Source organism: Aestuariivirga sp. (genome assembly GCF_046294715.1).
GTDB lineage: Bacteria > Pseudomonadota > Alphaproteobacteria > Rhizobiales > Aestuariivirgaceae > Aestuariivirga.
On the sequence record NZ_JBKBKI010000002.1, the window covers coordinates 110,948 to 166,696 of the forward strand.

The following is a 55,749-nucleotide window of genomic DNA, read 5'->3' on the forward strand; positions in this document are numbered from 1 at the left end:
AACCTGACGGCTATCGATCTTGCGAGCCGTTTCGCTGATGTAGGCGTAGCGGCCATCATTTTCACTGATATTGATCGGGACGGTATCCTGAAAGGATTGAACATTGACTCGACACTCGAGTTGGCCCGGGCCGTTCCCATCCCGGTGATTGCCAGTGGCGGGCTTGCATCGATGGACGATATCCGCCGGCTCGTGGAACCCGATTGCCGCGTGCTGGAAGGGGCCATATCAGGCCGGGCCCTTTATGACGGTCGCATCGACGTGCCGGAAGCGCTCCGCCTCTTCCGCGAGGCCAAGTGATGCTGAAGGCGCGCCTCATCCCCTGCCTCGATGTCAAGGACGGCCGAGTGGTCAAGGGCGTGAATTTCGTCGACCTGCGCGATGCGGGAGACCCGGTCGAGATTGCCAAGGCCTATGACGCGGCCGGGGCCGACGAGCTCTGCTTCCTTGACATCACGGCGACCCATGAGAACCGCGGCATCATCCTCGACGTGGTTCAGCGCACCGCGGAAGCCTGTTTCATGCCGCTCACCGTGGGCGGCGGCGTGCGGAGCCTCGAGGACATTCGCACGCTGCTGCTGGCAGGCGCCGACAAGGTATCGGTCAATTCCGCGGCAGTGGCCGACCGCGACTTCGTGCGGCGGGCGGCGGAAAAGTTCGGAGCCCAGTGCGTCGTCGTCGCCATCGACGCGAAGCGGGTTTCACCCGGCAGTTGGGAGATCTTCACCCATGGCGGTCGCAGGCCTACGGGGATCGATGCCGTGGCCTATGCCCGCGAGGTGGTGGCGCTCGGCGCTGGTGAGCTGCTCCTGACCTCCATGGACCGCGACGGCACAGGCGCGGGTTTCGACGTTGAACTCACCCGCTCGGTCGCCGATGCCGTCAGCGTCCCGGTAATTGCCTCCGGGGGCGTCGGCACTCTCGATCATCTTGTGCAAGGCATACGCGAAGGTCATGCCGCCGCGGTTCTTGCCGCCTCGATCTTCCATTTCGGCACCTTTTCGATTGCCGAGGCCAAACGTCACCTTTCGGCCAATGGCATCCCCATGCGCCTGTGCTAGGGAAGGATGGTCATGACCGATCACAGGCTCGACATACTCGCAGCGCTTGCCGGGGAAATTGCCCAGCGCAGGGCGGCATCGCCCGAAACGTCCTATACGGCGAAGCTCCTGTCTCAAGGTGTCGAGAAATGCGCCAAGAAGCTCGGCGAGGAGGCGGTCGAGACCGCTCTCGCGGCGGTCTCGCGCGATAAGGCGCATCTTGCCGCCGAATCCGCCGACCTCCTCTATCACCTGCTCGTGCTGCTGGAGGCGGCAGATGTGCAGCTATCGGACGTGATGGCCGAGATTGCCCGCCGCCAGGGCGTGAGCGGCATCGCTGAAAAGGCCTCGAGAGGCGGGGACTGAGCGATGGAAGAGCTCGTCAAGGAAGTCTCCCCCTTTCGCCGTTTCTCGCGCGAGGAATGGGCTGCACTGCGCGCCGATACGCCGATGACGCTGATCCAGAAGGATCTCGACGAGCTCCGTGGCCTCAACGACCGTATTGATCTTGCCGAGGTCGAGACCATCTATCTTCCCCTGTCACGGCTCCTGAACCTCTATGTGGCGGCTACTCAGGGCTTGTTTCGCGCCACCAATAACTTTCTCCATCTCACCGAGCGCAAGGTGCCGTATGTGATCGGCATGGCCGGAAGCGTCGCCGTCGGCAAGAGCACCACCGCCCGAATCCTGCAGCGCCTGCTCGCCCGCTGGCCGAAGCACCCCAAGGTCGACCTCGTGACGACGGACGGCTTTCTCCTGCCCAACGCCATCCTCGAGCGCGAAGGGCTGATGACGCGGAAGGGCTTTCCCGAGAGCTACGATCTCCCGGCCATCCTTCGCTTCCTCTCCGACATCAAGGCGGGAAAGCGCAACGTCACAGCGCCGCTCTACTCGCACCTTACCTATGACGTCCTGGCGGACGAGCGGGTGGTGGTGGACCAACCCGACATTCTCATCGTCGAGGGCGTCAACGTCCTCCAGACGGGCCGGCCGCCTCGGGACGGCCGCGGCATTCCGAACACATCCGATTTTTTCGATTTCTCGATCTACATCGATGCCGATACCGGCGACCTCAAGACCTGGTACATCGAGCGCTTCCTGACGCTGCGCGACGGTGCCTTTCGCAATCCGAAATCCTATTTTCACCGTTATTCCACGCTCACCGACAAGGAAGCGCACGAGACGGCCTCGCGGATCTGGGATACCATAAACCTTGTGAATCTTCGCGAAAACATCCTGCCGACCAGGCCCCGTGCCGATCTCGTCCTGCGCAAGGGCGCGGATCACTTCATTCGAAGCGTTTTCCTGCGGAAGCTATAACAGCCCCATGGCTTGTGCGTGTTCCCGAAGGTTGATTTCGGGCCGCGCCCCGATGTGGGATATCACCTCCGCTGCCGCCAGTGAGCCGAGCCTCGCGGCTTCCACCAGTGGCTTGCCACGGGTATAGCCGACCAGGAAACCCGAGGCGAAGAGATCGCCCGCACCGGTGACGTCGGCCACCCTGTTCACCGGAAAGGCAGGGCTTTCGCGCAGTTCCTCGCCGTTCACCACGACACAGCCCTTCTCCGATCGCGTCACCACCGCGATCGGGCAGTCTTGAGAAATCGCCCGCACCGCCGCACCGAAATCCCGTGTCTCGTAGAGGGCCGTGATCTCCGCCTCGTTGGCGAAGACGATGTCGATGTCGTTGCGGATCAGCTCGAGGAAGCTGTCCCTATGGCGTTCGACGCAGAACGAATCGGAGAGGGTGATCGACGTCTTGCGCCCAGCGGCGCGCGCAATCTGCGCCGCAAGCTTGAAGGCCTCCTTGGCCTCGGGCCTGTCCCACAGATAACCTTCCATGTAGGTGACCTCGGCGGCTTCGACCGTTTTCCTGTCCACGTCCCTGGTCGTGAAGTTCACGCATGCGCCCAGATAGGTATTCATCGTGCGCTCGCTGTCGGGCGTCACCAGGATGAAGGAGCGCGCCGTGGCGGGCCCGTCCTCGGCAGACGGAGTGTCGAAAGCGACGCCTTGCGCCCGCATGTCGTGCCGGAAGATGGCGCCGAGCTGGTCGGCTTTCACCTTGCCGAAATAGGCGGCCCGGCCACCGAGCGAAGCGACGCCTGCGGCCGTGTTGCCGGCCGATCCTCCGGAAATCTCGATCGCCTGCCCCATTGCGGAATAAAGCGCTTCGGCGCGTGCCTCGTCGATGAGGTTCATCGAGCCCTTCACCAGGCCTTGTCCGGTCACGAAATCCTCATCCACCCTCGCGATGACATCGACGATTGCATTTCCAAGACAAAGGACGTCGAAGCGGGAATTCGTCATGAAGGTCTCCAGCGAACTGATCCGCTTGCCCTAGCGAAGGCGGCTTGCGCTGGCAAGTCGGGGTGATTACTTGAAGGCCATGCTGACGGCTGCCATCAAGGCTCTGGGCGATCTCTTCTCGCCCGAATTTCGCGCGGTGTTGTTCAAGGCGGTGGGGCTGACCATTGCCCTGTTCATTGGCGTGCTCGTCCTCGTCGAGGTGCTTCTCGTAGCACTCACGCAGTTCTCCTGGCCCTGGGCGGACTGGGTCCTTGGCATTGGAACGGGAATCGCCCTGATCATCGGCTTCTTCTTCCTCATGTCACCCGTGACGGCGGCATTTGCCGGCCTGTTCCTCGACCAGGTGGCCGAGAAGGTGGAGGCCCGTCACTATCCCTTGGACCCGCGCGGCACTTCCCTCCCCGCGGGCCGTGCCATCGTCATGGCGGTGCAGTTCTTCCTCGTGGTGTTGGTCGTGAACCTCGCCGTCCTGCCGGTGGTTCTTTTCGGGGTCGGCGCCGTAGCGCTCATTGCGGCCAATGCCTATCTGCTGAGCCGTGAGTATTTCGAGATGGTAGCGATGCGACACATGCCAGCGGAAGAAGCGAAGATCCTCAGGCGGGAGAACGGCCCATCGATATTCCTTGCGGGTCTCCTTCCGGCGGCCCTGTCGCTTGTGCCTGTCGTCAACCTCGCGGTGCCACTCTTCGCCACCTCCTTTTTTACCCATCTCTTCAAGTCGGCGCGGGCGTCTTCGGCCTGAACCGGCATATGTCCGCGATCAGGCAGCGCCAGCACTCGGGCCGGCGCGCCTTGCAGACATAGCGCCCGTGCAGGATCAGCCAGTGATGGGCATGCCGGGCATAGGACGCGGGCACGATCCTGAGGAGCCGGGCTTCGACCTCCGAGGGGTTCTTGCCCGGCGCCAGCCCGGTACGGTTGCCGAGGCGGAACAAGTGCGTGTCGACGGCAATTGTGGGATGGCCGAAAGCGGTGTTCAGCACCACATTCGCGGTTTTCCGCCCGACCCCCGGCAGCGCTTCGAGCGCGTCCCGGTCATCGGGGACCTGGCCACCATGTCTTTCAATCAGCCGCTGCGAGAGGGAGATCACGTTTTTGGCCTTGCCCCGGAAAAGGCCAATGGTCTTGATCATCTCCCGCAGCGTATCCTCGCCCAGAGCCACCATCTTCTGAGGGGAGTCGGCGATGGCGAAAAGGGGGCCGGTGGCGCGGTTCACGCCCTCGTCTGTGGCCTGCGCCGAAAGCACCACGGCCACGAGCAACGTATAGGGGTTCACGAAGTGGAGTTCTCCCCGCGGTTCGGGGTTGGCTGCCTCGAAGCGGCGGAAGATCTCCTCCACCTCCCCGGGCTTCAGACGGGTGGCTCTTGTCATGACTCTCCTGTTTCCTTATGTGCGCAGAGGTAGAGCAGATCGATGGACATGAGCAACGGCAAAGCCTGGCAGGCGACACTGACCCCGCACCGGAGCCTTACCCGCCAGGGATTCCTCATCGTCATGGGTCTCGTGGCAGCCGTCAATCTCGCCGTGGGCGCACTTTTCATGGCAATCGGCGCCTGGCCAGTCGCCGGTTTCGCCGGTCTGGACGTGCTGCTGATCTGGTGGGCATTCCGCGTCAATTTCGCCGATGCACGGCAAGTCGAGCGGATCAGCATCACTGATCACGAACTGGTATTGGACCGGTTGCGAGAGAACCGTCCACCCGAGCGCCAGCGGTTCGTCCGGCGGTGGGTGCGGATCGAACTCGAGGAGGACCGGGATCGGGAACTCATCGGAAGGTTGCTGCTGGTCTCCGGTTCGACCCGCGTGGCGGTGGGTGACTTCCTGGCCCCCGAGGAGCGCAGGACCCTTGCCTCCGCCCTGCGTGCGCAATTGGCAATACCCCGCATCTGATCGGTTTTCGGGTGGGCAGGCCCTGCGAAGGGCAGTAGCTTTGCCGCATGAGAGAGACATTCACCATGAACCTGAAGGAGGCGGCGCACGATTATGAGATCGTCCGCCGAAACCTCGATTACCTGAGGGAACACTGGCGCGAGCAGCCGTCCCTCGAAGCGTTGGCCGAGATGAACGGGGTGAGTTCCGCTCATCTGCAGCGGCTGTTCATGCGCTGGGCCGGGCTCAGCCCCAAGGCCTTCGTGCAGGCGCTGACGATCGACCATGCCCGCAAGCTCCTGAGGAATTCGGCAAGCGTGTTGGACACCGCATATGAGGTGGGCCTGTCGGGTCCGGGCAGGCTGCATGACCTATTCGTGACCCACGAGGGGATGACCCCCGGCGCCTACAAGGCCCGCGGCAAGGGCATCACGATCCGCTATGGCTTTCACGACTGTCCTTTCGGCAAGGCTATCTTGATGATGACGGATCAGGGCATTTGCGGCCTTGCCTTCGCCGATGAGGGCCAGGAACAGGCAAGCTTCGCGGACATGCGCAACCGCTGGCCGGAAGCCGCCTTCGTCGAAGACCAGGCCGGCACCGGCCCCCATGTGGCACGAATCTTCAATCCGTCACGCTGGAAGGCCGAGCAGCCTCTCCGTATCGTCTTCATCGGTTCCGAGTTCGAGACACGGGTCTGGCAGACTCTTCTGAAAATCCCCATGGGCGGGGCGACGACATACTCCGACATTGCCGGCCACATCGGAAATCCACGCGCCTCCCGCGCTGTCGGCGCAGCGGTGGGGCGAAACCCGATTTCCTTCGTGGTGCCCTGCCATCGCGTGCTCGGAAAGTCTGGCGGGCTCTGCGGCTATCATTGGGGGCTCACCCGCAAGCAGGCGATACTGGGCTGGGAAGCTGGCCTGGTTTCCGGCGGAGCCGAGGCGGCCTGAGCTCTAGCTGGCGGATTTCCGCAGCCGCACGATGATGTCCACGCGGTCGATTTCGGTGCCGGGTGGCAATGGCGGCAGCCCCTTCACCTCGATCTCGCTGGTCCCGATGTCAACGAGCGACTCGGAGTCCTCGAGATAGTAATGGAAGTGATTCGACGTATTGGTGTCGAAAAACGTCCGGTCCCCCTCGAAGGCCACTTCGCGCAGCAGCCCGGCTGCCTTGAATTGATTGAGCGTGTTGTAGACGGTAGCCAGGGAAACGTCGATCTTCGCCGCAAGAGCTTCCTGGTGCAGCGATTCGGCACTTACATGCCTGTCCCCTGCGCCGAACAGGATGGCAGCCAGCGACAGCCTCTGCCGGGTAGGACGCAACCCGGCCAGCCGGAGCCGCTCTGCCAATTCCTTGTCCTGCTTGTTCATCTTGCCGGTCCTTATATGCGAAAACCCTTTAGCAAGGCAATCTTGGCACCAGTGCGGCGGCGAATTCGTGCCCAAACCGGACTTGGACCGGATATTTCCCTGTGATAGGAACGGCGGAACCGGGTTCACCGGGTGGAGTTTGGGGCCCAGAGGCAGAATGCGCGAATCGAAGTCGAGCTATGATTACGAAGACCTCCTGGCCTGCGGGCGCGGAGAGCTCTTCGGGCCCGGAAACGCCCAGTTGCCGCTGCCCCCGATGCTGATGTTCGACCGGATCACCGAGATCAAGAAGGACGGAGGCGCTGCTGGCCTTGGCAAGGTCGTCGCCGAGTTCGACATCAAGCCGGATCTCTGGTTCTTCCTCTGCCATTTCAAGGGTGATCCAGTCATGCCGGGCTGCCTCGGGCTTGACGCGCTCTGGCAGATGACCGGCTTCTTCCTCGGCTGGCTCGGAGAGCCGGGCAGGGGCCGCGCCCTGGGGGTGGGAGAGGTCAAGCTCACCGGCATGGTCACCCCGCTCGTCAGGAGGGTCACCTATGAGGTGGAGATCACCCGCCTGGTCCTTCGCAAGCTCAAGATGGCGGTTTCAAACGGGATCATGAAGGCCGACGGAGAAACGGTCTATCAGGTCACCGATATGAAGGTGGGGCTGTTCCAGCCCGCGACCTGAGAAAGGAAGCAACATGCGGCGTGTCGTCGTCACGGGTCTCGGCATCGTGTCGAGCATCGGAAACAATGTGCAGGAAGTGCTGAATTCGCTCTATGAGGCGAAATCCGGAATCGTGAAGGCGCAGGACTACGAGAGGCTCGGTTTCCGCTGCCAGGTGCACGGGGCGCCGAGTTTCGATCTCGAAACCGTGGACCGCCGCGTGCGCCGGTTTATGGGTGATGGCGCGGCCTGGAACTACGCCGCCATGCAGCAGGCAATCGTCGATTCTGGTCTCGAGGAAAGCGACATCAAGCACGATCGTACGGGCATCATCATGGGCTCTGGCGGACCCTCGACCCGTACCATCGTACAGGCGGCGGATACGACGCGCGAGAAGGGCCCCAAACGCGTCGGCCCGTTTGCTGTCCCGGCCGCGATGTCGAGCACGAACTCGGCAACCCTCGCGACGCCGTTCGGCATCCGGGGCGTCAATTATTCGATCTCGTCCGCCTGTGCCACCTCAGCCCACTGCATTGGCAATGCCGCGGAGTTGATCCAGTGGGGCAAGCAGGACGTGATGTTCGCGGGTGGCGGCGAAGAATTGGACTGGACTCTCTCAGTCCTGTTCGACGCCATGGGCGCCATGTCTAGCAAGTACAATGACACGCCTGCCAAAGCCTCGCGTGCCTATGACAAGAATCGCGATGGCTTCGTCATCGCCGGCGGTGCGGGCACGGTGGTGCTCGAGGAGCTCGAACACGCGAAGGCCCGCGGTGCCAAGATCTACGCCGAACTCGTCGGCTACGGTGCCACTTCTGACGGTTACGACATGGTCCAGCCCTCGGGCGAAGGCGCCATCCGCTGCATGAAGCAGGCCATGGGTTCCGTCGACCGCATCGACTATATCAATCCACATGCCACCTCGACCCCGATCGGCGACAAGAAGGAAATCGAGGCCATTCGGGCCCTCTTCGGAGACAACATTCCGCCGATCTCCGGAACCAAGTCGCTGACGGGACACTCCCTCGGAGCCGTCGGCGTGCAGGAGGCGATCTACGCAATCCTGATGATGAGGAACAACTTCATCTGCGAGAGCGCCAATATCGAGGAGCTCGATCCGGAATTCGCCGACGTCCCGATCGTGCGCAAGCGCATCGACGACGCGAAGATTGACACCGTGATGTCGAACAGTTTTGGCTTCGGCGGCACCAACGCCACACTTGTATTCCAGCGCTACAACGGCTGATCACATGAGCAATTCACTGATGGCAGGCCGCCGCGGACTGATCATGGGTGTGGCGAATGACCACTCGATTGCATGGGGCATTGCCCAGCAACTTCACGCCCATGGAGCCGAGCTCGCTTTCACCTATCAGGGCGAGGCGTTTGGCCGCCGCGTGAAGCCCCTCGCGCAATCGGTCCGTTCCGACATTCTGCTGCCCTGCGACGTCGAAGACATCGCAACGGTCGACGAGGTCTTCGAGGCGCTCAAAGCCAAGTGGGGCAGCATCGATTTCGTGGTGCACGCCATCGCCTTTTCGGACAAGAACGAGCTCAAGGGCAATTACGCCAACACGAGCCGGGAGAATTTCATCCGCACCATGGTGATCTCCTGCTTTTCCTTCACTGAGATTGCTAGACGTGCAGCAGCGCTGATGCCGAAGGGCGGCGCGCTCCTGACGCTGACCTACGGCGGCTCGACCCGCGTCATGCCCAACTACAATGTCATGGGTGTGGCGAAGGCGGCACTCGAATCTTCGGTACGTTACCTTGCGGCTGATTACGGGCCGCAGGGGATCCGCGTAAATGCCATCTCTGCGGGCCCCATGCGCACACTCGCAGGAGCGGGCATCGGAGACGCGCGTGCCATGTTCAGCTTTCAAAACGACCACGCTCCGCTCCGCCGCACGGTCACGCTGGAAGAGGTGGGCGGTGCCGGGCTCTATCTCCTTTCCCCACTTTCCGGTGGCGTGACCGGCGAAATTCACTACGTCGACTCAGGCTATAACATCATTTCCATGCCTCGCCCCGAGGATCTTCGGAGCGGTTTGAGCGAAGTCAAGGTCAGCTGACCTCTCCCGGTTGAAAATGCCGCTCCACTGGAGGAGCATTTTCATGCACAGGAACTGGAAGGAACTCACGACCGGGCTCAACGGGGCACTGCGCGAACTGCGCGGAGGTGCGCCAGAGGTGATGAAAGGGTTTTCAGCCATCGCGCAGGCGGCGCTGGAGCCCGGTGCGCTGAACACCAAGACCAAGGAGCTCATCGCACTCGCTATCGGAGTGGCGACGAGATGTGACGATTGCATCGCTTTTCACGCCAAGGCGGCAGCCGATCAGGGCGCAACCCGGGAGGAGATTCTCGAGGCACTGGGCATGGCAATTTACATGGGTGCAGGTCCATCGGTGATGTACGCCGCGCACGCCGTCGAGGCTTTCGCGCAATTTTCACCTGCGACCGTGGAACCGGCATAGCTATGATTCGCGGAACCGTGCCGACTCGGACTGGACGGATTCGCACACTTGCAGTACCCTTCACAAGTAGCGGCACAGTGCAGCTGCGCCAAGGCTTGTGGTGGAAAATCAGAGACCGCTTGCGGCGAGAATAAGGGCACGGCAGTTCATCTCATGAAAACCGCCTTAATCATCCCTGCCGCCAGAATAGTCTCTGACTTCGAGATAAACACACTCTCCAAGTTTCGTGAGCTTACGCCCGGTGTCACCTTCTTTCTGGTGCAGATTGGTCGATCGGCGCCGGAAAATGCAGGTGAGTTTGAGCGTACCATCTCGTTACCGCTGGAAGAGAGCCAGGTGGATGCTGCATCGTGCATCGGCATGCAACTCGCCCTCAACGAGGGCTTCACCAGTGTTGGAACGTTGCGCAGCCTGACCTCAGTCGATCTCGCTGTATCGGCGAAGGTCTTGCGAGAATTGGAGGAAGGGTCATCTGACGTCGTTGTCGTCAGGCAGGCAGGCCGCTCGGACGGCACGCTGTTTGTTTCGCAAAGAGCAGCGTTTGCGTGTTCCTTTTGGCAGGCCCTGTCAAAGGATCTCATCGATGACAGGTTGGACATCGTTCATCAACTGTGTCAGCTCACCAACCGCACACTGCATGTCGTCACTGAGAAGATCGTTGGAACAATGCGGCCATACGTGCCGAGATATGGCACGAACGTTGCCTTGGCGAAGCATGCCTCGGCTCTGTCCCGGCTGATCGGGATCCGCATCGGCGGATGGTGGGCACCGAAATCGAGTCCTGTTTCGAAAGTCGCCGTCATCACTCCCTACTACAAGGAGCCCGCTTCGGAACTGGAGAGATGCCTTGTGAGTGTTCGCAACCAGACCTACCCCTGCGATCACTTCATGATCTCCGATGGCTTCCCCAGCGAAGCGGTCGACCAATCTCGTGCCATTCACATCAAGCTGGGCGTTGGTCATTCCGACAATGGAAACACTCCGCGATATGTCGGAGGACTGGTAGCACTTGCAGGTGGATATGATGCGATCGCCTACCTCGATGCGGACAACTGGTTCGAGAGCAACCATATTCAGACGCTGATCGAGACCCAGCATCGCACACATGCGAACGCTGTTTGTTCGTTGCGGAACATCTATCTGCCGGATGGCTACAAGCTTCCAGACTGCGACCGGGAAGATCTCCTTCGGCTTCACGTCGACACATCCTGCTATCTCTTGACGCACGATTGCGAGTACATAGCGCATCTATGGGGGCAAATGCCCCAGTCCTGGGGCCCGGTGTGCGACAGGATCGTGTTCTCTGCTCTGCAGGGAATGAACCTGGCGTGGACTGATCAGAGAACGCTGAATTTCAAATCCAACTATGCTGCGCATTACCGCAAAGCGAGTCGGCCCGTTCCCGAAAAGACACATGATATCCCCGAAGGCTTGTGGCGGAAACTGCTCAGAGCAAATCGCGAGACCGCGGCGATCGCTACCAGCCGGATGGGGCGCATCATCGAAATTGTCAACCCGTATAGAGGACAGCAGGCGGCGGCAAGACTGAGGAACGCCAATGCGCTTTGATCTGGCGTTCTATCGGTCGATGTAGTTGTGCTTCTCCAGGGATGTGATTGACGGATTTCGACCGTTAAGGGGATTGTCGGGGTTCCAAGCCAGTTTTGTTTCGTAAAAGCGGGTGGCCAGAGCATCATACATGACGAGACGCCCTGCCAAGCTGTCACCGATTCCGAGAACTTCCTTGACCACCTCCATGGCCTGCATGGATCCCAGGATGCCAGGCAGTGCACCGAGGATGCCAGCCTCTTCGCAGGCGGGAAACAAGCCCCGTGGTGGGAGTTCACCCATCAGACAACGATATGTCGGCCAGGGCGTCCCGTCAGGGGAGGTCTCGTGCGGCTTGAAGGTGGAAATCTGGCCATCGAACTGCCCCACGGCGGCTGAAACCAACGTTTTCCCAGCAAGGAAGCACGCATCGCTCACGAGATAGCGGGTCGGGAAATTGTCGCAGCCATCGGCAATGACATCGTAGGCTGAAACGATAGCAAGAGCGTTGTCCGCAGTGATGCGGTGATCGTGCTCGACCACATGGACATGCGGGTTAAGTCCTTGAATCGCCTCTCGGGCGCTGGCGGTTTTTGCGACACCCACCCGCGGCGTCGTGTGGATGATCTGGCGCTGCAGGTTGGAAATACTCACCGTGTCGTGGTCGACGATGCCGATGGTGCCGATTCCGGCGGCTGCGAGATAATAAAGCAGAGGAGCACCAAGCCCGCCCGCGCCGACGACCAGCACCTTTGCTTCCTTCAGTCTGTTTTGGCCGGGTCCGCCAACCTCGTGCAGCACCAGATGGCGAGCATAGCGGTCGATCTCGTCGGAAGAGAGCGCCATCAGCGCGATCCGGATGAGCCGAAGCCGCTAGCGCCGCGGGGCGTATTTTCGAGAACCTCGACTTCCTTCCAGCCGATTCTGGTCACCGGAGCCACCACCAACTGGGCAATGCGGTCACCACGGGCGATCACGAAGCTCTGCTGTCCATGGTTGATGAGAGGAACCTTCACCTCGCCCCGGTAGTCACAGTCGATAGTGCCGGGCGCATTGAGAACGGTGATCCCGTGCTTGACCGCAAGACCGGAGCGCGGCCGCACCTGTGCCTCGAAACCTTCAGGCACGGCAATTGCAATGCCCGTCGCCATGAGGCGGCGCTCACCCGGTTTTAGGGTCGCGTCCTCCGCGGCACGCAAATCCATGCCCGCGGCTCCGGCGGTCTCATAGACCGGCAGCGGCAGGTCTTCGCCATGCGGCAGGCGCTTGATTTCGACCTCCGTCATCCGCTCGGCCCCTGCTGCTTAATCAGCATCCCCGCAAGACGCTCCATGAGCCGGCCAGCCACCTCGTCCTTGCTCATTTCCGGCCAGTTCTCCGTGCCTGACTCCGAAACGAGGTGCACAGTATTGCGATCGCCGCCGAGCACGCCCGAATCCCGCCGGACATCATTCGCCACGATGAGGTCGCAACCCTTCTTCCTGAGTTTCTGGGTCGCATGCTCCACAACATTCTCAGTTTCGGCTGCAAACCCCACCACGATTTCCGGCCGATTGCCGGAGCGTGAGATCGTGGCGAGTATGTCCGGGTTTTCGGCAAGTGTCAGGGTGGGCGGGCCGGCCGCACTTTTCTTGAGCTTCTGGCCGGCCTGGGCCGCCACCCGCCAATCCGCCACCGCGGCTGTGAAGATGGCGATGTCGGCAGGCAATTCGTCTGTGGTCGCCGCCAGCATGTCTTCAGCGGTTTCGACGGGAATCATCTGTACGCCCGGAGGAATGGCGAGCGAGACGGGACCTGAGACGAGAACGGTTTCCGCCCCGAGTTCGGCCGCAGCCCGGGCGATGGCATAACCCTGCTTGCCGGAGGAATGATTGGAAATGAACCGCACCGGATCGATCGGCTCGCGCGTGGGTCCTGCCGTTATCACGACCTTTCGCCCGGCGAGTGGCTGCGTCCTGGGCTTCAGCATGTCGACGATCGCATCGACGATTTCACCGGGCTCAGCCATCCGGCCCGCCCCGAACTCGCCGCAGGCCATCTCGCCGTCATTGGGTCCAACCAACCCGACGCCGTCGCGCTTCAGCGCTTCCACATTACGCTGGGTGGCCCTGTGGCGCCACATCCGGACATTCATGGCGGGAGCGATCAGCACGGGCTTGTCGGTGGCGAGAAGTGCCGTGGATGCCAGATCATCGGCAAGGCCATGAGCCATCTTGGCCATGAGATCGGCAGTTACAGGCGCCACGACGAGCAGATCCGCCGCACGCGAGAGTTGGATGTGACCCATTTCGACCTCGTCCGTGAGGCTGAACAGATCCGTGTAAACCTTTCCGCCGGACAGGCTGGAAAGAGAGAGCGGAGTGACGAATTCCTCTGCGGCTTTCGTCAGAATGATGCGGACAGAAGCGCCGCGGGTTTTCAGCAGGCGCACGAGATCATGCGTCTTGTAGGCGGCGATTCCGCCCCCGATGATGAGAAGGACCGTCTTTCCGGCGAGCAATGTCATGGTGCCATTATGCCAGTATTGCGCCGCGTCTGCCAGCCGCCCTCAGACGGCAAGCTGAATGGCAATCACCGCGAGCGAGATCGCACCGATGGCCATCCAGATCCGCGCCCAGCGGCTGTGCCGGCTCTGTGCCCTCGCGAGTTGGTCGGTGGTTTCGCTGTCGAGTCGCAGCCCCCCGTTATTGGCCATCTCGGAAAGCATCCGAGTTGCCCGTCTGGCATCGTCCAACACCGCCGGAAGCCCGGTCAATAGCCTTCCGAAAGAAGCTGAGGCCTCTTCCAGCCGCCCTGCCGGCCCCAGCTTGCGCTCGATCCAGCTTCGGACCACCGGTTCGGCCGTCACCCACATGTTGAGATTGGGATTGAGCGTGCGCGCCACACCCTCGACCACGACCATGGTCTTCTGCAGGAGTAGCAGTTGCGGCTGCGTCTGCATATTGAACTGCGCAGTCACCTCGAAGAGCTGGGTGAGGAGGCGGGCCATCGAGATTTCGTTCGCGGGCCTGTCCATGATCGGCTCGCCGATGGACCGGATCGCCTGCGCGAACACGGCAGGGTCATGCTCATGCGGCACGTAACCCGCCGCGAAATGAACCTCGCTCACACGAGCATAGTCGCGGGTGATGAAGCCATAGAGGATCTCCGCAAGAAACATGCTTTCTTTCGGCCCCAGTCGACCAACGATGCCGAAATCCACGGCCACGAGATTTCCCGACTGGTCGACGAACAGATTGCCCTGGTGCATGTCGGCGTGAAAGAAACCGTCGCGTATGGCCTGCCGAAGAAAGCTCTGGATCACCGTATCGCCGAGCCGGACGAGATCGAAGCCTTGCTCCCTGAGGCTCTCGATATCCGAGATTGGCGTGCCGTCGATCCACTCCGTCGTCAGCACGTCGCGGCCGGTGCGCTCCCAGTCGACCTTGGGCACGCGGAAGCAGGGATCGTCCTTCGTGTTCTCCGCCATTTCCGACAGGGCTGCGGCTTCCATGCGGAGATCGAGTTCCTGCTTCATCGACTGTTCGAGCATCCGCACCGCGGCCACCGGCCGCAGCCTCCGGCCCTCCGCACTGAACCGCTCGACCAGCCGGGCTGCGAAATAGTAGCTCGCGGTGTCGGCGGCGAAGCGCTTGCCGACACCGGGCCTGAGGACCTTCACCGCCAGCACCCGTCCGTCGGGCGCCACCGCCCTGTGCACCTGCGCGATGGAGGCTGCGGCCACTGGTGGACCAAACTCTGAAAACAGCCGGTCGACGCGGGCACCCAATGTCTCGTGCACTGTTTCCATGGCAACGTCTGTCGGGAACGGCGGCAATCTGTCCTGCAGTGCCTTGAGTTCGAAAGCGCGCTTCGGGCCCACCAGGTCGGGCCGCGTCGCGAGGAACTGTCCGAGCTTGATGTAGCTCGGTCCGAGGGAAGAGAGCGCCGCGACAACGGCATTCTCGCCGTTCTTTTCAGGCCTGTGGGTGCCGAACTTCGCGGCGGCGAGGCCAAGCCGGGCAGAAAAGGGCAGCTGCTTCAGCTGCTCCGGCGTCATCAGGGCATCGTAGGCGGCAAGCGTCCGGCCGGCGCGAAGAAGGGCGAAACTGTGCCGGATGCTCGAAAACATCAGATGCGCCAGCCCGAATGGATCGCCACCACCCCGCCCGTCATGTTGCGAAATGTTGCCCTGGCGAAGCCCGCATCCTCGATCATCGCCTTGAAATCATCCTGCTTGGGAAACATGCGTATCGACTCGACGAGATAGCGATAGGGTTGGCCATCCCCCGTCACCACCTTGCCCACCGCGGGGATCACGGCAAAGGAATAGGCGTCATAGATCTTGTCGAGCAGCGGGACGTCGACCTGGCTGAATTCCAGGCAAAGAAAGCGGCCACCCGGTTTCAGCACGCGATAGGCTTCCCGAAGCGCCTTGTCGATGTGCGTCACGTTGCGTATGCCGAACGCGATCGTGTAGCCGTCGAAACTCTTGTCAGGAAACGGCAGGGCCTCGGCATTGCCCACGCTGAAGGCGCAGCGCCCCAGCAATCCCTCGGCTTCGGCGCGCTTCCTTCCTTCGCCGACCATCTCGGGAGAGATGTCCGCCACGGTCACCCGAACGTTCGGGCCTCCAGCCCGCAGGATGCGGAAGGCGACATCGCCCGTCCCGCCCGCCACGTCGAGATGGCTGAAGGGAGCTTGCCCCCTCGGGGGGTTTAGCATCGCCACAAGATCGTCCTTCCACAGCCGGTGGAGGCCGCCCGACATCAGGTCGTTCATCTGGTCGTAACGCTCGGCGACCCTGGAGAACACGTCGTTGACGAGGCCCTGCTTTTCCCTTTCGCCCACCCGGCGAAAACCGAAGGCCACATCCTGCTCGCTCGTCTTGTCAGTCATGGGCAAATCTTAGCCGGAAAGCCTTACCGTTTCAGCATCGTCTTGAGTTCGCCCAGTCGCATGGCGCCGGTCAGGTGCGCTACGGCGAAATAGCTGGCAGCGCCCCCAGTCACCAGCAGCAGCAACCCCCAAGCGGCGGCGAGAAAACCGGCGTTCTCGACATAATTCTCCCGGAGCAGCCACATTCCGCCAAGCAGCAGACCTCCCATCACCGCCGCTGACAGCAGGATCCGCGGCAGCCGCTGGCGCGATCTCTCGTCAAGCGTGAAAAGTCCCCGCCTGGACAGGGTGAACGCCAGGAGCCCGGTATTGACCCATGCCGAGATCGAGGTGGCGAGTGCAATACCGACATGGCCGAGCCACTGCGAAAGAATGAGGCTTCCTGCGATGTTCACCGCCACGGAGACAATGGCGTAGCGCATGGGAGTCTTGGTATCCTCGCGTGCATAAAATCCCGGCTGGAACACCTTGGAGAGGGAAAAAGCCGGAAGCCCGAAGGCGAAGGCAAGGAGGGCCGGCGCCACCGCGAGAGTGTCCGCCCGGGTGAAGGCGCCATGCTCGAACATGGTATGGATGATCGGGGCGGGAATCGCCATGAGCGCAATCGCTGAGGGCAGCGTCAGGAACATGGAAAGCTCGAGCGCCCGGTTCTGGCTGTTGAGGGCTCCGGCCTCGTTGCCCGCCCTGAGCTTGCGCGAGAGGTCCGGAAGCAGCACCACGCCGATTGCCACCCCGATGACGCCCAGCGGAAGCTGATAGAGGCGGTCGGCATAATAGAGATAGGCCACGGCGCCGTCGATGGTGGTCGCCAGCATGGTGGCGACCACCAGGTTGATCTGCATCACCCCACCGGAGACGATCCCGGGAACGGAAAGCGCGATGACCCGCGTCACGTCTGGCGTGACCTTCGGCCACCGCGGCACGAGCGGCATGCCGGCCCGCCGGCACGCCACCGCAAGGAGAGCGTACTGCGCCACGCCAGCGGCGAAGATGCCCCAGGCAAAGATATAGCCCGTGGCAGGCGTATTCCCGGTGCCGAGCACCCAGGCCACTCCGTTCGATGCAATCATCACCACGTTAAGCAGGATCGGCGCTGCCGCTGCGGCAGTGAACCTGTTGAGGCTGTTCAGCACGCCCGACTGCAGGGCAGTGAGCGACATGAACAGAAGATAAGGAAAGCAGATGCGCGTCAGATCGACGGCGAGATCGAACTTCTCCCCCTCTCCCGAAAAACCTGGTGCGATGACATGGATCACCAGCGGCATGGCAATCATGGCAAGGGCCGAGAACAGCAGGAGCCATGCCAGCAGCACCGAAAAGACTTCTATGGCGAAGGTCCGCGCCTTGGCTTCTCCTTCACCTTCGACCCGCTTGGCGAAGAGCGGCACGAAGGCATTGTTGAAGGCGCCTTCGGCAAAGAGCGCGCGGAAGAGGTTTGGGAATCGCTGTGCTACGAAAAAGGCTTCAGCCACGGTGCCGGTGCCCAGCGTGAAGGCAATCAGCTGGTCGCGGATGAAGCCGAGAACTCGGCTGATCAATGTGAAGCCACCCACCGTTGCCGCAGATTTGAAGAGCGACATGGTTTTCAGGCCTTCGCTGCTGGGGGCTGAGGCGGCTTCAAGACATGCCCGAGGGCGTGCTCGATCTGTTTGTGCCGCGTGGCGTTCTCGATCTTGGCGCCGGTGAGATCCGTCACGTAGAAGACGTCGATCGCTTTCTCGCCGAAGGTGGTGACGTGTGCCGAGGCGATGTTGAGGTTGAGCTTGTAGAGCGCCTCGGTGAGATCATAGAGGAGGCCGATCCTGTCGAGCCCGTTGATCTCGATCACCGTGAAACGGTTGGAGGAGTGGTTGTCGATGATGACGCGCGGCTCGACCGTAAAGGCTCTTATGCGTTGCTGGGGCTTGTAGGCGCGCGCCACCGCCTCCTTCAGCCACAGTTCTCCACGCAGCGCTTTGCGAACGAGCTCGGCGATGCGCTCGCCGCGGCGCATCTCGTCTTCTTCGGAGGAGAACTCGCGCTGGATCAGGATGGTGTCGAGCGCCATCCCGTCGGTTGTCGTGAAGATCTGTGCGCCGGCGATGTTGGCACCGGCGGCCGCGCAGGCGCCCGTGATGAGTGCCAGCAACCGCGGGTGGTCGGGCGCATAGATTGTGAGTTCCGTGATGGCGGTGAAGGCATCGGTCTCGATACCGGTGACGACGCTTTTCGGGGGCGCTTCGGAGATCAGCTGGGCGTGCTTCACCTGTTTTGCTGTCGTCGTGCCAAGCCAGTAGGCGTCATAGTGGCGTGCAGCGTACAGTATCTTCTCGTTCTCGCTCCACTTCCTCATGTGTGCGAAGAACGCTGCCTGCGACTCGGCGATCCGATCCTTGCGGGAGACGGCGGTGTGGCCACCTGTCAGCACAGGCTCCGCTTCGGCATAGAGCGTGCGGAGGAGCTGCCCCTTCCAGCCGTTCCATACGCCCGGACCTACGGCACGGATGTCGGCGACTGTGAGGATCACCAGAAGTTTCAGCCTTTCGAGGCTCTGCACCACGGAACAGAAGTCGAGAATGGTCTTGAAGTCGTTGAGGTCACGCATCTGCGCCGTTTCGCTCATCAGCAGATGGTGCCGGATGAGCCAGGCCACGGTCTCGGTTTCGGAGGCAGTGAGCCCCAGCCTGGGGCAGAGTTCAAGAGCGATCCGTTCCCCTGCGACCGAGTGATCCTCCTTCCGTCCCTTGGCGATGTCGTGCAGGAACACGGCGACATAAAGGAGCCGCCTGCTGGTGATGGTCGGGAAAATGGCGGTCGACAGCGGATGGTCTTCGGAGAGATGGCCGCTTTCGATGGCCGAGAGGTGCCCAACCGCGCGAATAAGATGCTCGTCGACCGTATAATGATGGTACATGTTGAACTGCATCATGGCGACGATGCGTCCAAAGGGGGGGATGAAGCGGCCGAGCACGCCTGCCTCGTTCATCATGCGCAGCACGATCGCAGGATCCTGGCTCGTGGTCAGCAACTCAAGGAAAATGGCATTGGCCTCAGGGTCATCGAGTATGCCGCGGATGAGACCGAGCGACTTTCGCAGCTGCTTGATGGCGTCGGGATGAATCTCAGCTCCATGCCGCCCCGCTGCGGCGAAGAGGCGGATCATGTTCACCGGATCCTCTTCAAAAACATCCGGCGCGCACGGAACAACACGGCCGCTTTCGATCCGGAAGGAGGGAGCATCCCGCAGCGTGCCTGAGGTTCTCGTGATCAGCCGACCGAGAACCCTGCCCAGCACCGGCACCTCCTTGACCTGGCGAGCCTCGAGGCTCGCACAGAGGATGCGCGTGAGGTCTCCCACGTCCTTTGCCACGAGGAAATAGTGCTTCATGAAGCGCTCGACATGCTTCAGGCCGCCATGTGCCTTGTACCCCAGACGCTCGGCGATGTCGGACTGACGGTCAAAGCTCAGGCGGTCATTGCCGCGCTTCGATAGAAAATGCAGGTGGCAGCGAACAGCCCACAGGAAGCGCTCGCACTTCTTGAAGGTCGAAAGCTCCTCGCGGGAAAAGGCACCTTTTTTCGCGAGTTCATCAGTGGAGTTGGTGGCGTAGAGATACTTGGCGATCCAGAACAGCGTGTTGAGATCTCGCAGTCCTCCCTTGCCATCCTTCACGTCGGGCTCGACGAGATAGCGGCTTTCGCCCACCTTGAGGTGACGGTGATCTCGCTCGGCGAGCTTGTCGGCGATGAACTCTTTGGCACCCGAGGAGACGATTTCGAGTCGGAAGTCCGCGACCAGCCTCTCGAACAACTTCTCATCTCCGCATATGAAGCGTGCCTCGAGAATGGCGGTGAGTATCGTGTTGTCCGATTTCGCCAGCCTGATGCATTCGTCGATGCTGCGCGTCGCGTGGCCGACCTTCTGGCGGGTGTCCCACAGGCAATAGAGGATGAACTCCACCATGCCCTGCACCCGAGCTGACTGGCGGGCGGGTAACAGGAAGAGGAGGTCGATATCGGAGCCCGGCGCCAGCGTGCCCCGCCCATATCCCCCGACCGCGACCACGGCGATCCGCTCTTCCGCCAGGGCGGCGGGAAAGAGTTCCGAGGTGGCCAGCTCGAACAGGCTGCGGATGATTTCATCCTCCGCTCGGCTGAGAAATTCCGCGCAGCGCGTTCCGTCGCCGTCGGCGATAAGCTGCCGCTCGGCACGCGCATGGGCCTGCTCCAGGCACGCCTTCAGGACCGCGACGACCGCGGGTCGCAGGGTCGATTGCTCCAATCCGCTCCGGGTCCGCGCTGCCGCGAGTTGTTCCCGCAACCCCTCACGGTCGATGGACGATGGCGCGGAGAGTGGCTGCTTCATGCGGTCCCGGCTGCCAGAATAGCCTTCAGTTCATAGACAAGCGCCAACGCCTCCCGTGGCGAGAGCTCATCCGCGTGAACCTCTGCTAATCTCTTTTCCACTGCGTTTTCACGTGGCGGAGGAGGCGGGCAAGCTGCGGCGAAAAGCGGCAGCTCCTCAACAAGACCCGAAACCGGCACCTTGCCGCCCTCGCGCTCGAGCCGCTCCAGAACCTTCCGAGCGCGGCTGATGACGGTAGCGGGAAGGCCGGCGAGCCGGGCCACGTGGATTCCGTAGGAACGGTCGGCGACGCCCGCCACCACCTCGTGCAGGAAGATGATCTCATCCTGCCACTCCCGAACCTTCATCGTCGCATTGGCGAGGTGTGGGAGCTTCGCTCCAAGCTGGGTCAGTTCATGATAATGGGTGGCGAACAGCGTGCGGCACCTGTTTACGCCATGAAGATGCTCGAGCGTCGCCCAGGCGATGGATAGACCATCATAGGTCGCCGTGCCGCGGCCGATTTCGTCGAGGATGACGAAGGAGCGTTCGGTCGCCTGATTCAGGATCGCGGCTGTCTCGACCATCTCCACCATGAAGGTGGAGCGCCCGCGCGCGAGGTCATCGGCAGCCCCGACACGGCTGAACAGACGGTCGACGGCACCGAAATGGGCCTCCGCCGCCGGAACGAAGGAACCCATCTGTGCCATGATCACGATGAGTGCGTTCTGGCGCAGATAGGTGGACTTGCCTGCCATGTTGGGGCCAGTGAGAAGGCAGAGCCGCTTCTCCTCGCCCGAGATCTCGCAGTCATTCGCCACGAAAGAACCCGCGGCCCCCTCCTGGAGCGCTGCCTCGACGACCGGGTGCCGTCCTGCCTTGATGGTGAAACGGGTGGACCCGTCGACGCGCGGCCTGACATAACGGCGCCGCTCGGCCACTTCGGCGAGAGCTGCCGACGCATCGAGCTGTGCGGCCGCGTCCGCGACCCGCGAGAGAAGATCGCGGCGGTTCGTTACTCGGGCAGCAAGGCCAGCAAAGATTTCCTGTTCGAGTGCCAGGGCCCGTTCTCCGGCGGCAGCGATGCGCTGGTCGAGGGAGGAAAGTTCGGCCGTGACGAAGCGAACGGCGCTCGCCACCGTTTGCCGGTGAATGAACGGTTCATCACCTCCGGCCCTTTGCAACGCCGGCGCAGCCGAGACGGGAACCTCGATGAAGTAACCCAGGACGTTGTTGTGCTTTACCTTGAGCGACTTTGCGCCCGTCCGCTCGCAATAGCGGGCCTGCAATCCGGCGATCACGTGGCGCGTCTCGTCCCGTAGTGCGCGGTTTTCGTCAAGTTCGGTCGAATAGCCGGCCCTGATGAAACCGCCGTCGCGCGCGAAGGGCGGCAGCTCTTCGGCAAGCGCGCGGTCGAGGTCCTGCGCGAGGTCCAGATCGCTCCAGCCCAGCGTATCGGCCATGTCGCCCAGACCCTGCGGCAGACCGCCAATTCCGGCGCTTGCGTCGAGCCGCCGGGCAAGGCCCGCCGCCGTGACCAGCGCATCGCGGATCGATGCGAGGTCGCGCGGGCCGCCGCGTCCCACCGCAATGCGCCCCAGCGCGCGCTCGAGGTCGGGCATGGCTGCGAGCCCGCGCCGAACATCCTCGCGAAGTCCCGGATCGTTCACGAAATGCGAGACCTCGTCGAGGCGGCTGGCGATGGCATAGGGGTCGCAGAGCGGATTGGAAAGGCGCGAGGCTATGCAGCGCGACCCCGCGGCTGTGACTGCAAAGTCGATGACGGAAAGAAGGCTGCCGCGCCTTTCTCCGGCCAAGGTCCTCGTGAGCTCCAGATTGGCGCGCGAGGCGGGATCGATCAGCAGAAGGGTTGAGGGGAGTTCGCGCCGCGGCGGACGCAGATGGGGGACACGTCCGGCCTGGGTCACGACAACATAGTCGAGGAGGCCGCCCAGCGCCGAAATCTCGGCACGCGTGAAGCTGCCGAAACCCTCGATGGCTGCCACGTCAAACTGCTGCTTGAGGCGGCGTTCGGCGACTACCGAATCGAAGCGGGCCTGCGAAAGCGGCGTGACCGGAGCCCCCGCCTTCTCGAGCAGCCCGGAGATCGCCGGGTCGGCCAGGAGTGCCTCGGGTGTGATGATCTCTCTTGGCTCGAGGCGGGTGAGATCCGCGGTGAGCCTGCCTTCGGCGGAGCACATCACGGCGAATTCGCCGGAACTGATGTCTGCCCAGGCAAGCGCGATCTCGCCGCCGGCCTTGTGGCGCGAGATGCTTGCCAGGAAATTGTGGCTGCGGGAATCGAGGAGATTGTCCTCGGTCAGCGTTCCGGGTGTGACCAGGCGGACGATGTCGCGCTTGACTACGGCCTTGGAGCCGCGCTTGCGCGCCTCGGCGGGGTCCTCCAGCTGCTCGCAGACGGCAACGCGGTGGCCCAGCCGGATCAGCTTCTGGAGATAGGCGTCGGCGGCGTGCACCGGAACCCCGCACATGGGTATGTCCTGTCCCAGATGCTTGCCGCGCTTGGTCAGGGCAATGCCGAGGGCATTGGCGGCGATCTCGGCGTCCTCGAAGAACAACTCGTAGAAGTCGCCCATTCGGAAGAACAGCAAGCTCCCCGGATTTCCCTGTTTCAGCACCAGGAACTGGGTCATGACGGGGGTGGCACGCTGGAGTGCCTCTTCCCCCGCCTCCTCATCCCTTTGTTCCGTCTCCTTCATGCGCTCTCCATAGCAGGAATCGACCAAAGGGGCACAAGCTGCCTTTTCGCAAGGCTTGAGTGTCGTCCTCGGCCTCTCTAGTCTCCCCCTGGAGCAGGAAGTTGACTTTTCAGGGCTTTGCACATGGATCAGAAACCGCGCCGTCCGACCTTCACCGACGAGGAGGCGCTGCAATTCCATCAGCGCGGCAAGCCCGGCAAGCTCGAGATCACCCCCACCAAGCCCATGGCGACCCAGCGCGACCTCTCGCTCGCCTACAGCCCTGGTGTCGCCGTTCCCGTCCGCCGGATCGCCGAAAAGCCGGAAACCGCCTATGACTACACCGCGAAGGGGAATCTGGTAGCGGTGATCTCGAACGGCACGGCGATCCTCGGGCTGGGAGATCTCGGCGCCTTGGCGTCGAAGCCCGTCATGGAAGGAAAGGCGGTGCTGTTCAAGCGCTTCGCGGACGTCGACTCGATCGATCTCGAGGTCGATACGAAGGACGTCGACCAGTTCATTTCTGCCGTGCGCTACCTCGGCCCCTCCTTCGGGGGCATCAATCTCGAGGACATCAAGGCACCGGACTGCTTCATCATCGAGCAGCGCTTGCGCGAAATGATGGATATTCCGGTCTTTCACGATGATCAGCACGGCACCGCCATCATCGCCACCGCCGGTCTCATCAATGCGCTGCATCTGACCAAGCGTGACCTCAAGACGGCAAAGATCGTTTGCAACGGTGCCGGAGCGGCCGCCATCGCCTGCGTCGAGCTGATCAAGTCGCTCGGTGTTCCGCATTCGAACGTGATCCTCGCCGACTCCAAGGGTGTGGTGTACCAGGGCCGCACGGAGGGCATGAACCAGTGGAAATCGGCCCACGCCGTGGAAACCAAGGCGCGCTCCCTCGCTGATGCGCTGGAAGGTGCCGATGTCTTCTTCGGTCTCTCGGTCGCCGGGGCTCTGACGCCGGACATGGTGAAGAGCATGGCGCCCAACCCCATTATCTTCGCCATGGCCAACCCGGACCCCGAGATTCTTCCGGAGGAGGTCCTGAAAGTGCGGAAGGACGCGATCATGGCGACGGGGCGTTCCGATTATCCGAACCAGATCAATAATGTGCTGGGCTTCCCATACATCTTCCGGGGTGCCCTAGACGTGCGCGCCCGCACCATCAACGATGAAATGAAGATCGCTGCTGCCGAGGCTCTGGCGGGACTGGCGCGCGAAGATGTGCCGGACGAGGTGGCGGCGGCCTATCACGGCTCGCGACCCTTCTTCGGGCGGGACTACCTGATCCCGGTCCCTTTCGACCCGCGCCTGATCTCGACCGTTCCGGTGGCGGTTGCCAAGGCGGCCATGGAGAGCGGTGTCGCCCGCCGCCACATCGCCGATCTTGACGAATATGCCAACGCTCTTTCGGCACGCCTCGATCCTATTGCAGGAACGCTGCAGAGCGTATTCGAAAAGGTGCGTGTGGCACCCAAGCGCGTCGTCTTCGCGGAAGGCGAGGAGGATCGGATGATCCGCGCCGCCAACAGCTTTGCCAGCGCCGGCCTGGGGCGTGCCATTCTCATCGGCCGCGAAACGGAAGTGGATAAGACTCTGGCAAGCAGCGGCCTCGAACTGCACGAGAATGTGGAAGTCCTCAATGCCCGCATTTCGGATCGCAACGTTGATTATGCAAACTTTCTCTATGATCGCCTGCAGCGGAACGGCTTCCTGTTCCGCGATTGCCAGCGCATGGTGAATCTCGACCGCAACGTGTTTGCGGCCTGCATGGTGGCGATGGGTGATGCCGATGCGCTGGTGACGGGTCTCACCCGCAACTTCTCGCTGGCTCTCGACAATGTGCGCCAGGCGATCGACCACCGCCCGGGCCACCGGCCGATCGGCGTTTCCATGGCGCTGGTCCGCGGCCGGACCGTCTTCATCGCCGACACCTCGATTCACGAGCTGCCTTCTGCGGAGGAACTGGCCGATATCGCCCTCGAAGCCGCCGGCGTGGCCCGCCGCTTCGGCTATGAGCCGCGGGTGGCTTTCCTGTCCTACTCCACCTTTGGCTATCCGCGTGGCGAGCGCGCGGAATATGTGAGGAACGCGGTGGCGGTTCTCGACCGGCGACACGTGGACTTCGAGTATGACGGGGAAATGGCGGCCGACGTCGCGCTCTCTCGCGAGGCGATGGCGCTTTATCCGTTCTGCCGGCTCACGGGGCCTGCCAACGTCCTGGTCATGCCGGCGGCGCATTCCGCCTCGATCTCCACCAAGATGTTGCAACAGCTCGGCGGCGTCACCGTGGTCGGGCCGTTGCTCACCGGGCTCGACCGCCCGGTGCAGATTGCGTCGATGTCGGCGACAGCCTCCGAGATTCTCAACCTCGCGGCCATCGCCGCCTATGACATCAACCGCTAGGCTGCCCGAAACGGGCGAAATAACGGGCGTTGATCGCTGACACCGGGAGGACGATGAGTACGTCGATGGTGTTGAACTGCTCGTCGACGACCGCCCCTTCGCCGATGTAGCAGCCGAGCCGGAGATAGCCCTTGATGAGCGGCGGCAGGTCCTTCAGGGCATGGCGCTGGTCGAGTTCATCGACGGCTGCAAGCCGGTTCATCTCGGTATAGCGCTGCGGTAGCGCCCGGACCCTCCATTCCTCTGGAGCAGCCGCATGGCGCGCCAGGAAGGTGAGGGCGAGGGCATGCTCTTCCGGATCGGTTCCCTCGAGGCTCGCGCAACCCAGCATGACGTGCATGTCGTGGGCACGCACATAATCCCAAATGCCTTGCCACAGGAGCTCGACGACAGGCTTCGTGCGAAACGGTTTCAGCACGCAGGAGCGGCCGAGTTCGAGAAAGCGGAGCTGCGGATGCGCCCGGATCAGGGGCCGAATGTCGAACTCGCTCTCGCTGTAGAAACCGCCATGTGCCTCGGCTACGTCCTGGCGTAGGAGGCGGTAGGTACCGACGAGTTCGCCATCGTCCAGCACAATGGCCTCGGGGCCCTGAGCAGCCGATGGCTGGATGACCACCAGGTGATCGCAGATCGCATCGAAACGGTCACTGTCGATGTGCCGCTCGGCCGAATCGCCCTGTGCCGTGGCGCCGAGTTCCTCATAGAAGACCCTGTAGCGCAGGCGCTGGCAGGCCTCGATCTCCGAGGCTCCGCTGGCCTGACGCAGGATCAGGTTCCCCCGTTCAGCGCGAATGTCGGTCCTGTGTGGCAGCGTTGTTCACTCCTTTTCCGGTCTTTGCCACAGACCGCACCAGGATGAAAGTTCCCACCCCGGCTCAGGCGGCTGACTGTCGTGCGGCCACCAACCGGGCGATCGCCTCGTCGAGGTCGCGGGCGTCGAAGGGCTTCGAGAGGTGTCCGTCCATTCCTGCCGCCAGGCATTCCGCAATGTCCTCTCGCTGGGCATTTGCCGTGAGGGCCAGGATCGGAACGCGGGGTGCCTCAGTCCCGACCTCGGCGTCCCGGATGCGCCGCGTGGTTTCCAGCCCATCCAGCATCGGCATTTCGACGTCCATGATGATGAGGTCCGGCTTCATGCCGCCTGCGAGGAGGTCCAGCACTTGCTGGCCGTTGATCACATGGGTGACGACGTAGCCGGTACGCTCGAGCATGGTTTGCGCCAGGAGCGCGTTGACCGGATTGTCTTCCGCCAAGATGACCGAAATGGAAGAAGGCTGGCGCTGATGCTTGAGCAGCGCCCGCAAGTCTTGCACGGCCGAGGAGATCAAGCCATCGTCGCGCCGTGTCATCAGCCGCAGCAGTGACTGCCGCCTGAAGGGCTTCAGCAGATAGCCGGAGTAGGGAGGCGCTAGAAGCGCGCTGAACTGGCGGCGCTCTTCCGTCCGCATCAGCACGTATATCCGCTGCGGGGCTTGTTCTCCCAGCCTGCTCCTCACGGATTGCGCGGTTTCGCAATCGCAAAGGATGCCGCCGGTGAGGCATGCGCCAAGCTCAATCGAGGCTTCCCCCGGCGCCGGGTCGAGCCAGGACACCCGGGCGCCGTGCTCTTCGAGTGTCCGGCTGAGATGCTCTGTCGTGAGTCCGCGCGCCGCTGCTATCAGGTAGTCGCGGCCTTCGAGCGGCCTCTGAATCGCAGGGGGATCGTCAGCAGCCAAGGGAAGCGTCACCTCGAATACGGAGCCCTTTCCCACTGCCGACCGAACCACGATTTCCCCGCCCATCGCCTTCACGAGTTTGCGCGAGATCGCCAGTCCGAGGCCGGTGCCACCGAAGAGCCTCCGCGTGTCGTCGTTCGCCTGCGTGAACTCCTCGAAGATCCTGTCCTGTTCCTCCTGGCGGATTCCGATTCCCGTATCCCTTACCGCGAGCCTGAGACGGCCGTCGCCGGTCTTCTCGGCTTCGATGGCCACCCCCCCTTCAGCCGTGAACTTGATGGCGTTTCCGGATAGATTGAACAGAACCTGGCGGAGGCGCTTCTCGTCGCCGAGAATCTGCTCAGGCAGGTCTCGGGAAACGAAGCAGGAGATTTCAAGACCCTTCGCATGGGCACGCGGCGCCAGGAGCTCGGTGACGGATTCGATCAGCGCTGGAAGATCGAAGGGCTCGGAGGCCACGGCAAGATCGCCGCGCTCCGCCTTCGAGCTGTCGAGCAGTTCGTCGACGATCGACAGCAGGGCCCGCGCCGACGCCTCCGCCGTCTTGGCGTAGTTGCGCTGCTCGGGGGACAGCGGGGTCTCGAGCAGAAGACCGACCATCCCGATGATGCCATTCATCGGCGTGCGGATCTCGTGGCTGGTGATGGCGAGGAAGCGCGAGGTGGCGATGCGCGAGGCTTCTGCCTTCATGCGCGCTTCCTGCAGCGCCGTGACTGCGGTCGCGACGACGGCAAGACGGTTCCTGTTGCTGCGCCGGATGGCGAGCCCCAGGAGGAAGATCAGGAGTGCGAAGAGGCCGATGACCATGGGCTTGAGGCCGGCCGAAACTTCCTCAGGAGAAGAAAAGAGGAGCCAGGCCGCGCCGCCGAGGAGAACCCCGATCGCAGCGCTGAAGACCAGCGGCGGGTAACCAGCGCGACCCAGATCAGCAAGCGCCCGGATCACGCCCTGGTCCTGCGCCAGTTCGTGGGCGGGCAGGGACGTCTCGCGTGGGTCGGCGGCGCGCTCGATCGATGGCATGGGGAATCCCATGCCACAGCGGAATTTCCAAAGCCTTACAGGCACCGGACAGGGTAAACGCTTCATGAAGCGCGGAACCATCCATCAGGCGGCCGTCTGGAAGGCCGCCAGTTTCTGGCGGTAGCTCAGGGCCTCCGCTACGTGGATGCGCGAAACCTCCTCCCTCCGGTCAAGGTCGGCAAGGGTGCGCGCCACGCGCAGTACACGGTGATAGCCGCGGGCAGAGAGATTCATCGCATCGGCAGCCTCGCTCAGAAGCTTGAGGCCGGCGGGGTCCGGCGTCGCGATGTCCTCGAGCAAGGCGCCATCCGCTTGGGCATTGGTGCGAAGCTCCGGTTTTCCGATGTTCACGAAGCGCTGCACCTGGATCTGCCTGGCGGCGAACACCCGCGCGGCAACGTCGCTGCTGGTCTCCTTAGGGGGCGGCAAGGTCAGTTCGGAGGCCTTCACGGCGCGCAGTTCGATCTGGATGTCCATGCGGTCAATAAGGGGGCCGGAAAGCCTCGCCTGGTAGTCGGCAGCACAGCGCGGCCCATTGCGGCACACGTGGCCGGGCTCGCCGGCCATTCCGCATTTGCAGGGATTCATGGCGGCGATCAGCTGGAAGCGCGCCGGATAGGTAACATGGTAATTGGCTCGGGCTACGACCGTCTCTCCCGTCTCCATCGGCTGTCTCAGGGATTCGAGTACGCGCGGCTGAAACTCGGGAAACTCATCGAGAAACAGCACGCCGTGGTGAGCAAGGGCCATTTCCCCAGGCTTGGCCCGCAAGCCACCCCCGACGAGGGCAGGCATGCTGGCGGAGTGATGCGGCGCCCGGAACGGCCTCCTGCGCGAGACCTGGCCACCCGAAAGCTCGCCGGCGAGCGAGGCGATCATGCTCACATCCAGCATCTCGCGCGAGTCCATCGGCGGCAGGATCGACGGCATGCGCTGTGCCAGCATCGACTTGCCCGCACCCGGTGGGCCCACCATCAGCATGTGGTGGCCGCCTGCAGCCGCTACCTCGATCGCACGCTTGGCCATTTCCTGGCCCTTGATGTCCTTCAGGTCCGGGAGCTGCTCAGCCTGGCGCGAGATCGCCGGCTTGGGCCGCGTGAGCACCTGCGTGCCCTTCACGTGATTGATGAGCTGGATGAGATTTTCGGGTGCCAGTATGTCGGCGTCCTCTCCCGCCCACGCCGCCTCCGGTCCTGAGACTTTGGGACAGATGAGGCCCATGTCCCTTGCATTGGCGGCGATCGCCGCCGGCAGCACGCCCGAAACACCGAGGATTGCCCCGTCGAGCGCCAATTCGCCCATTGCCACATAACGAGTGAGGAAGTCCTGCGGAATGATGCCGAGGCCGGAGAGCACCGCAAGTGTGATCGGCAGGTCATAATGGCTGCCCTCCTTGGGGAGATCTGCCGGGGAGAGGTTAACGATCAGGCGTTTGCCCGGCAGCGCCAGTCCGATTGCGTGAAGGGCTGCCCGCACCCGTTCACGGCTTTCTGCCACCGCCTTGTCACCGAGGCCGACGACGTTGAACTGCACGAGGCCGGAGAGAAACTGGGCCTGTACGTCCACCGGAACTGCATCAATGCCCTGAAACGCCACTGTGGCAGAACGAGATGTCATGGCCCACCCGAAGTTGCAGGCATGACTTAGCAGCTGTCCTCCCCAGGGTCAAGAACGAAGCAGGAACGTTAATCTAGGATGCATCCCCGGGTCCGGCAAATTCGCCGCTTCGCGCCTCCGCATTCCGTGCATTGATCCGTACGCGCTTTACACGGCGGGGGTCCGAGTCGAGAATCTCGAATTCGAGCCCGCTGTCGTGGCGGATGATCTCTCCCCGCGTCGGCACCCGTCCTGCGATCTTGAAGATCAGTCCGGCGAGAGTGTCGGCCTCCTCCTCTTCATCCTCCGGAAGCAGGTCTACCCCGAGAAGCTCTTCGAGCGCCGACAGGTCCACGCGCCCGTCGGCGGCGTAGATTTTCTCTTCAACCGGCTTGATTTCAAGGTTCTCCTCGGTGTCGTGCTCGTCCGAAATGTCGCCGACGATCACTTCGACGAGATCCTCGATCGAGACGAGACCTTCCGTCCCGCCATATTCGTCGATGACGATCGCCAGGTGGGTATGGCTCGCCTGCATGCGCACGAGGAGATCGGTCGCGGGCATGGAGGGCGGTACGAAGAGGACGTCGCGGCTGAGGCCGGCCTCTTTGACAGGCGTTGAGAGTTCCGAGGCCGCGATACTCAGCCCGGCGGGAGACTTGCGCTCCGGATTGGCGCTCTTGCGCTTCTTGGCCCCGCGCTGAGCCATCCAGCGCAGCAAATCCTTGACGTGAATCATCCCGGTGACGCCGTCGAGCGTTTCGCGGTAGACCGGCATGCGCGAGTGATTGGCATCGATGAACTTCTCGAGCAGCTCCCGCATCGTGTCCGCCTCGTCAATGGCGACGATGTCGACGCGCGGCACCATGACGTCATCCACGCGCAGGCTCGAGAACTCGATGATGTTGAGCATCATCGACTTGGCTTCCTGCCCCACCGTCTCTCCGGGGTTCAGCGCCTCATGGCTCTCGATGGCTCCCGCCAGGCTCTCGCGCAGCCCCACATCGCGGCTGCGGCTGAAGCGGCTCCGGAGCCGCTGCCAGAGGCTTTCCCGGCCGCTTTCGGGCGCTGCCGCGCTGCCGGTCTCGTCAGTCTCGTTCATAGGGGTCGGGAATGCCCAGTCCCTTCAAAATGCCGGTTTCGAGGCGCTCCATGTCCAGGGCCTCCTGTTCGTCTTCATGGTCGTAGCCGAGCAGATGCAAAACGCCATGGACAATAAGATGCGATGTATGCGCGTGCAACGTCTTGCCTTGCTCCCGCGCTTCCCGGGCGATCACCCCATGCGCCAGCACGATATCGCCCAATGGGCGGCGCTCGCCTGCCGGCACCGGCATGTCCGGCGCAGAAGGAAAGGACAGCACGTTCGTGGCACCTGCCTTGCCCCGCCACTCCGCATTGAGTTCTGCAACTGCGGAATCGCTCGTGAACAAAAGCGCGACCTCCCCCTCCCCCAGCGCCTTTCCGGCACCTGCAAGAGCCGCTGCGGCGGCCCTGAGCGCGAGATCTTCAAGGCCCAACAGCTCCCGCCAGGACTCGTCCTCGACCTCAATCGTCACGGTCATTTCTTCTGCTTGGGCGCCTTCTTGTCATAGGCCGCTACGATGCGGCCAACCAGCGCGTGGCGCACGATGTCGGCATTGCTGAAGCCGACGGACCCCACGCCCTGGACGCCCTTCAGCACCGACACCGCATCGGAAAGGCCCGAGGTCACGCCGGGAGGAAGGTCGACCTGGGTGGGATCGCCCGTCACCACCATGCGGCTTCCCTCGCCGAGACGGGTAAGAAACATCTTCATCTGCTGAGGCGTGGTGTTCTGCGCCTCGTCGAGAATGATGAACGCCGAGGACAGCGTGCGCCCGCGCATGAAGGCGAGCGGCGCGATCTCGATCTGGTTCTCCGCGATACCCTTGGCGACGAGGCTCGCCGGCATCATGTCGTAGAGAGCGTCGTAGAGCGGACGGAGATAGGGATCGACTTTCTCCTTCATGTCCCCGGGCAGGAAACCCAGCCGCTCGCCGGCCTCGACGGCCGGCCGCGACAGCACGATCCTGTCCACCTCGCCGTTCATCAGCGCCTCGGCGGCGCAGGCCACCGCCAGATAGGTCTTGCCTGTGCCGGCGGGACCGATGCCGAAGACAAGCTCGTTGCGCCGGATCGCCTCGATATAGGCGCCCTGGGTCGGTGTGCGGGCCATGACCAGCTTGCGGCGCGTGCGGATAGCCCCGCCGGGAATGTTCGTCTCCTGCGCCTCGCGCATACGGATCGCGCCCTCGACTTCACCCTTGGTGATGTCGAGCCCGCGGCGCGCCCGGTTGTAGAGCGCCATCAGGACGTCGCGCGCCGCGTTCCGCCCGCTTTCGCCGCCGCGTACCGCCAGGCGGTTGCCGCGTGGCGTGATGTCGACGTCGAGGCGATGCTCAAGGATGGCGAGGTTCTCGTCATGCTCGCCGCAGAGCAGGGACAAGAGGCGATTGTCGTCGAAGGAAAGGGTGAGGATTTCCGATTCTTCATGCCGGGAGCCGGTCTTGGGGCTGCCGAGCTGGGCCGCAGTGACGGGCGGATTCAAGGGAATCGATTCTCCGTGTTTACGCTGCACGGGCATAATGGCCCGAAAGACTGTTGGTTCCAACCCCCGTTATGTGGGTATCCACGATCTGTCCGATAAGGGTTTTTTCAGCCTGGATGTGGACCGGCTGGAGATAGGGCGATCGGCCGACGATCTGTCCCGGGAGGCGGCCCGGCTTCTCGAGGAGGACGGGAAGGGTCTTGCCCACCAGAGCTGCGTTGAAAGCCGTCTGCTGCTCATGGATCAGGGCCTGGAGAATTTGGAGACGGGCCGATTTCTCCGGCTCAGGGACCTGGTTCTCGTGGCCCGCGGCCGGCGTGCCGGGACGCGGCGAATATTTGAACGAGAATGCGCTGGCATAGCCGAGCTCGCGGACCAGTGCGAGCGTCGCCTCGAAGTCCGTCGCGGTCTCACCGGGAAAGCCGACGATGAAATCGCCGGACAGGGCAATGTCGGGCCTCGCCGCCCTGATCCTTCCCACCACTCGGGCATAGTCCTCGGCCGTATGGCCCCGGTTCATGGCTTTCAGGACAGCGTCGCTGCCGGACTGCACGGGCAGATGCAGATACGGCATCAGCTTCGGATTCTCCGCATGGGCGGCGATCAGATCTTCCGTCATGTCGCGGGGGTGGCTGGTGGTGTAGCGAAGCCGTTCGATACCCTCGATCCGTGACAGTTCGGCGACGAGCCCGGCGAGGCCCGTGTCGCGGCCCCGCCGGTCCGTTCCGTGATAGGCATTGACGTTCTGGCCGAGCAGGGTGAATTCCTTCACCCCTTGCATGGCCATCTTCCGGGCTTCGGCGAGCACCTGCTCCACCGGCCGCGAAAACTCTGCGCCACGCGTATAGGGCACGACGCAGAAAGTGCAGAATTTGTCGCAACCCTCCTGGATCGTCAGGAATGCGGCGACGCCCTTGCCGGGCGATGTGTTCGCGCGGCGAAGCTCTCCGAACTTGTCTTCAGCCGGAAACTCTGTCTCGACCACGGCCTTTTCGCCGGCCGCCTTCCGCGCCAGGAGCTGCGGCAGGCGGTGGTAGGTCTGGGGGCCGAAGACGAGGTCTACGGCGGGCGCGCGCCTCACGATCTCCTCGCCCTCGGCCTGTGCCACGCAGCCGGCCACGGCGATCAGCATCTCGCTTCCCTGCTCGGCCCGGGCCCGCTTCATCTTCCGGATCTTTCCGAGCTCGGAATAGACCTTCTCCGCAGCCTTCTCACGGATATGGCAGGTGTTGAGGATGACCAGATCGGCCTCCTCGGGGCTCGCCGCTTCGGCATAGCCCAACGGGCTCAGAACGTCGCGCATGCGGGCGCTGTCATAGACGTTCATCTGGCATCCATAGGTCTTGACGAAGACCTTCTTTGTCGGGCGTTCCATGGCGAGGCCTCTAGCGGATTTTGCCCGGATCGTGAAGCGCCAGGGAGAGACCCCGGCGCACCTCCTCCTCGGCATGGCGGGCCAGCGCCTTGCGGTTCAGCTCGCCGCTGAGCGAGAGCGGCGCATGGCAGATCACCGCCACTTCAATGGGTCCAGCCGCCAGCGCACCGATCAAATGGGGCGCCAGCTCCATGTCGCCATACCAGGCGTAGGAGGGCATGATCCTCCTGTTCATGGGCAGGTTCCTGTGGCCGCGATAGGCGAGCGTCACCGGCTGCACCAGCACGCCCTCTGTCTCGGCCGCACCGAAGAAGGAGCTCTTGAACGGCAGCACGCGGCGTCCGTCATTTGAGGTGCCTTCCGGGAACAGCACGAGGATGTCACCGGACTTGAGGCGCTCCTGCATCTCCTCCCGCGAGTTGCCGGTGGCGTGGCGGCGGTCCCGGTCGACGAAGACCGTCCGCTGCAACCGGGCCAGGGTGCCGAAGAAGGGCCAGCCGTTCACCTCGCGCTTTGCCACGAAGGACACGGGTGCCAGCGCGCTCAGCACCAGGATATCCAGCCAGCTCACATGGTTGCTGACGATGAGGAGCGGCCCTTTCTCCGGAGGTCTCCCGACGATCTCGAGCCTCACGCCGAGGAGGCGGCAGACGAGCCGGTGATAGTGCATCGGGAATAACCTGGCCATGCGCGGCCAGACCCAGAGAAAGAATTGCTGAAGGGGCATCAGCGGCACGGTGACCGCTGCGAAGAGCGCCAGCACCAACCAGGGCCTCACTCCGCTCAAGGGGAGAGCTCCCGGCGCATGATGATCGCGTCTTCCCTTCCGTCCTTCCGCAGGTAATAATTCTTGCGGCGGCCTGCCTCCTCGAAACCGGCGGCCCTGTAAAGCGCCTGCGCCCGCGCGTTCCCGGCGGCGACCTCCAGAAAGATGCGCCGCACGCCTTCGCCCGCCAGCGCCTTCAGCCGATGTGCCAGGAGCTGCTGCGCGACGCCTCGCCGCTGTACCGCGGGCCTCGTTCCGATGGTGATGATCTCGGCCTCGTCGGCAGCCCTGCGGGTGAGGAGGAATGCGACCGGCTCGCCATGCTCGAGGGCGATCTCGGCGGCCGCACCCGGCATGCCGAGCATGTCCTCGAAGGAACCTGCGCTCCAGCCCTCCTCGAAGGCCTCCGCGTGGAGGCTCGCGAGGAGAAAGGCCCCAGGGAGGGAAACCGATTGGAAGGTGAGTGCTCCTGCGCGCCCGAGGCCGCCCGATTGCGGCTTTGCGTCGGGAGCCCGGAGATAGAGGGGCGAAGGCATGGCCCCCGGTATCATCTCGGCCGCAAGCGCCGCAAACCGGGCCGCCACCGGAAGGTCTCCCGCGGCGGAATGCTTCAGATCGCTGCGTCCGCTTGCTTCCAGCACCGTGCGCGCGGCCGTCCCGATGAGGAGGGTCCCCGGCTCCGCGTCATCTGCGGCATGATCGATGCTGCGGATGGCTGGTCCCGACAGCCGCCGCCGTGCCACATCGAACCTCGCGGCGTAAACTTCCCCGTTGCGGGCATCCGCCACGACGAGAAGCGGGGCTTCCGTGCTCTCGTTTGCTGCTACGGCCGAAAGACTGTCGATGCCGATCACCGGCAAGTGGCGTGCAAGCCCCAGTCCCCTCGCAAAGGAAAGACCGATCCTCACGCCGGTGAAGGTCCCCGGCCCGGTGGTCACGGCGATGCGGTCGATGTGGCGCAGGTCGAAGCCGGACCTTGCGAGCACCTCTGCCACCATCGGCGCCAGCGCCTCGGCATGACCGCGCGCCATCGCGGCGAAAGCCGCGGCGAGAGGCTGCCGTCGTTCCGTGTCGACCACGGCGGCCGAGCAGGCGGCCATGGCCGTATCGAGGGCGAGGATCTTCATGAGGCGGCGTGATAGGCCGCCCGGAAGGGCGGCGTCAAACGGCCCTGACTTCGTTCACTTCCGGCACGAAATGGCGGAGCAGGTTCTCGATGCCGTGCTTCAGGGTTGCGGTCGAGCTTGGACAGCCCGCACAGGAGCCCTTCATGTTCAGGTAGACGACACCCTCCCGGAAGCCGTGGAAGGTGATGTCGCCGCCATCCTGCGCCACGGCCGGCCGCACACGCGTATCCAGCAGTTGCTTGATGGCGGTGACGATCTCGGCGTCCCCCTCCTCGAAGAACTCATCGCCGTCCTCCTCCGCCTTTGATTTGGCGCCGAGCAGCACCGGGGCGCCGGAGAGATAATGGTCCATGATGAGGCCCAGTATCGCGGGCTTGAGGTGCTGCCATTCCCCACCCGACTTGGTGACGGTGATGAAATCCTGACCGAGAAAGACCCCGGAAACCCCCCTCACCGAGAACAGCTTCTGCGCCAGCGGTGACTCGGCCGCCGTCTCGGCATCCCGGTAATCCCGCGTACCCCCCGGGAGCACAGGCTTTCCGGGAAGGAACTTCAGGGTGGCGGGGTTTGGCGTCGCTTCCGTCTGGATGAACATGTCCGATTCCTCTACTCGGGAATTACATATAGCCCCAGCTTAGAATCATTTCAAACTCCTTGAGGGTTGCTGCCCGTCAGGAAACGATGAAGCCCACGATCTCCCGCACCTGCCGCACGATCGGCGCGGCGATGGCGCGGGCCCGTTCCGAGCCGTCCTTCAGCACCGCTTCGACATAGGCCCGGTCGGCCTGCAGGCGCTTCGTCTCCTCGCCCACCGGTCCCAGCTTTGCAACCGCAAGTTCAGCCAGCGCATTCTTGAACACCGAGAACTGGCCGCCGCCATATTGTGCCAGCACCTTCTCGATGCTTTCTCCCGAAAGTGCGGCATAGATCCCGGTGAGATTGTCCGCCTCCGGACGGCCCTTGAGGCCGTCGGCTTCGGAAGGGAGGGGCTCGGGGTCGGTCTTGGCTTTCCGGATTTTCCTGGCGATGGTGTCGGCATCGTCCGTGAGGTTGAGCCGCGACAGGTCGGAGGGGTCCGACTTCGACATCTTCTTTGTCCCGTCCCGGAGGCTCATCACCCGCGTCGCCGGCCCGGTGATGTAGGGTTCCGGCGTCACGAAGAAGACGCCGTCCGCAAAGCCGGCGGCCTTGATCGCATCGGCATAGTCGATGTTGAACCTGTTGGCGATGTCCCGCGCCAGTTCGAGGTGCTGTTTCTGGTCCTCTCCCACGGGCACATGAGTCGCCTGGTACCCGATGATGTCGGCCGCCATCAGCACCGGGTAGGTGTAAAGACCGACTGAGGCCGCCTCCTTGTCCTTGCCAGCCTTTTCCTTGAACTGGGTCATTCGGTTCAGCCAGCCGATGCGGGCGACGCAGCCGAGTATCCAGGCCAGTTCGGCATGTTCCGCCACCTGCGACTGGTTGAAGATGATGCTCTTCCGGGGATCGAGGCCGCAGGCGAGATAAGCCGCAGTCACGTCCACGATGGCCTTGCGGAGCTCCGCGGGGTCCTGCCAGACGGTGATCGCATGCATGTCCACCACGCAGTAGATGCATTCATGCGTGTCCTGCATGTGGATCCAGTTCAGCATGGCGCCCAGATAGTTCCCGAGATGCAGATTTCCCGTTGGCTGCATGCCGGAGAAGACGCGCGGAACGAACTTGGACATGAGAAACCCCTGCCTTGAAACCGCGCCGCTTATGCCCGCAAATAACCCCGGTGAAAAGAGCTTCGCTCCGGGCTTGCCAGCCCACCTGTAAACCGGTGTAAGACGGGCCTATGCCGGAACTTCCAGAAGTCGAAACCGTCATGCGGGGCCTGAAGCCCGCGCTCGAGGGGCGCCGCATCGAGGGGGTGCTCCTGAAGCGCCCCGGCCTGCGCTTCCCCTTTCCGGAGCGCTTCGCGGAAAGATTGACCGGAAGGACGATCACCTCGCTCTCACGCCGTGCGAAATACATCCTCGTCAGCCTGGACTCGGGCGACATCCTCCTTATCCATCTTGGCATGACCGGGCGTTTCACCGTGCTGTCGCCCGCGGGCGCACGCAATCTCGGCGAATTCTACTTCGAGGCAGGTGCGGGCGAGGGCGGTGAGGGCAGCCACGACCACGTCGTGCTCGGCCTGGACGACGGAACCCGCGTCATCTACACCGATCCCCGCCGCTTCGGCGTCATGGATATCTTTCCGGAAGACGAAACGACCTCGCACAAGCTGCTTGCGGGAATTGGCGTCGAACCGCTGGGCAACGCCTTCAGCGCCGAGTATCTGGCCGACCGCTTCCGTGGCAAGGCGGCACCCCTGAAGGCGGCGCTGCTCGACCAGCACGTGGTGGCTGGACTGGGAAACATCTATGTCTGCGAGGCGCTCTACCGCGCCGGCTTGTCGCCTCGCCGCAAGGCGCGGACGCTGGTGCGCCGGAAGGGACATGATCCCCGCCTCAATGCGCTGGTGCATCACATCCGCGAGGTGTTGAGCGACGCGATCGCTGCGGGCGGCTCGACGCTCCAGGACTTTGCCCATACCGATGGCGAGGCCGGCGCCTTCCAGCAGCGCTTCCTCGTCTATGACCGGGAGGGCGAGTCCTGCCAGCGCTGCGGGAGGAAGATCGCAAGACTTGTCCAGTCCGGACGTTCCACCTTTTACTGCCGCAAATGCCAGAGTTGAGGACGGTTCAATGGCCTACCAGAACATCATCGTCGAGGCGCGCGGGCCGGTGGGGCTCGTGACGCTCAACCGCCCGCAGGCGCTCAATGCGTTGAATGAGGCGCTGATTGCGGAACTGAACCAGGCGCTCGTCGCCTTCGAGGCCGATGGCGCAATCGGCTGCACTGTCATCGCCGGCAGCGAGAAGGCCTTCGCCGCCGGGGCGGATGTGAAGGAGATGGCGGAGAAAACCTATGTAGACGCCTATCTGGGCAAGTTCCTTGACGGCTGGACGCGGATTTCGGAGGTCAGGAAGCCGGTGATCGCCGCCGTGTCCGGCTTCTGCCTCGGTGGCGGGCTCGAACTCGCCATGATGTGCGACATCATCATCGCCTCGGAAACGGCACGTTTTGCGCTGCCAGAGATCACCCTCGGCATCATGCCGGGTGCGGGCGGAACACAGCGCCTTCCGCGCTTCATCGGCAAGGCAAAGGCGATGGACCTGATCCTGACCGGCCGCATGATGGAGGCCGCCGAGGCCGAACGCTCGGGGCTCGTGGCTCGTGTCGTGGCGCCGGAAAGGTTGCTGGAGGAAGCGCTCGCAGCGGCGGGCAAGATTGCCTCCTATTCACAGCCGATCGTGATGATGGCAAAGGAGGCGGTGAACCGCGCGCAGGAGACCTCGCTGTCGGAAGGCGCCCGCTTCGAGCGCCGCCTGTTCCTCTCGATGTTTGCCACCGAGGACCAGAAGGAGGGCATGAAGGCCTTCGTCGAGAAGCGCAGGCCGGAATTCCGCAACCGTTGAGATTCGTCGGCGACGGGAAACGGGCTACCGGGCTCCGTCGGAATGGGGCATAAAGCGCGGCTCACTAGCAGGACTTCGTCATGACGGCAGGCGGCAACAAGCTACTCTTCGAACTCTATCGCACCATGCGGCGCATCCGCAGCTTCGAGGAGCGGGTGAATGAACTGTTCGTGCGCGGCCAGTCGGCAGGCTCCATGCTGCACATGTCGATCGGCGAGGAGGCGGTCGCCGGCGTCTGTCGTGCCATGGAGCAGGGCGACAGCTTTACCACCCATCACCGCGGCCATGGCATCTTCATCGCCCGCGGTGCGGATCCCAAGCGGATGATGAGCGAAATCGCCGGCAAGGCCGACGGCTACTGTTCTGGCAAGGGCGGCTCCATGCACATCGCCGACATGGCGCTGGGGGCACTTGGCGCCAATGCCATCGTCGGCGGCGGCATTCCCCATGTCGTCGGCGCCGGCATGTCCTACCGAAACAGGAAGCTTCCGCATGTCTCCGTCGCCTTCTTCGGCGATGGCGCCTCGCAGCAGGGCATCCTCTACGAAGCCATGAACATGGCCGCGCTGTGGAAGCTGCCGGTGGTCTTCTGCTGCATCAACAACCAGTACGGCATGGGTACGCGTATCGACCGCGCGGCGGCCAATCCAAATCTCCACGAGCGTGCCATCGCGTGCGGTCTCAGCGGCATGGCGGTGGACGGGAGCGACGTTGAAGAGGTGCATGAGGCGTCCGAGCGAATCGTCACGGCCGCCCGCAACGGCAGGCCCGGCTTTCTGACGCTGAACTGCTACCGCTTCTTCGGCCATGCCCGTCTCGACAAGAGCCCCTACCGCGATGAGGCGGAAGAGGCGGAGGGCCGCAGGCGCGATGCGCTCGCCACGGCGCGCGACAGGCTCGTAGCGCGGGGCACTGCCGACGCTGAGAGCCTCCGCTCGCTGGACGCCGAAATCGAGGCGGAGATGAACGCCGCCGTCGAACACGCCGTGGCGGCCCATCCGCCGGCGATCTCGACAATGTTCCGCGACGTCTTCGCCGAAGGTGAAGCACCACCGCGGCCGCTCCGCCAGCACCTGTCCATGATCCTGGGGGAGAGCCGCTGATGGCCGCCGTCGAGACCACCTACCGCGAGGCACTCCGCCAGGCGCTGATCGACGCGATGAACGAAGATCCCTCCGTCTTCGTCATGGGCGAGGAGGTCGGCCTTTATGGCGGCGCCTATGGCGTCACCAAAGGGCTTCTCGGGCTGTTCGGCGAGCACCGAGTCATCGACACGCCAATTGCCGAGGCGGGAATTGTCGGCGCAGCCATCGGTGCTGCAATGACAGGCTCCCGCCCGGTCGCGGAACTCATGTACATCGATTTCGCCGGCCTCACGATGGATCAGGTCGCAAACCAGGCGGCGAAGAGCCGATACATGTTCGGCGGGCAGATCGGCGTTCCCATGGTGCTGCGCATGCAAGGCGGCACGGGGCGCTCGGCGGCGGCCCAGCACTCGCAATCGCTCGAGGCCTGGTTCACCCATGTGCCGGGCCTCCGCGTGGCGATGCCCGCCACGGTGAACGATGCCTATCACCTCCTCCGCATGGCGCTCAGATGCCCAGACCCGGTGATATTCATCGAGCACAAGGGCCTCTATGTGAAAAAGGGAGGCATGGATCCGGAAAAGCCGGACGGTGGCTGGGGCCAGTGCGTCGTCCGCCGGGAGGGTGCCGACGTGACCATCGTTACCTATTCGCGGATGGTGTTTGAGGCGCTTGCCGCCGCCGAGGCGCTGGCGCCGCACGGCGTATCGGCGGAAGTCATCGACATACGTTGCCTCAATCCGCTCGATGACGAGACCTTCATCCGCTCGGTGATGAAGACCGGCCGCGCCATGGTGGTGACGGAGGCGGTGATGACGTCCGGTTTCGCAGCCGAGCTTTCGGCGCGCATTTCGGAACGCTGCTTCGATTATCTCGAGGAACCGGTTGTTCGCATCGCTGGCGAGGACATTCCGATCCCCGTTTCCCCGGCTCTCGAGCGCGGCGCCGTTCCCTCCGCCGAGCTCATCGCCGAAGCTGGCCTTTGGCTCGTGAAGAGGATCGCGCCGCCATGGGCCGCGTGATCGAGATGCCGCTTCCCCGCTTGGGGGAGACGATGGAGGAGGGCCGAATCGCCCTCATCGTCAAGAAGCCGGCCGAGGCGTTCAGGCGGGGCGAGACGCTTCTCGAAGTCGAGAGTGACAAGACGACCGTCGAGGTGCCGGCACTGCAGGATGGCATTCTCATCGAATGGCTGGTCGCGAGCGACCAGGTCGTTCCTGTCGGGGCCGCAATCGCCAGGATCGAAATCGAGGGGGAGGCGGTGGGGGAAGCAAGGCCGACGCAAGTCCCGGTGGCGCTTGCTCCGGCTCCAGCGGCTGAGCCACGTTCCGCTCCTTTTGGCACCGGGTCACGCGCGCGTGCCTCGACCGCCGCTCGTGCCGAAGCCCGCCGCAAGGGCATTGACCTCTCCACATTGCGTGGGAGCGGCCGCAACGGCAGGGTTACGCGGGCCGATCTTGCCGTGACGCTGCGACCGGCCCGCGCCACCTATCATGTGGAGACGCCGCAAGGCCGTATCTTCTACCGCGAATGGCAAGCGCAGGGTGCCGAGAAGGGATCGGCGCTCCTGCTGCACGGGCTTTTTGCCGATTCCCAGAGCTTCACCACTCTCGGCCGCAAGCTCGCTGCAAGGGGCTACCGCACTTACGCACCCGACCTGCCGGGTCATGGCGAGACAAGTTCTGTGGCGACGTCTCCCGAGGAGATCGCGCGCGCCATCGCCGCAAGCCTGCCCCTCGCCAAACTCCACGTCGTCGGCCATTCCTTCGGCGCCGTGATAGCGGCCCGTCTCGTGCAATGCGCGCTTTCCCTCACGCTCCTGTCGCCCGCCGGCTGCGGCGAGGAGATCAACGGCGATTTCATCGCGGCGATGCTGGAAGGCCATATTGACCACGCGCTCGGCTTTATGGGAGAGTCCTTTTCATCGGAGGCTCAGGCAGCACTTGCGATGCAGCTTTCAACGCATGGCGGAGAGCTGCGCTCCATTGCCGCCGCAGTGGCGGAGGATGGGCGCCAGACACTTTCGATCCTGTCGGCCCTCGAGGGGGCGGGCATCCCCGTCTCGGCCGTGTTTCTCCGGGACGATGCCGTCATCCCCGCCCATCATGCGCTGAACCTGCCTTTCAACGTGGCCGTACGCATGATGCCGGGCGTCGGTCACCTCCCGCATTGGCGCGCGCCCGATGCGATTGCGAGCCTGATCGGCGAGAAGTGAGGGATATGGCTAGCGCGGAACCGGCGCATCCTGTCGCAGCAGTCCCTCGGCTTTCAGCTCCTTCCACAGCGCTCTGGGCAGGTTGACGTCCATGGTGGCTGCGTTGAGCGCCACTTCCCGAGGGCTCGCCCCGCCCGGGATGACGCTGACGACCTGCGGATGATGCAGCGGGAAGCGCAATGCCGCCTGCGCCAGCTTCACCTTGTGTCGCCTGCACACCGCCTCGATCTTCGCCACGCGCTCGAGTATGTGCTTCGGCGCCGGATCGTAGTTGTAGCAGGCGCCGGGCTTCGCACCGACGGCGAGAATGCCGGAATTATAGGGGCCTCCCAGAACGATGCCGATGCCACGCTCCTCGCACAGCGGGAGGAATGATTCCAGCGCCTCCTGTTCGAGCAGCGTGTAGCGCCCCGCGAGCAGGAAGACGTCGAAATCTCCGGCGCGCGCCAGCATCTCGCAGGCCTGCCATTCGTTGACACCCGCACCGATGGCCTTGATGACCTTCTCGTCACGCAGCTTTCGGAGAGCCTTGTAGCCACCCTGCATGAGCGTTTTCATGTGGGCGTCGCGCACCTCTTCGGACTTGTGGGTGAAGACGTCCACGTCATGAGCGAAGATGATGTCGATCGAATCGACGCCCAGCCGTTCGAAGGAGAATTCGATCGAGCGCATGACGCCGTCGTAGCTGTAGTCGTAACGCTCCTTCCGTGACGGCGTGTCAAAGAACTTGCCGATGCCGGTGCGCTCCTTCGGATCGCACACCTCGAGTACCCGGCCCACCTTGGTGGACAGCACATAATCCTTGCGCTTCTTGCCATAGAGAAAGCGGTTGAGCCGCGTCTCCGACAGGCCGAGACCATAGAGCGGAGCCGTATCATAGTAACGGATTCCCGCCTTCCATGCAGCCTCCAGCGTCCTCTGCGCCTCTTCCGGGTCCACCGCCCGGTAGAGATTGCCAATCGGCGCGGCGCCGAAGCCGAGTTCGGTGAAGCTGATCGTTTCTCCCGAGGGCGCCTTGAACTTGCGCTTCTTCATGACGGTCTGTCTCCCATGGCGTTGAGGTCTGCAAATAGTTCGGGATTTTCCCGCGCGAAGGATTCGAGTTCTGCGAGCACGGCATCGAGGTGGGCATGCATGGCACGGCCAGCAGCATCGCCATCGCCCGTCTCGATGGCGGCGACGATGGCTTGGTGTTCTTCCAGCGTATGTTCGAGACGGCGGCGGGTGTTGAGCAATCGCCTGACGCGGTCCAGACCGAGTCTCGCGGTTTCCGCGGCGTTGCGCACCCGTTCAAAGCCGAGCCGGTCCATGAGCGCGGCGTGAAAGGCGAGATCGAAGCCGTGAAAACCCTTGAGGTCCTGAGCCTCGATTGCCGCCCGCTGATAAAGGAGGTTGCTCCTCAGCTGATCCACCAGTTCGGCGGGGACATCGAAAGCCACGGTCCGCACCGTCTCCACTTCGAGGGCGCGCCTCAGGAACATGTTTTCTCGCGTGTCGGAGATCTTGATGAGCGCCACGCGCGACCCGCTCTGCGGGATGATGTCGACCAGGCCCTCGGCTGCCAGCCGATTCATTGCCTCGCCCACTGGAAAGCGGGAAACTCCCATCCGGCCGGCAATCGCCTGCTTGTCGAGGAACTCGCCAGGCTTGAGGTCGAGTTGGACGATTGCCTCTCGAAGTGCCGCATGCACCCGGGCCGTGGCCCCGCCCTTGGCAGTGCTACGGACGGAGTTCAGAAAATCATAGGTGACGGCGGCACTCGGCATGCTAACATGTTAGCTATATTCGCGGGGCGGGCAAGCCCTGCAACGTCAGAGAGAGACCCGCCATGATCGCGACCGTACCCAAGCAGCCCCGCATGCTCCGCCTGTCGCCGCAGGACAACGTCCTCGTCGCCATCGACACGGTGGACAAGGGGGCCCCGGCTCCGGAAGAGATCACCGCGCTGGACCGCATCGGCAAGGGTCACAAGATGGCGGCGGCGGAGATCCGTGCGGGCGAGGCTGTTCGGAAATTCGGACAGATCATCGGTTTCGCGAAGCAGGACATCGCCAAGGGTGCCTGGGTGCACGAGCATAACACCGGCATGCATGATTTCGACCGCGACTATGCCTTCGCCGAGAATGCGAGGCCGGAGGACATCCTTCCGATCGAAAAGCAGGCGACCTTCCAGGGCATCCGCCGGGCCAATGGCAAGATCGGCACCCGGAACTATATTGGGGTGCTGACCTCCGTGAACTGCTCGGCGACCGTTGCCGGCTTCATCGCCGAGGAGGTGAAGCGCTCCGGCATGCTGGAAGACTATCCCAATATCGACGGCATCGTGGCGCTCAAGATGGACAATGGCTGCGTCATCGACTACCGCGGCGCCATCTTCGACATCCTGAAGCGCACCGCCTGGGGCTATGCAACCAACCCGAACATGGGCGGCGTTCTCATGGTGGGCCTCGGCTGCGAGGGCTTCCAGATTCCGCGCTTCAAAGAGGCCTACGGCGTGGTGGAGAGCGAGGTGTTTCGCACCATGACGATTCAGGAAACCGGCGGAACGCGGAAGACAGTTGCGGCAGGCGTGGCGGCGATCCGCGAGATGCTGCCGCACGTCAACGCTGTCAAGCGGGAGACCTGCCACGCATCGGAACTCGTCGTGGCGCTGCAATGCGGCGGCTCGGACGGCTATTCCGGGATCACGGCAAATCCGGCGCTGGGTGCCGCAGTCGACATTCTCGTCCGGCATGGCGGCACTGGCATTCTCTCCGAGACGCCGGAAATCTATGGCGCGGAACACCTTCTCACCCGCCGGGCGGCAAACCGCGAAGTGGGCGAGAAGCTCGTCGAGATCATCAAGTGGTGGGAAGATTACACCCGGCGCAACAATATGGAGATGAACAACAATCCCTCCCCGGGCAACAAGCTGGGCGGCCTCACCACCATCCTCGAGAAATCGCTGGGTGCCGCTGCCAAGGGCGGCTCGACCACGCTCCGCCACGTCTACCGCTATGCCGAGCCCGTCACTGGCAAGGGTTTCGTATTCATGGATACGCCCGGATACGATCCGGTGGCAGCGACCGGCCAGGTTGCGGGAGGCGCCAATCTCCTGTGTTTTACCACCGGCCGCGGCTCCGCCTATGGCTGCAAGCCCGTTCCCTCGATCAAGCTCGCCACCAATTCCGATATCTACCGGCGCATGATCGACGACATGGACATCAATTGCGGCGACATACTCGATGGCGTTCCGATCGAGGAGAAGGGGCGGGAGATCTTCGAAATGATGCTCAGGGTTGCATCGGGCGAGCGCACCAAGTCGGAGGAACTCGGCTATGGGGACAACGAATATGTGCCCTGGCACGTCGGCGCCATGATGTAGCCGGGGGCCCCCAGCGGGCCATCTTTGCACCATGATTCTTTCGGAAACCGGCAACTTCTCCGGCGGATACTCGTTCTTCGCGCTTGAGGGGAAGTGCCGGGGATCATGGGGTCGAATCGCTCGAACAAGCAAGGCCGGGGAAAGCAGCGGGCGGAACCGCAGCTCTTCACTGGCCGTACCCGGAAGAGCGGCAGCCGCAACACGGGTTCAAGGACAGCGAGGCGCCACCGGCCGCCACTGATATGGAGGCTTTTGCGGTTCACTTTCGCGCTGTTCTTGATCGGCGCTGCCGGACTGGCGGCGCTGTTCTTCTACATTTGGTTCAGCCTCAGCCAGAATGGCCTCCTGCAAATTCCGGAGCGGGATCCAGGGATCCTGATCCTCGCCTCGGACGGCTCCGTCCTCGCCGAGCAGGGCTCGTTCAACGGCGATGACGTCCGGCTGGCGGAGCTTCCGGACTATGTGCCCAATGCCGTCATCGCCATCGAGGACCGCCGTTTCTATAGCCATTACGGCGTGGACCCTCTGGGCCTCTTGCGGGCGGTCTTCGCCAATTACCGTGCCGGCCGCGTGGTGCAGGGCGGTTCCACCCTGACGCAGCAGCTCGCGAAGAACCTGTTCCTGAATCCTGACCGCACGATCGAGCGCAAGCTCCAGGAGATCGTGCTTGCCGTCTGGCTCGAGAACCACTTCACCAAGGACGAGATTCTCCAGCTTTATCTGAACCGCGTCTATTTCGGTTCCGGCGCCACGGGAATCGAGAAGGCGGCACGAACCTATTTCCAGAAGTCCGCCTCGGAGATCGACATCGCCGAAGCGGCCACTCTGGCGGGCGTCCTGAAGGCGCCGAGCGCCAGCAATCCGGCGAGCAACCCGGAGGCCGCCGCCGAGCGCGCGCGCCTCGTCCTGCAGAGCATGGCCGAAGCGGGCTTCATCACGCCCGAACAGGCCGCCGAGATCGCGGACAGGCCCGCCGAAGTGAAATCGCAGCCCTTCGCTTCGGCCAAGCACTACGTGGTCGACTGGGTGAAGGAACAGCTGCCAGATTTCGTGCGGGACTATGAGCAGTCCCTCGTGGTGGAGACGACGATTGATCCCGTGCTGCAGGCCCAGGCGGAGGCGGAGCTTCGCAAGGCGCTGAGCACCGCAGGTGCGAAGCTGCAGGCCGGCGAGGGCGCTGTTGTGGTCATGGACGGCGGCGGCGCCGTCCTCGCCTTGGTCGGAGGAAAGTCCTACAAGAAGAGCCAGTTCAACCGTGCCGCCAAAGCCAAGCGCCAGCCTGGTTCCGCCTTCAAGCCTTTCGTGTTCCTGGCGGCGCTCGAGGAAGGCTTCACCCCAAACTCCGTCGAGATCGACGAACCCGTGCAGATCGGCAACTGGCGGCCCGAGAACTACCGCAAGAAATACTTGGGGCCGGTGACGCTCGAGACGGCCCTTGCCCTGTCGCTCAACACCGTGGCCGCGAAACTCGCCGCACGGCTGGGACCACAGACAGTGGCCTCCGTCGCCCATCGTCTCGGCATCACCTCGCCGCTCGGCCAGGACGCATCGCTCGCCCTCGGAACCTCCGAGGTGACGCTTCTCGAAATCACGGCGGCCTATGTGCCATTCTCGAACGGGGGCTACCCCGTGGCGCCGTTCGCGGTGACGCGCATACTCACCCGGGACGGAAAAGTGGTTTATGAGCGCAATGGTTCGGGCTTCCCGCAGGCTGTCGCGGATCACCACCTCGCTGACATGAACCGCATGCTGCGGCTCGTCGTCACGGAAGGCACCGGCACGCGCGCGGCCTTCCCCGGCTTCGATATCGCGGGAAAGACCGGCACCAGCCAGGATTACCGCGATGCATGGTTCATCGGCTACACAAGCGATCTCATCGCGGGCGTGTGGGTCGGAAATGACGACAACAGGCCGACCAAGCGGGTCACCGGCGGCCACATGCCGGCGGAAATCTGGCGCATGGTGATGGAGCCCGCGCATCGCGGTCTGACTCCGCGGCCTTTGCCCGGCGAACCGCTGATCGCCTCGCAGGAGCCCTCGACCATCTCGGAAGTCTTGTATGATGCCGGCGCGGCCGAGGAATCCCCGCGCTTCGAGGAACCGCGGCAGGCTGAGCGGCGCGGTCTCTTCGAGATGCTCTTCGGAGCAATCTCGCGCCCGCATCTCTTCGAGCCGGACGAACCCCGCCGCCGCCGCGGGCCAATGACTGAGGAGGAGCGCCGGCGGCGGGCGCGCGGCGATCGCTGAAGGGATTCCCCCCGCGCCTTGACCCTCAGGTGACGATGCGATGGACCTCCTGACCATGCGCCCTCAGCCAGTTCTTCGCCTTCGCGGCGCCGGCGCAATGGGTGAGCAACAGCCGCCAGAAGCGCGGGCTGTGGTCGAGGTGCCTGAGATGTGCCACCTCATGGGCCGCCACATAGTCGAGCACATAATCCGGCGCGAGGATGAGCCGCCAGGAATAGGAGAGATCCCCGTTTGCCGAGCAGGAACCCCATCGGCTCCTCTGGTCGCGGATGGTGATGCGGCGGTAGCGCACACCCATCAAGGTCGCATAGCGCTCGGAAGCTTTCGCCAGATCCTCGCGCGCGGCGGCCCTCAGGAAGTCCAGGAGGCGGCGCTTCACATGCTCCGGTTCTCCCGGCACATGAATGAGGCCGCGCACCGGATCGACCGTGACCAGCCCCCTGCGGCTTTCGACATGCCGGATTTCGTGCGCGATCCCCCGGAGCGGCAGGATATGCCCCGGAGTCAGGTGGATGAGACCGCCGCGGCTTCTCACCCTCTCTTCGATCCAGGAGCGGGAGCGCTCGGTGAAGTCCAGCGCCCTGCCGCGCGATACGCCCTTCGGCACCGTAACCAGCACCCCGGTGCCGGTGGAATTGAGCCTCAGGACCAGGCGGCGGGCCTGGGCGTGACGCCGGAACACGACCTCCAGCACCTCGTCGCCCACTCTTATGCGGGAGGGCTCAAGCGGTCTTGGCGCGACCGTTCGTTGCAGGCTTCTGAGCAGTCCGATCATCGGCGTTCTTATTCACGAACTCGACGATTCGCGGAACGATTTCTTTGCGGAACCGCGAGCCGTTGAACACGCCATAATGCCCGACGCCGGGCTGCAGGTGGTGAAGCTTCTTCTCTTTGGGAAGGCTGGAGCAGAGGTCATGCGCAGCCTCCGTCTGACCAACGCCGGAGATATCGTCGCGCTCGCCTTCAATTGTCATCAGTGCGGTGGCGGTAACCTTCGATGGGTCGACGCGCAGGTTGCGGTGGGTGAGCGTGCCCTTGGGAAGGTCGTGGTTGACGAAAACCTTCTCCACCGTCTGGAGGTAGAATTCGGCAGTGAGGTCCATCACCGACATGTATTCATCGTAGAACTCGCGGTGCTTCTCCGCGGAATCGCCGTCCCCCTCGATCAGGTGCCAGAAGAGCTCGCGATGTGCGTCGATGTGCCTGTCGAGGTTCATGGTCATGAAGCCGCCGAGCTGCAGAAAGCCCGGGTAGACGTCGCGCATCATTCCCGCGTGCGGGGCAGGAACCTTCATGATCACGTTGTTGCGGAACCACTCCGCGCCCTTTTCCTGGGCGAGGCGGTTCACCGCGGTGGGATTTCGCCGCGTGTCGATGGGGCCGCCCATGAGGATCATGGTGGAAGGCGCGCAGGGGTCCTTCGCAGCATTCATCAGCGAGACGGCAGCCAGCACCGGGACGGAGGGCTGGCAGACGGCCATCACGCTCGTATTCGGCCCGAGATGCCGGAGGAACTCCGTCACGTAGTCGACATAATCGTCAAGGTCGAAGGAGCCTTCGAGCACCGGCACCGTGCGGGCATCGACCCAATCGGTGATGTAGGTGTCGTAGTGCGGCAGCATCGCTTCAACCGTGCCCCGCAACAGCGTGGCATAGTGGCCCGACATTGGCGCAACGATCAGCATCTTGTGCTGCTTCGTCTTTCGCGCCCACATCTTACGGAAGTTCACGAGCCGGCAAAAGGGTTTTGCCTGCACCTCCACTTCCTCAACGGCCACGAGGTCGTCGCCCACGATGGTATCGGCGATACCGAACTCGGGCTTGCCGTAGCGGCGGGTGGTGCGCTCGAACAACTCCAGCGAGGCTGCCCAGGAACGCCCAAGTTGTGTCGAGGAGAGTGGGTTAACCGGGCTCCTCCAGAACGTGATTCCGGCATCCGCCATGGCACGCCAGGGCGCCAATGCAGCATGGTTCATTTCGTAGAGATAATAGAGCACAACCTGCAGCCCCGCGTGAACATCTGACGGTAGCAAGTCCCCGGAATCCGGGCAACCGCTGATTTCCTTCGACTTTAGAGGGAAGTGCCTGTGGCTTCCTTAAGTTCCGACGCGAGCTTTGCCGCGTCCGTGGTGTAGGTGAAGTGCTTCACGAAGCGACCGTCCGGACCCATCAGATAGATGATGCTGGAATGGTCCACCAGATAGTCCTCGGTGGAAGCCGTGTTGCCCGACCTGGCGTAGTAGACCCGGTAGGCCTTGGCGGCGGCGGCGACCTCCTCGGGGCTGCCGGTGAGGCCGACGAGCCGGGGACCGAAATTCTCGACATAGGACTTCATGACATCGGGCGTATCCCGGGCGGGGTCTACCGACACGAAGATCGGCTGGATCTTCTCTGCCTCAGTTCCCATCTGGTCCAGTGCCGCCATCATGACTTGGAGTTCCGTCGGGCAGATGTCGGGGCAGTAGGTGTATCCGAAGAAGACGAGCATGTACTTGCCGTGAAAGTCTTTTTCGGTGACGCGGCGGCCATTCTGGTCGGTGAGTGTGAAGGGCCCGCCCACAAGCGCCGTGCCCGTGGACGCCGGACCCGCAACTTGGCGCGACATCCACGCATAGCCCGCCAGGCCTGCGGCAATGACGAGCAGGACAGTGGCGAGGATCAGGAGGGAACGACGCGGCATCGGGCTTTTTCTTCCTTTCTGCAGACACATAAGCGTAGAATGTGCATAGCTCAACAGCACCGTTGCTGATCATGGACCGCACGCCACAGGATTTCGCCAGCATCCCGGCAACGGCGGCGAGCGACGCCGAACTCGGTATGCTTCGCCTTAGAACCCTGGTGCGCCTGCGCTGGCTTGCCGTCGTGGGCCAGGCGGGAGCGGTTCTGGGCGTGCACTACGTGCTGGGATTTCCTCTCCCTCTCGCATCCTGTCTCGCCGCAATTGCGCTTAGCGCATGGCTCAACATCTTTCTTACGATCCGGTGGGGCAAGAGCGTCCGGCTGCACGAGACCCATGCCGGCCTGCTGCTCGTCTATGACGTGCTTCAACTTGCCGTCCTGCTCTATCTCACCGGCGGGCTCGAGAACCCCTTCTCGTTCCTGTTCCTGGTGCCGGTGACGATTTCCGCCACCTCGCTCTCGATGCGCTGGACCCTGTGGCTGGGCCTCCTGGCTTTCGCCTGTGCGACATTCCTTGCCTTTCGTCATCTGCCGTTGCCCTGGGTCCCGGGGGAGCCGTTCGAACTGCCGGAGGTCTACACCGCCGGCATGTGGGCGGCTATCATGTGCGGCGTCGTGTTTTCGGCCATCTATGCGCGCCGAATCGCGGACGAGGCACGCCAGATGTCGGCGGCATTGTCGGCGACCGAACTGGTGCTGGCACGCGAACAGAGGCTTTCGGCTCTCGACGGCCTGGCCGCAGCCGCGGCCCACGAGCTGGGAACGCCGCTCGCCACCATCGCGCTCGTCGCCAAGGAACTGAAGCGCGAGCTAGCCCCCGGCGATCCGCACACCGAAGACATCGACCTCCTCATCAGCCAGACGGCCCGCTGCCGCGAGATCCTGGCGCGCCTCTCCAGCCGAGAGGCCCAGACTGACGAGATGTACCAGCGCACGCGTGTCCTGGTGATGATCGAGGATTTGGTGGCGCCCCTGCGCGGCTCGGACGTGGTAATCGCGGTGGCGAGTTCGGCTGATGCGGACGACAAGGCGCTGGACGAGGAGCCGGTATTCCGGCGCAACCCGGCCATCACCTATGGCCTCGGCAATCTTCTGGAGAATGCCGTGGACTTCGCTGCAAGCCGTGTCGAGGTGGAGGCACGCTGGACGCCGCAGCAGGTGTCGATCACGGTCCGCGACGACGGCCCCGGCTTCCACGAAAACATCTTCGACCGCCTCGGCGACCCTTTCGTCACGACGAGGCCCGGCTATGGCGAGGAGAGCGGGGAGCCCGGGCGCCACGAAGGCATGGGTCTTGGCTTCTTCATCGCAAAGACCCTGCTCGAGCGCTCCGGCGCCTCGGTGTCGCTGGCCAACCGGCCGACGCCGGAACACGGTGCCGTCGTGCACGTTGTCTGGCCGCGCCGCCTCATTGATCTCGGCAAGGCCTCTGCTCGTATTGCAAGTCATTGAACCCGCTGGCCTGAGGGGCTAGAGAGCGGGGCAGGATCAAGTGAACGCTGGTCAGGTCAGGCTTGATGACAAACGCCGCACTACCCGCCGAAAAGACATTGCTGCTCGTCGACGACGACAAGCCTTTCCTCACGCGGCTCGCCCGTGCCATGGAAGCGCGGGGTTTCGAAGTGCTGGTGGCGGAGTCGGTCGCCGAAGGTGTTGCGCATGTGAAGCGCGCCGCACCCTCCTTCGCCGTGGTGGACCTCCGCCTGGGCGACGGCAACGGCCTCGACGTGATCGAGGCCCTGCACCAGGCGAGACCTGATGCCCGCGCCGTGGTGCTGACCGGCTATGGCAACATCGCCACGGCGGTCACCGCTGTGAAGCTCGGCGCCATCGATTACCTGGCGAAGCCGGCGGATGCCGACGCCGTTTATGGTGCTTTGGTGGGCGATACCGACAGCCGTGCCGCACTTCCGGACAATCCCATGTCCGCCGACCGCGTGCGCTGGGAGCACATCCAGCGCGTCTACGAGCTCTGCAACCGCAATGTGTCGGAGACGGCGCGGCGGCTCAACATGCACCGGCGCACCCTGCAGCGCATCCTGGCCAAGCGCGCGCCGAAATAGCTCAGAGACTGCCTGCCAGCGGATCGTGGAGACCCTGCAGCCTCAGGGCGGCGGCCCGCGCGAAGGCGAGCGTCACCGCGCGGCGGCGCGATCCATGCAGGCTTTCGGCCTCGGGGTGGCGCAGGATTTCGGCCCCCCAGCTGTCGGCAATGATGAGGCCCGCGTCGGGCGGCATGAGTTCCGGCTCGACGGTGGTCGGTATGGCGAAGAACAGCCGGTCGCAATAGGTTCGGTATTCCGGCCATTTGCTGTCGCACAGAAAATCCTCGCGCGAGGACTTGATTTCGACGATCCAGATCTCGCCTCCACCGCCGATACCGATGAGGTCTGCCCGCCGGCCCGAGGCCAGCGTGAATTCGGGCAGAACGGCTAGGCCCGAGGCGCGGAGCAGACGGGCCACGCCGCGCTGAATCATTGCCGCCGTTTCCGACTGGCGGCCGTCGGGCCTGATCTGAAGCTGCATCTTTGCCCCTTGTTTGGATTGCCGTCCTCCCCCTAATCTCTGCGCCAGAACGAATGTGCCGGTCAACGGGACCTCAGGGAAAGACATGGGTGTAGCCTTGCTGGGCCTGAGCCGGGTGATCGATGCCGTCACGGCATTTCTGGGCCGGCAGGTGCGCTGGCTGATCCTCCTGGCCATCGTCGTCTCTGCCGCCAACTCCGTTCTGCGCAAGGCCTTCGACACGAGCTCCAACGCCTGGCTGGAGCTGCAGTGGCTGCTCTTCGGGGCAGCATTCATGCTGGCGGCAGCTTATACGCTTCAGAAAAACGCCCATGTGCGGATCGACGTGCTCTCGAGCCGCTTCTCCAAGCGCAAGCGCGACATCATTGACCTCTTCGGTCATCTTTTCATTCTCGGTCCCTTTGCCATCATCCTGCTCTGGCTTTCCGCACCCTATTTCGTCGACAGTTTCAGGGAGGGAGAAGCATCGAGCAATGCGGGGGGCCTCCCCGTCTGGCCAGCCAAGTTCCTGATCTTCGCCGGCATGCTTCTGCTGGTACTGCAGATGGTTTCGGAGGTCATCAAGCGTGCGCTCGTGCTTGCGGGCATTATTCATGAACCAACCCCCGAGGCGCTGCACGGGCATGATCCGGCGGATACGACTCCCGCCGGGGGACACAACGAATGATCGATCTCCTCGCCCACAACCTGGCGCCAGTGATGTTCGTGGCGCTTGTGGGGCTTCTGCTGCTGGGCTATCCCGTGGCCTTCGCGCTCGCCGCCAACGGGCTCCTGTTCTTCCTCATCGCCGTCGAGCTTTCGCCCTTTTCAAACGAGATCTCGCTCTCCTGGCCGTTGCTGCAGACATTGCCCGGCCGCATTCTCGACGTGATGCGGAACGAGACGCTTCTCGCCATTCCCTTCTTCACCTTCATGGGTATCGTTCTCGAGAAGTCCGGGATGGCGGAAGACCTGCTCGACACGGTGGGCCAGCTCTTCGGGCCGGTGCGCGGCGGGCTGGCCTTCGCGGTCATCCTCGTCGGAGCTCTCCTTGCCGCCACGACGGGCGTGATCGCCGCATCGGTGATCGCCATGGGCCTCATCTCGCTGCCGATCATGCTCCGATACGGCTACGACCGCCCACTCGCCACCGGCGTCATCGCGGCGTCGGGAACGCTGGCCCAGATCATTCCACCCTCGCTCGTGCTCATCGTGCTGGCGGACCAGCTTGGCCGTTCCGTCGGCGACATGTATGCGGGGGCGCTCATCCCCGGCCTGCTCCTCACCGCTCTCTACTGCGTCTATGTCGCGGTGCTGGCCATGGTCCGGCCGGAACGCATGCCAGCGCTTCCTGCCAGCGCCCGGACACTGTCGGGAAGCCCGATGCCGCTCCTTGTCCTCATTGCGGCATCCACCGCTCTCGCCTTCGCTGCACGGCTTCTGCTCGCCGAAGACCCCGGTGATGGAAGCGGGATCTGGGCGGCCTGCATCGGAGTGGGAGCCGCCTATCTCGTGGCTCTCGCCGACCGCGGGCTGCGCCTGGGCGTCCTTAGCGACTTGGCGCAGCGCGTGACGCTCGTGCTGGTGCCTCCGCTGGCACTCATCTTTCTCGTGCTGGGCACCATATTCCTCGGCATTGCCACGCCGACCGAAGGCGGCGCCATGGGGGCTGCGGGCGCCCTCCTGCTCGCCCTCGCGCGCCAACGCCTGAGCTACGGGCTCCTCAGCGATGCGCTGGATGCGACGGTCAGGCTCTCCTGCTTCGTGATCTTCATCCTCATCGGCAGCCGGATTTTCTCGCTCACCTTCTACGGCATCAACGGCCATGTCTGGGTGGAGGAGCTCTTCCTGGGCCTGCCGGGCGGAGTCCTCGGCTTCCTCATCGCCGTCAATCTTCTCGTCTTCATCCTCGGCTGTTTTCTCGACTTCTTCGAGATCGCCTTCATCGTCGTGCCGCTGCTGGCGCCGGTCGCCTCCGCGCTCGGCATCGATCTCGTCTGGTTCGGGGTGATCCTCGCCATGAACCTGCAGACGAGCTTTCTGACGCCGCCCTTCGGCTTCGCCCTGTTCTACATGCGCTCTGTGGCTCCCGCCGTGCCCTATACCGATAAGGTCAGCGGTGCCAGGATCGCAGCAATCAGCACGACGCAGATCTATCGCGGCGCCATGATATTCATCCTGCTGCAGGTGATCATGATTCTCCTGGTGTTGGCCTTTCCCGGCCTCGCCATCACCGAGAAACCGCCCGCGGTCGACCCCGCCACCATCGACATCCAGATTCCCACCGAGGGCACCGGGGAACCTGGCTCGGAAGATGGCGGAATACCTCCACCGCCCGTGTTCGAGTGAAGAAGGGCCCCAGAACAGGGCCCTACTGCATTCAAAGTTCAGAGCTGCTTCTTGCGCTGCTGCGCCATCA

The 55,749-nt window shown here is 63.5% G+C and carries 53 protein-coding genes (2 of these 53 only partly in view); 24 read left to right on the top strand and 29 right to left on the bottom strand.

The annotated features are described in order from the left end of the window. The 4 genes in view from hisA to coaA are tightly spaced (at most 12 nt apart) and all read left to right on the top strand, a layout consistent with a single transcriptional unit that may run on beyond the window. Window positions 1-300, top strand: partial view of a 1-(5-phosphoribosyl)-5-[(5-phosphoribosylamino)methylideneamino]imidazole-4-carboxamide isomerase gene (gene hisA / locus ACK4HL_RS02285; RefSeq protein ID WP_409756559.1) — the end only. Its footprint begins 432 nt before the window's first position; only the last 300 of its 732 coding nucleotides appear in the window; its start codon lies beyond the left edge, outside the window; the stop codon is at window positions 298-300. Next, window positions 300-1,061: an imidazole glycerol phosphate synthase subunit HisF gene (hisF, locus tag ACK4HL_RS02290; protein WP_409756329.1), complete on the top strand. Its 762-nt coding sequence runs from the start codon at window positions 300-302 to the stop codon at window positions 1,059-1,061. Before hisA ends, hisF begins: the two co-directional genes overlap by 1 nt. 12 nt (window positions 1,062-1,073) lie before the next feature. Continuing rightward, the gene (locus ACK4HL_RS02295) at window positions 1,074-1,406 is read left to right on the top strand and encodes a phosphoribosyl-ATP diphosphatase (RefSeq protein ID WP_409756331.1); all 333 of its coding nucleotides are present in this window, start codon (window positions 1,074-1,076) and stop codon (window positions 1,404-1,406) included. 3 nt (window positions 1,407-1,409) lie between these two features. Next, window positions 1,410-2,360 (top strand): type I pantothenate kinase, encoded by a 951-nt coding sequence (gene coaA / locus ACK4HL_RS02300; protein ID WP_409756333.1) that lies wholly within the window; start codon window positions 1,410-1,412, stop codon window positions 2,358-2,360. Here the strand turns inward: coaA and ACK4HL_RS02305 are convergent. Further along, a complete protein-coding gene (locus tag ACK4HL_RS02305) occupies window positions 2,355-3,350 on the bottom strand; it encodes an adenosine kinase (RefSeq protein ID WP_409756335.1) in 996 nt (331 codons plus the stop codon). The genes coaA and ACK4HL_RS02305 overlap by 6 nt on opposite strands. Window positions 3,351-3,429: 79 nt before the next feature. Between ACK4HL_RS02305 and ACK4HL_RS02310 the strand changes: the two genes are divergently transcribed. Next, complete coding sequence (locus tag ACK4HL_RS02310; protein ID WP_409756337.1) at window positions 3,430-4,092, top strand: sulfate transporter family protein; 663 nt, start codon at window positions 3,430-3,432, stop codon at window positions 4,090-4,092. Here the strand turns inward: ACK4HL_RS02310 and nth are convergent. Continuing rightward, complete coding sequence (gene nth / locus ACK4HL_RS02315) at window positions 4,064-4,723, bottom strand: endonuclease III (RefSeq protein ID WP_409756339.1); 660 nt, start codon at window positions 4,721-4,723, stop codon at window positions 4,064-4,066. The genes ACK4HL_RS02310 and nth overlap by 29 nt on opposite strands. A 42-nt stretch (window positions 4,724-4,765) precedes the next feature. Between nth and ACK4HL_RS02320 the strand changes: the two genes are divergently transcribed. Together ACK4HL_RS02320 and ACK4HL_RS02325 are read left to right on the top strand one after the other, a co-directional pair. Beyond that, window positions 4,766-5,242 carry a DUF2244 domain-containing protein gene (locus ACK4HL_RS02320; protein ID WP_409756341.1) on the top strand — a complete coding sequence of 159 codons (477 nt, stop codon included), beginning with the start codon at window positions 4,766-4,768 and terminating at the stop codon, window positions 5,240-5,242. A 47-nt stretch (window positions 5,243-5,289) separates the two neighbouring features. After that, window positions 5,290-6,174, top strand: coding sequence for a methylated-DNA--[protein]-cysteine S-methyltransferase (locus ACK4HL_RS02325; protein WP_409756343.1), 885 nt, complete (start codon window positions 5,290-5,292; stop codon window positions 6,172-6,174). Between the two features lie 3 nt (window positions 6,175-6,177). On the opposite strand, the gene irrA is transcribed toward ACK4HL_RS02325, so the two are convergent. Then, complete coding sequence (gene irrA / locus ACK4HL_RS02330) at window positions 6,178-6,594, bottom strand: iron response transcriptional regulator IrrA (protein WP_409756345.1); 417 nt, start codon at window positions 6,592-6,594, stop codon at window positions 6,178-6,180. A 157-nt stretch (window positions 6,595-6,751) separates the two neighbouring features. Between irrA and fabA the strand changes: the two genes are divergently transcribed. The 5 genes from fabA (at window position 6,752) to ACK4HL_RS02355 (ending at window position 11,287) form a co-directional block, all read left to right on the top strand. Next, window positions 6,752-7,264 carry a 3-hydroxyacyl-[acyl-carrier-protein] dehydratase FabA gene (gene fabA / locus ACK4HL_RS02335; RefSeq protein WP_409756348.1) on the top strand — a complete coding sequence of 171 codons (513 nt, stop codon included), beginning with the start codon at window positions 6,752-6,754 and terminating at the stop codon, window positions 7,262-7,264. 13 nt (window positions 7,265-7,277) lie between these two features. Next, window positions 7,278-8,489 carry a beta-ketoacyl-ACP synthase I gene (fabB, locus tag ACK4HL_RS02340; protein WP_409756350.1) on the top strand — a complete coding sequence of 404 codons (1,212 nt, stop codon included), beginning with the start codon at window positions 7,278-7,280 and terminating at the stop codon, window positions 8,487-8,489. Window positions 8,490-8,493: 4 nt separating this feature from the next. Beyond that, window positions 8,494-9,315: an enoyl-ACP reductase FabI gene (gene fabI / locus ACK4HL_RS02345; RefSeq protein WP_409756352.1), complete on the top strand. Its 822-nt coding sequence runs from the start codon at window positions 8,494-8,496 to the stop codon at window positions 9,313-9,315. A gap of 43 nt (window positions 9,316-9,358) precedes the next feature. After that, complete coding sequence (locus ACK4HL_RS02350; protein ID WP_409756354.1) at window positions 9,359-9,718, top strand: carboxymuconolactone decarboxylase family protein; 360 nt, start codon at window positions 9,359-9,361, stop codon at window positions 9,716-9,718. Window positions 9,719-9,871: 153 nt separating this feature from the next. Further along, window positions 9,872-11,287 carry a glycosyltransferase family A protein gene (locus ACK4HL_RS02355; protein WP_409756356.1) on the top strand — a complete coding sequence of 472 codons (1,416 nt, stop codon included), beginning with the start codon at window positions 9,872-9,874 and terminating at the stop codon, window positions 11,285-11,287. A 9-nt stretch (window positions 11,288-11,296) separates the two neighbouring features. Here ACK4HL_RS02355 and ACK4HL_RS02360 read toward each other — a convergent pair whose 3' ends face one another. The 8 genes from ACK4HL_RS02360 to mutS are packed head-to-tail and all read right to left on the bottom strand — an operon-like array spanning window position 11,297 to window position 23,188. Next, window positions 11,297-12,112, bottom strand: coding sequence for a HesA/MoeB/ThiF family protein (locus ACK4HL_RS02360; RefSeq protein ID WP_409756358.1), 816 nt, complete (start codon window positions 12,110-12,112; stop codon window positions 11,297-11,299). Further along, on the bottom strand, window positions 12,112-12,552 hold the full coding sequence (dut, locus tag ACK4HL_RS02365) for a dUTP diphosphatase (protein ID WP_409756360.1): 441 nt from the start codon (window positions 12,550-12,552) through the stop codon (window positions 12,112-12,114). Before dut ends, ACK4HL_RS02360 begins: the two co-directional genes overlap by 1 nt. Continuing rightward, on the bottom strand, window positions 12,549-13,772 hold the full coding sequence (gene coaBC, locus ACK4HL_RS02370; protein WP_409756363.1) for a bifunctional phosphopantothenoylcysteine decarboxylase/phosphopantothenate--cysteine ligase CoaBC: 1,224 nt from the start codon (window positions 13,770-13,772) through the stop codon (window positions 12,549-12,551). Before coaBC ends, dut begins: the two co-directional genes overlap by 4 nt. A gap of 42 nt (window positions 13,773-13,814) precedes the next feature. Further along, window positions 13,815-15,377 carry a 2-polyprenylphenol 6-hydroxylase gene (gene ubiB / locus ACK4HL_RS02375; RefSeq protein WP_409756365.1) on the bottom strand — a complete coding sequence of 521 codons (1,563 nt, stop codon included), beginning with the start codon at window positions 15,375-15,377 and terminating at the stop codon, window positions 13,815-13,817. Beyond that, window positions 15,377-16,144, bottom strand: coding sequence for a bifunctional demethylmenaquinone methyltransferase/2-methoxy-6-polyprenyl-1,4-benzoquinol methylase UbiE (gene ubiE, locus ACK4HL_RS02380; protein ID WP_409756367.1), 768 nt, complete (start codon window positions 16,142-16,144; stop codon window positions 15,377-15,379). Before ubiE ends, ubiB begins: the two co-directional genes overlap by 1 nt. Before the next feature lie 23 nt (window positions 16,145-16,167). Next, on the bottom strand, window positions 16,168-17,724 hold the full coding sequence (gene murJ, locus ACK4HL_RS02385) for a murein biosynthesis integral membrane protein MurJ (protein WP_409756369.1): 1,557 nt from the start codon (window positions 17,722-17,724) through the stop codon (window positions 16,168-16,170). A gap of 5 nt (window positions 17,725-17,729) precedes the next feature. Beyond that, a complete protein-coding gene (locus ACK4HL_RS02390) occupies window positions 17,730-20,489 on the bottom strand; it encodes a [protein-PII] uridylyltransferase (protein ID WP_409756370.1) in 2,760 nt (919 codons plus the stop codon). After that, entirely contained in the window at window positions 20,486-23,188 is a 2,703-nt protein-coding gene (mutS, locus tag ACK4HL_RS02395) for a DNA mismatch repair protein MutS (protein ID WP_409756371.1), read from the bottom strand. The genes ACK4HL_RS02390 and mutS overlap by 4 nt, the downstream gene beginning before the upstream one ends. Before the next feature lie 123 nt (window positions 23,189-23,311). Between mutS and ACK4HL_RS02400 the strand changes: the two genes are divergently transcribed. Next, a complete protein-coding gene (locus tag ACK4HL_RS02400) occupies window positions 23,312-25,582 on the top strand; it encodes an NADP-dependent malic enzyme (RefSeq protein WP_409756373.1) in 2,271 nt (756 codons plus the stop codon). Here ACK4HL_RS02400 and ACK4HL_RS02405 read toward each other — a convergent pair. The 11 genes from ACK4HL_RS02405 to trpS all read right to left on the bottom strand — a co-directional run bounded on the left by ACK4HL_RS02405 (window position 25,572) and on the right by trpS (window position 37,456). Next, window positions 25,572-26,393: a GNAT family N-acetyltransferase gene (locus ACK4HL_RS02405; RefSeq protein ID WP_409756560.1), complete on the bottom strand. Its 822-nt coding sequence runs from the start codon at window positions 26,391-26,393 to the stop codon at window positions 25,572-25,574. The two genes, ACK4HL_RS02400 and ACK4HL_RS02405, sit on opposite strands and share 11 nt — an antisense overlap. Before the next feature lie 64 nt (window positions 26,394-26,457). Further along, window positions 26,458-28,329, bottom strand: a complete 1,872-nt coding sequence (locus ACK4HL_RS02410; RefSeq protein WP_409756375.1) for an ATP-binding protein — start codon at window positions 28,327-28,329, stop codon at window positions 26,458-26,460. 72 nt (window positions 28,330-28,401) lie between these two features. Next, complete coding sequence (locus tag ACK4HL_RS02415; RefSeq protein WP_409756377.1) at window positions 28,402-29,934, bottom strand: YifB family Mg chelatase-like AAA ATPase; 1,533 nt, start codon at window positions 29,932-29,934, stop codon at window positions 28,402-28,404. Between the two features lie 73 nt (window positions 29,935-30,007). Beyond that, window positions 30,008-31,012, bottom strand: coding sequence for a hemolysin family protein (locus ACK4HL_RS02420; RefSeq protein WP_409756379.1), 1,005 nt, complete (start codon window positions 31,010-31,012; stop codon window positions 30,008-30,010). Then, complete coding sequence (ybeY, locus tag ACK4HL_RS02425; protein ID WP_409756381.1) at window positions 30,999-31,472, bottom strand: rRNA maturation RNase YbeY; 474 nt, start codon at window positions 31,470-31,472, stop codon at window positions 30,999-31,001. Before ybeY ends, ACK4HL_RS02420 begins: the two co-directional genes overlap by 14 nt. Continuing rightward, the gene (locus ACK4HL_RS02430) at window positions 31,469-32,512 is read right to left on the bottom strand and encodes a PhoH family protein (RefSeq protein ID WP_409756383.1); all 1,044 of its coding nucleotides are present in this window, start codon (window positions 32,510-32,512) and stop codon (window positions 31,469-31,471) included. Before ACK4HL_RS02430 ends, ybeY begins: the two co-directional genes overlap by 4 nt. Then, window positions 32,496-33,851, bottom strand: coding sequence for a tRNA (N6-isopentenyl adenosine(37)-C2)-methylthiotransferase MiaB (miaB, locus tag ACK4HL_RS02435; RefSeq protein ID WP_409756385.1), 1,356 nt, complete (start codon window positions 33,849-33,851; stop codon window positions 32,496-32,498). The genes ACK4HL_RS02430 and miaB overlap by 17 nt, the downstream gene beginning before the upstream one ends. Before the next feature lie 10 nt (window positions 33,852-33,861). Further along, window positions 33,862-34,629 (bottom strand): lysophospholipid acyltransferase family protein, encoded by a 768-nt coding sequence (locus tag ACK4HL_RS02440; RefSeq protein ID WP_409756561.1) that lies wholly within the window; start codon window positions 34,627-34,629, stop codon window positions 33,862-33,864. 5 nt (window positions 34,630-34,634) lie between these two features. After that, a complete protein-coding gene (gene tsaB / locus ACK4HL_RS02445; RefSeq protein WP_409756387.1) occupies window positions 34,635-35,744 on the bottom strand; it encodes a tRNA (adenosine(37)-N6)-threonylcarbamoyltransferase complex dimerization subunit type 1 TsaB in 1,110 nt (369 codons plus the stop codon). Window positions 35,745-35,778: 34 nt separating this feature from the next. Continuing rightward, a complete protein-coding gene (locus ACK4HL_RS02450) occupies window positions 35,779-36,339 on the bottom strand; it encodes a NifU family protein (protein ID WP_409756389.1) in 561 nt (186 codons plus the stop codon). 76 nt (window positions 36,340-36,415) lie between these two features. Further along, window positions 36,416-37,456 carry a tryptophan--tRNA ligase gene (gene trpS, locus ACK4HL_RS02455; protein ID WP_409756391.1) on the bottom strand — a complete coding sequence of 347 codons (1,041 nt, stop codon included), beginning with the start codon at window positions 37,454-37,456 and terminating at the stop codon, window positions 36,416-36,418. A gap of 110 nt (window positions 37,457-37,566) precedes the next feature. On the opposite strand from trpS, the gene mutM reads away from it, so the two are divergent. The 5 genes from mutM to ACK4HL_RS02480 all read left to right on the top strand — a co-directional run bounded on the left by mutM (window position 37,567) and on the right by ACK4HL_RS02480 (window position 42,535). Next, a complete protein-coding gene (gene mutM / locus ACK4HL_RS02460) occupies window positions 37,567-38,451 on the top strand; it encodes a bifunctional DNA-formamidopyrimidine glycosylase/DNA-(apurinic or apyrimidinic site) lyase (protein WP_409756393.1) in 885 nt (294 codons plus the stop codon). Window positions 38,452-38,461: 10 nt separating this feature from the next. Next, window positions 38,462-39,235 carry an enoyl-CoA hydratase gene (locus tag ACK4HL_RS02465; RefSeq protein WP_409756395.1) on the top strand — a complete coding sequence of 258 codons (774 nt, stop codon included), beginning with the start codon at window positions 38,462-38,464 and terminating at the stop codon, window positions 39,233-39,235. Window positions 39,236-39,315: 80 nt separating this feature from the next. Beyond that, window positions 39,316-40,338 carry a thiamine pyrophosphate-dependent dehydrogenase E1 component subunit alpha gene (locus ACK4HL_RS02470; protein WP_409756397.1) on the top strand — a complete coding sequence of 341 codons (1,023 nt, stop codon included), beginning with the start codon at window positions 39,316-39,318 and terminating at the stop codon, window positions 40,336-40,338. After that, window positions 40,338-41,342 carry an alpha-ketoacid dehydrogenase subunit beta gene (locus ACK4HL_RS02475; RefSeq protein WP_409756399.1) on the top strand — a complete coding sequence of 335 codons (1,005 nt, stop codon included), beginning with the start codon at window positions 40,338-40,340 and terminating at the stop codon, window positions 41,340-41,342. The genes ACK4HL_RS02470 and ACK4HL_RS02475 overlap by 1 nt, the downstream gene beginning before the upstream one ends. Then, window positions 41,330-42,535: an alpha/beta fold hydrolase gene (locus tag ACK4HL_RS02480; protein WP_409756401.1), complete on the top strand. Its 1,206-nt coding sequence runs from the start codon at window positions 41,330-41,332 to the stop codon at window positions 42,533-42,535. Before ACK4HL_RS02475 ends, ACK4HL_RS02480 begins: the two co-directional genes overlap by 13 nt. Window positions 42,536-42,544: 9 nt before the next feature. On the opposite strand, the gene ACK4HL_RS02485 is transcribed toward ACK4HL_RS02480, so the two are convergent. Together ACK4HL_RS02485 and ACK4HL_RS02490 are read right to left on the bottom strand one after the other, a co-directional pair. Then, a complete protein-coding gene (locus ACK4HL_RS02485) occupies window positions 42,545-43,570 on the bottom strand; it encodes an aldo/keto reductase (RefSeq protein WP_409756403.1) in 1,026 nt (341 codons plus the stop codon). Beyond that, a complete protein-coding gene (locus tag ACK4HL_RS02490) occupies window positions 43,567-44,301 on the bottom strand; it encodes a GntR family transcriptional regulator (protein WP_409756405.1) in 735 nt (244 codons plus the stop codon). Before ACK4HL_RS02490 ends, ACK4HL_RS02485 begins: the two co-directional genes overlap by 4 nt. A gap of 62 nt (window positions 44,302-44,363) precedes the next feature. Between ACK4HL_RS02490 and ACK4HL_RS02495 the strand changes: the two genes are divergently transcribed. Further along, entirely contained in the window at window positions 44,364-45,899 is a 1,536-nt protein-coding gene (locus ACK4HL_RS02495) for a UxaA family hydrolase (RefSeq protein ID WP_409756407.1), read from the top strand. Window positions 45,900-46,175: 276 nt separating this feature from the next. After that, entirely contained in the window at window positions 46,176-48,146 is a 1,971-nt protein-coding gene (locus ACK4HL_RS02500; protein WP_409756409.1) for a transglycosylase domain-containing protein, read from the top strand. Window positions 48,147-48,171: 25 nt separating this feature from the next. Here ACK4HL_RS02500 and ACK4HL_RS02505 read toward each other — a convergent pair whose 3' ends face one another. The 3 genes from ACK4HL_RS02505 to ACK4HL_RS02515 form a co-directional block, all read right to left on the bottom strand. After that, window positions 48,172-48,921 (bottom strand): M48 family metallopeptidase, encoded by a 750-nt coding sequence (locus ACK4HL_RS02505; RefSeq protein ID WP_409756411.1) that lies wholly within the window; start codon window positions 48,919-48,921, stop codon window positions 48,172-48,174. Beyond that, the gene (locus ACK4HL_RS02510) at window positions 48,869-50,143 is read right to left on the bottom strand and encodes a polyhydroxyalkanoate depolymerase (protein WP_409756562.1); all 1,275 of its coding nucleotides are present in this window, start codon (window positions 50,141-50,143) and stop codon (window positions 48,869-48,871) included. The genes ACK4HL_RS02505 and ACK4HL_RS02510 overlap by 53 nt, the downstream gene beginning before the upstream one ends. 74 nt (window positions 50,144-50,217) lie before the next feature. Beyond that, a complete protein-coding gene (locus tag ACK4HL_RS02515; protein WP_409756413.1) occupies window positions 50,218-50,826 on the bottom strand; it encodes an SCO family protein in 609 nt (202 codons plus the stop codon). Between the two features lie 71 nt (window positions 50,827-50,897). Between ACK4HL_RS02515 and ACK4HL_RS02520 the strand changes: the two genes are divergently transcribed. Continuing rightward, window positions 50,898-52,277, top strand: a complete 1,380-nt coding sequence (locus tag ACK4HL_RS02520) for an ActS/PrrB/RegB family redox-sensitive histidine kinase (protein ID WP_409756415.1) — start codon at window positions 50,898-50,900, stop codon at window positions 52,275-52,277. A 65-nt stretch (window positions 52,278-52,342) separates the two neighbouring features. Continuing rightward, on the top strand, window positions 52,343-52,888 hold the full coding sequence (locus tag ACK4HL_RS02525) for an ActR/PrrA/RegA family redox response regulator transcription factor (RefSeq protein WP_409756417.1): 546 nt from the start codon (window positions 52,343-52,345) through the stop codon (window positions 52,886-52,888). 1 nt (window position 52,889) lies between these two features. Here the strand turns inward: ACK4HL_RS02525 and ACK4HL_RS02530 are convergent, their stop codons facing one another. Continuing rightward, a complete protein-coding gene (locus tag ACK4HL_RS02530; protein ID WP_409756419.1) occupies window positions 52,890-53,351 on the bottom strand; it encodes an MmcB family DNA repair protein in 462 nt (153 codons plus the stop codon). Between the two features lie 85 nt (window positions 53,352-53,436). Between ACK4HL_RS02530 and ACK4HL_RS02535 the strand changes: the two genes are divergently transcribed. Further along, complete coding sequence (locus ACK4HL_RS02535) at window positions 53,437-54,018, top strand: TRAP transporter small permease subunit (protein WP_409756421.1); 582 nt, start codon at window positions 53,437-53,439, stop codon at window positions 54,016-54,018. Beyond that, window positions 54,015-55,679 (top strand): TRAP transporter large permease subunit, encoded by a 1,665-nt coding sequence (locus ACK4HL_RS02540; protein WP_409756423.1) that lies wholly within the window; start codon window positions 54,015-54,017, stop codon window positions 55,677-55,679. Before ACK4HL_RS02535 ends, ACK4HL_RS02540 begins: the two co-directional genes overlap by 4 nt. Before the next feature lie 38 nt (window positions 55,680-55,717). Here the strand turns inward: ACK4HL_RS02540 and ACK4HL_RS02545 are convergent, their stop codons facing one another. Beyond that, window positions 55,718-55,749, bottom strand: the 3' end of a protein-coding gene (locus ACK4HL_RS02545; protein ID WP_409756425.1) for a TRAP transporter substrate-binding protein. It continues 1,066 nt past the right edge of the window; only the last 32 of its 1,098 coding nucleotides appear in the window; the start codon falls outside the window, past its right edge; it ends in the stop codon at window positions 55,718-55,720.

Excerpts from the sequence above, each read along its gene's own strand:
- hisF (WP_409756329.1), top strand. The coding sequence starts at position 300 with ATGCTGAAGGCGCGCCTCATCCCCTGCCTCGATGTCAAGGACGGCCGA.
- ACK4HL_RS02295 (WP_409756331.1), top strand. The coding sequence starts at position 1,074 with ATGACCGATCACAGGCTCGACATACTCGCAGCGCTTGCCGGGGAAATT.
- coaA (WP_409756333.1), top strand. The coding sequence starts at position 1,410 with ATGGAAGAGCTCGTCAAGGAAGTCTCCCCCTTTCGCCGTTTCTCGCGC.
- ACK4HL_RS02305 (WP_409756335.1), bottom strand. The coding sequence starts at position 3,350 with ATGACGAATTCCCGCTTCGACGTCCTTTGTCTTGGAAATGCAATCGTC.
- ACK4HL_RS02310 (WP_409756337.1), top strand. The coding sequence starts at position 3,430 with ATGCTGACGGCTGCCATCAAGGCTCTGGGCGATCTCTTCTCGCCCGAA.
- nth (WP_409756339.1), bottom strand. The coding sequence starts at position 4,723 with ATGACAAGAGCCACCCGTCTGAAGCCCGGGGAGGTGGAGGAGATCTTC.
- ACK4HL_RS02320 (WP_409756341.1), top strand. The coding sequence starts at position 4,766 with ATGGACATGAGCAACGGCAAAGCCTGGCAGGCGACACTGACCCCGCAC.
- ACK4HL_RS02325 (WP_409756343.1), top strand. The coding sequence starts at position 5,290 with ATGAGAGAGACATTCACCATGAACCTGAAGGAGGCGGCGCACGATTAT.
- irrA (WP_409756345.1), bottom strand. The coding sequence starts at position 6,594 with ATGAACAAGCAGGACAAGGAATTGGCAGAGCGGCTCCGGCTGGCCGGG.
- fabA (WP_409756348.1), top strand. The coding sequence starts at position 6,752 with ATGCGCGAATCGAAGTCGAGCTATGATTACGAAGACCTCCTGGCCTGC.
- fabB (WP_409756350.1), top strand. The coding sequence starts at position 7,278 with ATGCGGCGTGTCGTCGTCACGGGTCTCGGCATCGTGTCGAGCATCGGA.
- fabI (WP_409756352.1), top strand. The coding sequence starts at position 8,494 with ATGAGCAATTCACTGATGGCAGGCCGCCGCGGACTGATCATGGGTGTG.
- ACK4HL_RS02350 (WP_409756354.1), top strand. The coding sequence starts at position 9,359 with ATGCACAGGAACTGGAAGGAACTCACGACCGGGCTCAACGGGGCACTG.
- ACK4HL_RS02355 (WP_409756356.1), top strand. The coding sequence starts at position 9,872 with ATGAAAACCGCCTTAATCATCCCTGCCGCCAGAATAGTCTCTGACTTC.
- ACK4HL_RS02360 (WP_409756358.1), bottom strand. The coding sequence starts at position 12,112 with ATGGCGCTCTCTTCCGACGAGATCGACCGCTATGCTCGCCATCTGGTG.
- dut (WP_409756360.1), bottom strand. The coding sequence starts at position 12,552 with ATGACGGAGGTCGAAATCAAGCGCCTGCCGCATGGCGAAGACCTGCCG.
- coaBC (WP_409756363.1), bottom strand. The coding sequence starts at position 13,772 with ATGACATTGCTCGCCGGAAAGACGGTCCTTCTCATCATCGGGGGCGGA.
- ubiB (WP_409756365.1), bottom strand. The coding sequence starts at position 15,377 with ATGTTTTCGAGCATCCGGCACAGTTTCGCCCTTCTTCGCGCCGGCCGG.
- ubiE (WP_409756367.1), bottom strand. The coding sequence starts at position 16,144 with ATGACTGACAAGACGAGCGAGCAGGATGTGGCCTTCGGTTTTCGCCGG.
- murJ (WP_409756369.1), bottom strand. The coding sequence starts at position 17,724 with ATGTCGCTCTTCAAATCTGCGGCAACGGTGGGTGGCTTCACATTGATC.
- ACK4HL_RS02390 (WP_409756370.1), bottom strand. The coding sequence starts at position 20,489 with ATGAAGCAGCCACTCTCCGCGCCATCGTCCATCGACCGTGAGGGGTTG.
- mutS (WP_409756371.1), bottom strand. The coding sequence starts at position 23,188 with ATGAAGGAGACGGAACAAAGGGATGAGGAGGCGGGGGAAGAGGCACTC.
- ACK4HL_RS02400 (WP_409756373.1), top strand. The coding sequence starts at position 23,312 with ATGGATCAGAAACCGCGCCGTCCGACCTTCACCGACGAGGAGGCGCTG.
- ACK4HL_RS02410 (WP_409756375.1), bottom strand. The coding sequence starts at position 28,329 with ATGGGATTCCCCATGCCATCGATCGAGCGCGCCGCCGACCCACGCGAG.
- ACK4HL_RS02415 (WP_409756377.1), bottom strand. The coding sequence starts at position 29,934 with ATGACATCTCGTTCTGCCACAGTGGCGTTTCAGGGCATTGATGCAGTT.
- ACK4HL_RS02420 (WP_409756379.1), bottom strand. The coding sequence starts at position 31,012 with ATGAACGAGACTGACGAGACCGGCAGCGCGGCAGCGCCCGAAAGCGGC.
- ybeY (WP_409756381.1), bottom strand. The coding sequence starts at position 31,472 with ATGACCGTGACGATTGAGGTCGAGGACGAGTCCTGGCGGGAGCTGTTG.
- ACK4HL_RS02430 (WP_409756383.1), bottom strand. The coding sequence starts at position 32,512 with ATGCCCGTGCAGCGTAAACACGGAGAATCGATTCCCTTGAATCCGCCC.
- miaB (WP_409756385.1), bottom strand. The coding sequence starts at position 33,851 with ATGGAACGCCCGACAAAGAAGGTCTTCGTCAAGACCTATGGATGCCAG.
- tsaB (WP_409756387.1), bottom strand. The coding sequence starts at position 35,744 with ATGAAGATCCTCGCCCTCGATACGGCCATGGCCGCCTGCTCGGCCGCC.
- ACK4HL_RS02450 (WP_409756389.1), bottom strand. The coding sequence starts at position 36,339 with ATGTTCATCCAGACGGAAGCGACGCCAAACCCCGCCACCCTGAAGTTC.
- trpS (WP_409756391.1), bottom strand. The coding sequence starts at position 37,456 with ATGTCCAAGTTCGTTCCGCGCGTCTTCTCCGGCATGCAGCCAACGGGA.
- mutM (WP_409756393.1), top strand. The coding sequence starts at position 37,567 with ATGCCGGAACTTCCAGAAGTCGAAACCGTCATGCGGGGCCTGAAGCCC.
- ACK4HL_RS02465 (WP_409756395.1), top strand. The coding sequence starts at position 38,462 with ATGGCCTACCAGAACATCATCGTCGAGGCGCGCGGGCCGGTGGGGCTC.
- ACK4HL_RS02470 (WP_409756397.1), top strand. The coding sequence starts at position 39,316 with ATGACGGCAGGCGGCAACAAGCTACTCTTCGAACTCTATCGCACCATG.
- ACK4HL_RS02475 (WP_409756399.1), top strand. The coding sequence starts at position 40,338 with ATGGCCGCCGTCGAGACCACCTACCGCGAGGCACTCCGCCAGGCGCTG.
- ACK4HL_RS02480 (WP_409756401.1), top strand. The coding sequence starts at position 41,330 with ATGGGCCGCGTGATCGAGATGCCGCTTCCCCGCTTGGGGGAGACGATG.
- ACK4HL_RS02485 (WP_409756403.1), bottom strand. The coding sequence starts at position 43,570 with ATGAAGAAGCGCAAGTTCAAGGCGCCCTCGGGAGAAACGATCAGCTTC.
- ACK4HL_RS02490 (WP_409756405.1), bottom strand. The coding sequence starts at position 44,301 with ATGCCGAGTGCCGCCGTCACCTATGATTTTCTGAACTCCGTCCGTAGC.
- ACK4HL_RS02495 (WP_409756407.1), top strand. The coding sequence starts at position 44,364 with ATGATCGCGACCGTACCCAAGCAGCCCCGCATGCTCCGCCTGTCGCCG.
- ACK4HL_RS02505 (WP_409756411.1), bottom strand. The coding sequence starts at position 48,921 with ATGATCGGACTGCTCAGAAGCCTGCAACGAACGGTCGCGCCAAGACCG.
- ACK4HL_RS02515 (WP_409756413.1), bottom strand. The coding sequence starts at position 50,826 with ATGCCGCGTCGTTCCCTCCTGATCCTCGCCACTGTCCTGCTCGTCATT.
- ACK4HL_RS02520 (WP_409756415.1), top strand. The coding sequence starts at position 50,898 with ATGGACCGCACGCCACAGGATTTCGCCAGCATCCCGGCAACGGCGGCG.
- ACK4HL_RS02525 (WP_409756417.1), top strand. The coding sequence starts at position 52,343 with ATGACAAACGCCGCACTACCCGCCGAAAAGACATTGCTGCTCGTCGAC.
- ACK4HL_RS02530 (WP_409756419.1), bottom strand. The coding sequence starts at position 53,351 with ATGCAGCTTCAGATCAGGCCCGACGGCCGCCAGTCGGAAACGGCGGCA.
- ACK4HL_RS02535 (WP_409756421.1), top strand. The coding sequence starts at position 53,437 with ATGGGTGTAGCCTTGCTGGGCCTGAGCCGGGTGATCGATGCCGTCACG.
- ACK4HL_RS02540 (WP_409756423.1), top strand. The coding sequence starts at position 54,015 with ATGATCGATCTCCTCGCCCACAACCTGGCGCCAGTGATGTTCGTGGCG.